This window comes from Pseudomonas azerbaijanoccidentalis (genome assembly GCF_019145495.1).
GTDB lineage: Bacteria > Pseudomonadota > Gammaproteobacteria > Pseudomonadales > Pseudomonadaceae > Aquipseudomonas > Aquipseudomonas azerbaijanoccidentalis.
In genome coordinates, this window is sequence record NZ_JAHSTU010000007.1 from 169,086 (window position 1) to 225,542 (window position 56,457).

Below are 56,457 nucleotides of genomic sequence, written 5' to 3' on the forward strand. Positions count from 1 at the left end.
TTTCGGGAAGGCGATCACTTCACGGATCGACTGGGCGCCGGTCATCAGCATCACCAGACGGTCCAGACCGAAGGCCAGGCCACCGTGCGGCGGTGCACCGTACTTCAGGGCGTCGAGCAGGAAGCCGAATTTCTCTTCCTGTTCCGCTTCGTTGATGCCCAGCAGACGGAACACCGATTGCTGCATCTCTTTGCGGTGGATACGGATCGAACCGCCACCCAATTCGGTACCGTTCAATACCATGTCGTAGGCACGGGACAGAGCGCCAGCCGGGTTGGCTTCCAGCTCTGCAGGGGTGCACTTCGGTGCGGTGAACGGGTGGTGCAAGGCGGTGAAGCTGCCGTCGTCGTTCTCTTCGAACATCGGGAAGTCGACGACCCACATCGGTGCCCACTTGCAGGTCAGCAGGTCCAGGTCGTGACCCAGTTTGATCCGCAGCGCGCCCAGGGCTTCGCTGACGATCTTGGCCTTGTCGGCGCCGAAGAACACGATGTCGCCGTCAACTGCACCCACGCGATCAAGGATAGCGTTGAGGTTTTCCAGCGGGATGTTTTTCACGATCGGCGACTGCAGACCGTCAACACCGGCAGCGCGCTCGTTGACCTTGATGTACGCCAGGCCTTTGGCACCGTAGATGCCGACAAACTTGGTGTAGTCGTCGATCTGCTTGCGCGGCATGCTCGCGCCGCCAGGTACGCGCAGGGCAGCGATACGGCATTTAGGGTCGTTGGCCGGGCCGCTGAACACCTTGAAGTCGACTTCCTTGAGCTGATCGGCCACGTCCACCAGTTCCAGCGGGTTACGCAGGTCTGGCTTGTCGGAACCGTAGCGGCGCATGGCTTCTTCGAAGGTCATGTGCGGGAAATCACCGAACTCCAGATCCAGCACTTCTTTGAACAGGTTGCGGATCATGGCTTCGGTCAGGCCCATGATGTCTTTTTCATCGAGGAAACTGGTTTCGATGTCGATCTGGGTGAATTCCGGCTGACGGTCGGCACGCAGGTCTTCGTCACGGAAGCATTTGGCGATTTGGTAGTAACGGTCGAAACCGGCCACCATCAACAGTTGCTTGAACAGCTGCGGCGACTGCGGCAGTGCGAAGAACGAACCGGCGTGAGTACGACTCGGCACCAGATAGTCGCGCGCACCTTCCGGCGTAGCACGGGTCAGGATCGGCGTCTCGACGTCGAGGAAGCCGTTTTCGTCCAGGAAGCGACGGATGCTGGTGGTCATGCGCGAACGCAGACGCAGCTTCTCGGCCATTTCCGGGCGACGCAGGTCGAGGAAACGATAACGCAGACGGGTTTCTTCGCCGACGTCGGAGAACTCGTTCAGCGGGAACGGCGGGGTTTCCGACTCGTTCAGCACTTCCAGTTCGTAGCCCAGGACTTCGATCATGCCCGACGCCATGTTGGCGTTGGTGGCACCGGCCGGACGCAGGCGGACCTTACCGGTGATCTTTACAACGAATTCGCTGCGCACGCGGTCGGCGGCGGCAAAGCTCTCGGCGCGATCCGGATCGAATACCACTTGGGCCAGACCGTCACGATCACGGATATCGAGGAAAATCACCCCACCGTGGTCACGGCGACGATGAACCCATCCGCAAAGGGTAATTTCCTGGCCTTCCAGGCTTTCGTTCAGTTGGCCGCAATAATGGCTGCGCATCATGGTAGTGGTTTCACTTCTCGTAATTCGAAATTCGGTTGCAGCCCTCGCGCACATCAGGTGCAAGGGCTCGCGCGTGTCGTTCAAGTCAGGCTCTAAACCTAGTCAGCTTTGTCGCCGCCGGCCAGATTCTTCTTGGAACCGGTCTTGAAATCGGTCTCGTACCAGCCAGTGCCGCTGAGGCGGAAACCCGGCATGGACAGCATCTTCTTCAGCTCTGGCGCCTGGCAGGCAGGGCAGTCGACCAGCGGTGCATCGCTGATCTTTTGAATGGCTTCCAACTGATGACCACAGGAAGCACATTGATAGTCGTACATCGGCATGGGGGTTGTCTCGGCGATCAGATTGCTACCGCACACGCTGGGTTTTGCGGCAAAGAGCGGGATTATATCCATTAAATGCAGCCTGTGCAGCCGTAAGACTGCACAGATCGACACACTGCCTTTTCCACGCCACAGCTAAGCCATGACCATGCAACTCCCCTCCTTGAGACTGTGCACGACGCAGACGACCCGCACCAACCCACTGAAGTTCTTCACCCCGCCATGGCGCAAATGCACCTCGCGATCCAGATAGGACAACAGCGCGCTGACCGAGCAGCAATTGACCCTGGCCATTTCGGCCAAAATATCCCAGTAAACCTGTTCAAGTCGCAGACAGGTGGCAAAGCCATTCAAACGCACCGAGCGGGATAACGGCTGAACCAACCCCATATCGAATTCGCTGACAAACGGGTCAATTCTGATGCCAGTTACCGCCCCTCCCTTCCCTTCGTTTCGCCTGTCTCCATAAACCATAACGTTGACACTCCTTTGTCATCCCTGGCTTCCATAAGCGCAATAAGCCTGCTTATAGAACCGCGAGGCCCACGCTATATCCAGACGACTTTTTGCCCATCTACGTAGGAGAAGCCAACAAACAAAGGGAGATCATGGAGCGCGTCCTACTCCGGAGCTTTTCCTACCTTTAGTAGCGAAAGCTCGCTCAACAAACAGGGACGTTTCGAGGAAAAAAAGACAAACGCGCGAACAACACTCAACAAAGTGTCATTCGCGCGCCAGGGTTTACTGGTCCAGCAGAGAGCGCAACATCCACGCAGTTTTCTCGTGGACCTGCATGCGCTGGGTCAACAAGTCAGCGGTCGGTTCGTCGCTGACCTTGTCCAGCAACGGAAAGATACCGCGGGCGGTGCGTGTTACCGCTTCCTGGCCTTCGACCAACTGCCTGATCATGTCTTCGGCAGCCGGCACACCTTCCTCCTCCTTGATGGAGGACAGGCGTGCGTAAACGGCGTAGGCGCCGGGCGCTGGAAAGCCGAGTGCGCGAATCCGCTCGGCAATCGAATCGACCGCCAGGGCCAACTCGTTGTATTGCTCTTCGAACATCAGGTGCAAAGTCCGGAACATCGGCCCGGTGACGTTCCAGTGAAAGTTATGGGTTTTCAAATAAAGCACGTACGTGTCCGACAACAGACGGGAGAGTCCGTCGACGATGGACTTGCGATCCTCTTCACTGATACCGATATCAATTGCCATGTTTTTCCCCTAAAGGTGATGAAATTCATCCAACAGGTGCAGGACCACTCTAGCAAGCCTGTTGCCGCATCGCAGCCCTGGATCGTCCATGGACCCGCGACAAATCGCCTCCGTTACACCGCTGGACGCCCTGATTTGAGTAGCCTGCGGCTTTGCTGTTAAATAGACAGCGTGTCGTGGGTGCCTATTTTTCCGGGTGCTGCGCATAGGCTGATATCGGGTACGTGTCCAACGCCTCCCATTGTTCTGAAGCGAACCGTGCCTCGTCAGCTCTTCCTTGTGAGCCGTCTTAACGTGAGTCAATCAAAATGTTGAAAATCGTCCACCTGCTAATAGGTGCAGCGGCCTTGCTGCTGTCCTTCATCCCTAGCCTGCGATCCGAAGCCGTACCTTACCTGCAACAACCCGACGCCCTGTACCTGGCCTTTTTCGGCCTGCTTAACCTCACCCTCGCACCTGTCATCCCTTACTGGAACAAAGGCCCGCGTCATCAATTGCAAAACCTGGTCAGCGCCCTGCTGGTTCTGGCTGTCGTTCTGCAAACCCTGACGCTGATCGCCCCGATGCCCGTCATCGCCGGTCAACCTGCCGTTCTGTTCAGCCTGGTCGCCGCCCTGGTTGCAGTTTTTCTGCACCTGGCCATCAGTTTCTACAAATCGTCACCAGCTGCCGCCTCGCCAAGCTACGACATGAGCAACCGCGATACCGGCACCGTCAAGTGGTTCAACACCTCCAAAGGCTTCGGCTTTATTTCCCGCGACTCCGGCGACGATATTTTCGTGCACTTCCGGGCCATTCGCGGTGAAGGTCATCGCGTCCTGGTCGAAGGCCAGCGCGTGGAGTTCTCCGTCATGAATCGTGACAAAGGCCTGCAAGCCGAAGATGTGATCGCCGCTCTGCCTCGACGCTGATTCCAAGCGTAAAAAAACCGCGAACAGCCTGGCTGCTCGCGGTTTTTTATTGCCTGCATTTCAGTAATGCGGCGGCGGTGCCTCTTCTTCGAAAGTCTCGAACTGGCCGGCCATTTCCTCCTGACGCTTGAGCAACGCCGCCATCTGCAGTTGCAGACGCTCGACGGCCCGCTGCTGCGCCGCCAACACATCATTCAACGCCTGGATGGTGTCATCCTGAAACGCCAGCTGACTCTCCAGATCGGTAACGCGATCTTCCAGGCTCATGATTCAACCCTCCACGAACGTGATGTCGGTCAGCACCAAGCGCAAGCGCTCACGAATTGCCGCGACCTGCTCGGCGCTGTAGGGCTTGGCCGGGTGCTTGCCCCAGACAGGCGCGGGCCAGGCGGCGTCGTCCCGTTTGCGCACAATCACATGCATGTGCAACTGGCTGACCACGTTACCCAGCGCCGCAACATTGAGTTTATCGGCGTCGAACAAGTCCTTCAGCAGCTCGGCCAGCGCGGTCGTTTCCTGCCACAGTTGCAACTGATCGGCGACATCCAACTGAAATAACTCGCTGATATCGTCGCGACGAGGCACCAGGATGAACCAGGGATAGTTCGAGTCGTTGGACAACAGCAGCCGGCATAGCGGGAAATCACCGATCGGTAGCGTGTCTTGTTGAAGTCGTGGATCTAAAGCGAACACTGCGCGCACTCCCGCCAGGTCATCAATTTTCAGCTTAGCGCCCCTCCCGAGGGATCGCGCACCAAGCGACTGGACGGCAGCATACCTGCGAACGTCACCGGCTTCACGACGAACCATGGCCGCAAGTCAGTTGAGGTTCTAATAATGGCCGCCACTGCGCCCCGAGATGAAACACTTCTCGACAAAACGCACCAATACCGGACCAGCCGCCCCGAAAAATGCGCCGGAATGACCGAAAGACGTCGACCTGTTCATGCCTGGAGATCCGCCAAGCTGTATGGATTCAGTACAGCGAATAAAATTTTTTGCACCAAAACCGCACAGCACGTCTACGCTGAGCACTTCGCATATCCGCCATTTACTCAACGGCGGGGTGAACCGGTAACGTTTTTGGTTGTCACGCGGCGGTAACAGGTTGGTCAACACCAAGGGACGGATGGCGTCAACCCCTCCACCCGACAGGATGAGACCCCCGGTTTTATGAGGTTTTTACGGCACCACGCAGCACGTCAGAAAAAAATATTCATGGATTTCTGATTTGTGCACGCTTGTTGCATTCACACCCACATCGTCTATAAGGCACCGCTGGAAGCGGGAACCTTGAGACTAAATAAAACAGTGGCAGGGTAGCCCGATGGAGATTCAAACGTTTCACCAGGGACTCTTTTTACCGATGCTCAACCCCAGCAAAACAGCGCTGAAGTTGTCTCTCCGGTTGCATCGGGGCTGTAAATTTGCGACATCTAGCAAGCTGTTAGCGACAGGGTCGTAAAGAAGCTGAAAGGTTAGATGCGCAAGTATCGCCAACATTGTCGGCGTGATATAAGTTTGCGCCGACACAAAAAGAAAGAGCCGCCCAGATAATAAAACAGGTGGGACGGCAGTACTCTTCTAAAAACCAAAGGAGCAAATCACGATGCGCGTGATGAAGTGGAGCATGATCGCACTGGCAGTTGCCGCAGGCACCTCGCAGTTCGCAATGGCATCTTCCCAGGAAGAATCCAAGGGTTTCTTCGGCGACCAGAGCCTGAAACTGAAAACCCGCTTTGAGTACATGAACCGCGATTACAAAAACGGTGCAAGTAACAACGCAGACTCCGGCTATCGTCAGGACTCCGGTCTGAGCCAGTTGCTGACTTACGAGTCGGGCTTCACTCAAGGTACTGTTGGTTTCGGTCTCGATGCCATGGCAATGGGTTCGGTCAAACTGGACGGCGGCTCGGGCCACCGCGGTAACGGCCTGTTCGCTGTAGACAGCGACAACAACCCAGAAAAATCCCAAGGCAAGGTCGGTGGTGCAGTTAAACTCCGCCTCTCCGATACCGTCCTGAAGTACGGTCAGCAATTCGTTGCCAGCCCAGTGTTCGCAACCGACGACAGCCGTATGCTGCCAGAAGTGGCTACCGGTACCCTGATCACTTCCAAAGAGATCAAAGGTCTGGAACTGAGCGCTGGTCGCTTCACCGCACTGAGCGCCCAAACCGGCATGGCTCGTGACAGCATCGGCGGTCTGCCAGATGAAGATGGCAACCACGGTAAAGGCCTGAGCAACGGCATCAACATCTTCGGTGCCAGCTACGCCTTCACTGACAACTTCACCGGTGCCTTCGCTGCGTCGGATGCTGAAGACTACTTCAAGAAGTATTACGTCAACCTGAACTACACCTTGCCGATCAATGATGATCAGTCCCTGAACTTCGACCTGAACGGTTACAAAACCAAAGGCGATGATCGTGGTGACCAGGTTATGGCCCTCGGTTCTGTTGAAGATGGCGGTGACGGCGTCGCTGGCGTAGACAACAACCTGTGGTCCCTGGCTGCTGCTTACAGCATCGGCGCCCACAAGTTCACTCTGGCTTACCAGCAGTCGAGCGGCGACAACGCTTACTACTACGGCGTTGACGGTAACAGCACCATCTTCGTATCCAACTCCATTCAGATCTCCGACTTCGTGGGCCGCGAGGAGAAATCCTACCAAGCTCGCTACGACATCAACATGGCTACCTACGGTGTACCTGGTCTGAGCTTCATGACCCGATACGTAATGGGTAACAACATCAAGGTTGACAACGCCGGCGAAGGTAAAGAAAACGAGTGGAACATCGAGTCCAAGTACGTGGTTCAGGAAGGTCCTGCTAAAGACCTGTCGTTCCGTGCGCGTTTCGCCAACTACCGTGCAAACGGTGCGTACCAGAACTACTCCCGCGACAACTACGACACCCGTCTGATCATCGAGTACCCACTGAACATCCTCTAATCCGGGTGTAAGACTGGCAGTACTGTAGATCTAAAAACCGCCCACCTCTTCATCAGGTGGGCGGTTTTTTTATGCCTGCCACATAATCAATACGCGAGGCAACCAACTTCATTTCATAACATTAGAACTTTTTCAGATGAACTGAATGACCAGTCATAAAAAAGCCCAAGAGACTATTCAGCTCTTGGGCTCTTTGCCACCAGGCATTTTCAGCAATAACTATTGAAGTGGCCTTACTGCGTTGCGGCTTCCTGAACCACACGAACTACTCGCTGTGGAAAGGGAATGTCAATACCGGCCTTTTTCAATCGATCACGGGATTGCTCGTTAAACATGAACATCACATCCCAGTAATCCGCAGTTTTAACCCATACACGCAGCGAAACAGTGATCGAACTGTCACCCAGGGTAGAAATCACTGCCTGAGGCTCCGGATCAGTCAGAACCCGTGGGTCCTTGGCCAGCTCCAGCAGCACTTCACGGGCCTTTTGCAGGTCCGCTTCGTAATCAACACCCACATCAAACACCACCTTACGGGTCGGCTGACGGTTAGTGTTGGTGATGATGCCGTTCGACAGGTTACCGTTTGGCACGATGATGGTTTTGTTGTCACCCGTACGCAGTACAGTATGGAAAATCTGGATGCTGTCGACCGTACCGGCCACACCCTGGGCTTCGATCCAGTCACCAATGCGGAACGGACGGAACAACAGAATCAGCACGCCGCCAGCGAAGTTCGCCAAGCTGCCCTGCAAGGCCAGGCCAATGGCCAGACCCGCCGCACCAATTGCCGCCACGAATGAGGTGGTTTCCACACCGATCATCGACGCCACGCTGACGATCAGCAGAACCTTCAGAATGATATTGGCCAGGCTGCTGATAAAGCCTTGCAGCGCCAGGTCGGCATTGCGCAATGCGATCAGGCCGCCGAGCTTCTGCGTCACTTTGTTGATCAGCCACCAACCGATGGCCAGGGTAATGACTGCCAACAACACGCGGCTGCCATATTCCATGATCATTGGAATCCAGGCTTGGGACGCCTTGACCAGGTTGTCTACTTCAGCATTCAAGTCCATGTACGTTCTCCTGATTTGCGGCTATCCGGCACGCGAAAAATAGCGGCAGAAAGACCGACCCTGTCCGGATCAATCATTCCTGCCGTTGCTTGGGCCTCGGACGCCGAAAACGCCGAGAGGTTCCCGCGTGCGAATCAGTCGCGGAAGTTGTTGAACTGCAGAGGCATGCCGAATTCCTTGCCCCGCAGCGCAGCGATGGCTTCCTGCAGGTCGTCACGCTTCTTGCCGGTGATGCGCACTTGCTCACCCTGAATGGCGGCCTGCACCTTCAACTTGGCGTCTTTGACGTGAGCGACGATTTTCTTCGCCAGCTCTTTGTCGATGCCTTCCTTGAGGACGGCTTCCTGCTTCATCAGCTTGCCCGACGCGAATGCATCCTTGACCTCAAGGCACTGTACGTCGATCTTGCGCTTGACCAAGGCCAGCTTGAGGATCTCAATCATCGCTTCGAGCTGGAAATCGGCTTCAGCGGTGAGGTTGACGGTCAGGTCTTTTTCCTTGAACTCGAAGCTGCCCTTGCCTTTCAGGTCATAGCGACGATCGAGTTCCTTGACGGCGTTCTCGACCGCGTTGGTGACTTCGTGTTTGTCCAGTTCGGATACCACGTCGAACGACGGCATGTAATCTCTCCAATAAATAGGGGGCGCTCAATCAAGAGGGAGCACACCTGGCTTGCGGTAAAAATCCGCGCTGATTATAACGGGTCTTTCCCATCATTCACTGCGAGCTGTCCATGCGCGCGTCAAACAGAGCAAAAAGCTGATGTCCACCACCTGGCATATCCTCGGCGCTGGCAGTCTCGGCACGTTGTGGGCCACTCGTCTGGCGCGGGCCGGCGTGCCGGTGCGGCTGATCCTGCGCGACAACACGCGTTTGCAAGCCTATGAAGCGGCTGGCGGATTGACACTGGTCGAGCATGGCCAAGCGCAGCACTACCCGGTGCCTGCCGAAACAGCCGACAGTAAAGAGCCGATCAATCGCCTGCTGGTGGCCTGCAAAGCCTACGACGCTGAACACGCTGTGGCGAAATTGGCGCCACGCCTGGCGCCTGGGGCCGAGCTGATCCTCTTACAGAACGGCCTGGGCAGCCAGGACGCCGTAGCGGCGCAGGTGCCACAGGCTCGCTGCATTTATGCCTCCAGCACCGAAGGCGCTTTTCGCGACGGCGACTGGCGCGTGGTGTTCGCCGGGCATGGGTTTACGTGGTTGGGTGATGCCAGTCATCCCGTCGCGCCGATCTGGCTGGAGGACTTGAACAGCGCCGGCATTCCCCACGAATGGAGTACCGAAATACTCACTCGGCTGTGGCGAAAACTGGCACTCAATTGCGCGATCAACCCGCTGACGGTGCTGCACGACTGCCGCAATGGCGGTTTGCAGGATCACCACTGCGAAGTTGCCACCCTCTGCGGTGAACTCACCGAGCTGCTTGAGCGCTGCGGTCAGCCGGCGGCGGCCGAAAACCTGCAACAGGAAGTCGAACGGGTCATTCACGCCACCGCTGCCAATTATTCGTCGATGTACCAGGACGTGAGCAACCAGCGCCGCACCGAAATCAGTTACCTGCTGGGCCATGCCTGCAAAGTCGCCGCGCGGCATCAACTCAACCTGCCGCACCTCAACCAGCTGCAACAGCGCCTGATCACCCGCCTGCACAGCCTTGGATTGCCCAGCGACTGAGCAGCGGCTACGCTGGCCACTTGTTCCTTTGCAGCGATAAACCTGATGCCATTGCGCCAGCGCCTCGAAAACCTGCCGGTCGGCCAGAAACTTCTGGCCGCCCTGTTGGTGCTGTTGACCACTGTTCTGCTGGTCGCCAACCTGACCTTCATCAGCGCCGCGTATTACATCTCCCAGGAAAGCATGGCGCCCCAGGCCTTGCAGACCATCGGCCGCCTGGTGTCGAACCCGAGCCTGATCTCCGAAGCGCTGACTTCACCACAAAGCGCCCAACGCCTGCTCGACGAACTGAACAGCTACTCGCCGCTGCGTGCCGCTGCACTGTACGACGGCCGGGGCGAACGCCTGGCGCAGTTGCAGCATGGTGATCACTTGAAATTGCCGGAACGTTACCGGCACATCGAATCGTGGCAAGCCACCGAGTTTCGCAGCAATCAAATCATCACCCTGCCCCGCCCTGGTGCCGCACCGGGCCATCTGCTGCTGGTGGCCAGCAGTGAATTGCCGATGGCGTTTTACACCGGGACTCTCACAGCCAGTCTCGGGATCCTGATCTTCAGTGTGCTGCTGTGGTTGATCATCGCCCGGCAGATCAAACGCCTGATTACCCGGCCGATCCATCAGCTCGAAGAGTTGTCGCGGCAAGTGACCCGTGAAGAGAACTACGCACTGCGTGCGTCCCGGGGCAACCACGATGAAATTGGCAGCCTCGCTGAGGCATTCAATACGATGCTGTCACGCATCGAGGCGCGGGAGCAGCAGCTCAAACGCGCCCGCGACGACTCCCAGGCGGCTTATGACCAGGCTCAAGGCCTGGCGGAGGAAACCCGTCACACCAACCGCAAACTGGAGCTTGAAGTCCAGGTGCGCAGCAAGATCGAGAAGAAGCTCACCGGGTTCCAGAACTACCTCAACAGCATCATCGACTCCATGCCGTCGGCGCTGATCGCCCTCGACGAACAGCTTTACGTGACCCAGTGGAATCAGGAAGCCAGCGCTCTGTCCGGTACGCGGCTGGATGAAGCCTTGAATCAGCCGATCTTCCTCGCCTTCGAGCCGCTTAAGCCGTTTTTGCCGCAACTCAAGCAAACGGTCGAGCAACACACCGTGGCCAAGATCGAGCGTGTGACCTGGTTCAAGGATGACGAGCCCCGGCACTATGCCCTGACGTTCTATCCATTGATGGGTGGCGCCGGGCGTGGCGTGGTGATCCGGATCGACGACATCACCCAACGCCTGTCTCTTGAAGAAATGATGGTGCAATCGGAAAAAATGCTTTCCGTCGGTGGCCTCGCCGCCGGTATGGCCCATGAGATCAATAATCCGCTCGGCGCGATCCTGCACAACGTACAGAACATTCGCCGACGCCTGTCCCCCGAACTGCCGAAGAACCTCGAGCAGGCCGAACACATCGGCGTCGAGCTATCGACCGTCAATCAATACCTGCAAGCCCGGGAAGTGCCGCAGCTACTCGACGGCATCCAGCAAGCCGGAGCCCGAGCGGCGAAGATTGTCACTCACATGCTCAGCTTCAGCCGCCGCAGTACCCGGCAAATGGCGCCGTGCGATCTGCCGGCCCTGATCGATCAGGCGGTGGAAATCGCCGGTAACGACTTCGACCTGGCTATCGGTTTCGATTTCAAGGGCCAGGCCATCATCCGCCAGTTCGATCCCGCGCTTGGCCCGGTGCCGGGTACCGCCAACGAACTGGAGCAAGTGCTGCTCAACCTGCTGAAGAACGCGGCCCAGGCGATTCACCTGCGTGAAGACGACAGCGAGCCGGGGCGGATCATTTTGCGTACGCGGCTCAATCCGCCGTGGGCGGAGATACAAGTCGAGGACAATGGCATCGGCATGAGCGAAAGCGTGCGCAAGCGGACCTTCGAACCGTTTTTCACCACCAAGGAAATCGGCCAGGGCACCGGTCTTGGGCTGTCGGTTTCGTACTTCATCATCACCAACAACCATAAAGGGCAGATGGAGGTGCAGTCGACCCTGGGCCAGGGCACCTGCTTCACCTTGCGCCTGCCATTGGCGGGCACCCCGCTCGTCTCTCAAGAATTCAATCAGCTTTCGAGGTAAACCATGGGCTTTCGCTTGTCGAAGATTTACACCCGCACCGGCGACAAAGGCGAAACCGGGCTGGGTGATGGGCGCCGAGTCCCCAAGGATCATCCGCGGATCGAGGCGATTGGCGAGGTCGATTCGCTGAACAGTCAGGTCGGTGTTTTGCTGGCCGGGCTCGCCGCGGAAAGTGCCGAGTATCCTGGGCTAAAGGAAGTGATCGAGGTGCTGGCGCCCTGTCAGCATCGGCTGTTCGACCTTGGTGGCGAACTGGCGATGCCGGAATATCAGGCGTTGAACGCGGCCGAAATCGAGCGCCTGGAAGCGGCAATCGATGTGTGGAATGAAGAGTTGGGGCCACTGGAGAATTTCATTCTGCCGGGCGGCTCGGCACTGATTGCCCAAGCCCATGTCTGCCGCAGCCTGGCGCGCAGTGCCGAGCGGCGTTGCCAGCAGTTGAATGCGATTGAGCCATTGGCCGGGGTTGGCCTGGCTTACATCAATCGGTTGTCGGATTTGTTGTTTGTGGCGGCGAGGTTGATTGCCAAGCGTCAGGGGGTTGCGGAGATTCTTTGGCAAGCAGCGGCGAAGCCTGAGGTTTAGTCGGCGCCTGTCAGGCCCTCATCGCTAGCAGGCTAGCTCCCACAGTGAATGTGTGGCGCACACAAAACCTGTGGGAGCCAGCCTGCTGGCGATGTGGCCAGCAGAATCAGGCCTCAGGCCAAAAAGCCCGAATCCCCGCCACACCTTGGGCACCTGCCGCCCAAGCCTTCTGAACTTCCGCCGGGCCAACACCGCCCAGCAAAAACACCGGTTTGCTAAAGCCATCGATCAACGTCGACGCCTGTTCCCAACCCAACGGCTCAGCCTCCGGATGCGTGAGCGTCGGCTGCACTGGCGAGAGGGTCACGAAGTCCACACCCATCTCTTCAGCCAACGCCAACTCTTCGGCGTTATGGCAGGACGCGGCCAGCCAGCGCGAGGCCGGCAATGGCCGACCGGCCGCCGCGTATTTGCGCAACTGCGCCGAAGTGATGTGCCAACCGGCGGACGGGAAGTCGCCCAGCCACTCGAACGGCCCCTTGATCATCAACTGCGCCTTGCCGGCGCACAGCCCCGCCGCATCCACGGCGAGGTCTCGATATTTCGGATCGTAACCATTCGGTGCCCGTAGCTGGATCAGCTTGATACCGCCGGCGATGGCTTTCTGGATACCGCGCAACAAGGCCGGGGTTTCCAGGTCTTCCGGGGTAATCAGGTACTGCTCGGGCAAGCGTGCCGCCGCGACAATCGGGCGGTTGGCCTCAGGGAATTCGTAGCTCGACAGTTCACGGGCGCTAACCCAGGCCAATGGCTGACCTTCGGCGCCGTGTGGCTCACCGGTAAACGCCGAGACTTCCCAGACATCCAGCAACACCTGCTTGTCCGGGTAATCGTGATGGACCTTGATCAACGGACGCGCCGTGTTGACCACAATGCCCAGCTCTTCCAGCAGCTCGCGGGCCAGGGCGGTCTCGACCGATTCATCGGCCTCGACCTTGCCACCGGGAAACTCCCACAAACCACCCTGGTGCTGGGTATCGGCACGTCGTGCGATCAGAATCTTGCCACTGTTATCACGGATAACGGCAGCGGCGACATGGACTCGTTTCACCGCTCGATTTCCTCCAATCCGGCCTTCTGCCAGGCCTTGAAGGCAGGCCATTGGTAGACGGTTTCAACGTAGGCTTCGTCAGCCGCAGACAGTTCCACCCGATAGGTGCGCAGGCGCACGGCGATCGGCGCAAAAAACGCATCGGCCAATGTAATGCGCCCAAACAGGTACGGGCCGGTTTCGGTCGCGGCGGCACGGCACTCGGCCCACAAAGCCGACATGCGTTCGACGTCTGCCTGAACATCGGCCGGAACCGGTGACAGCGCGGCGTCATGACTCAGGTCGAACGGCATGTTGCCGCGCATGGCGAAGAAACCACTGTGCATCTGCGCACAGGCCGAACGCGCCTGGGCACGGGCGGCAGTGTCTTTGGGCCACAGGTTCGCGTCGGGATACTGTTCAGCCAGGTATTCGGCAATCGCCAGGGAGTCGGCGATGGTGCCGTGTTCGGTCTTCAGCAGCGGGACTTTCGCGGTTGGCGAATGCTTGAGCAAACGCTCGCGTGTATCCGGCTGATTCAGCTTGATCAGTTCTTCGGTGTAAGCAGCGCCAGCCAGATCTAGGGCCAGGGCGCCGCGCAGGGACCAGGAAGAATGCAGTTTGTCGCCGATGATCAGGTGCAGGCTCATGTTCGGGACCTTTTGATGGGGAGACAGGCCAAAATCTTTAGCGTCTGGTCATCCGCCATCGCGGGCAAGCCCGCTCCCACAGTGATCGCGTTGAACACAGCATTTTGTATACGCCACTGAACTTGTGGGAGCGGGCTTGCCCGCGATGGGGTCGACACGGTCTTAAGTACGGTACTCGGCGTTGATTTTCACGTACTCGTGGGACAGGTCGGTGGTCCAGATGGTTTCGCTGCAATCACCGCGACCCAGCTCGATACGGATGGTGATTTCTTCTTGCTGCATCACCGCCGCGCCCTGCGCTTCGGTGTAAGTCGCCGCACGCGCACCACGGCTGGCAATGCACACGTCGCCGAGGAACACGTCGATCTTGCTCACGTCGAGGTTCGGCACACCGGCTCGGCCTACGGCGGCCAGGATGCGGCCCCAGTTCGGGTCGGAGGCGAACAGTGCAGTCTTGATCAACGGCGAGTGCGCCACGGTGTAACCGACGTCCAGGCATTCCTGATGATTACCGCCACCGTTGACTTCAACGGTCACGAACTTGGTGGCGCCTTCGCCGTCACGCACGATGGCCTGGGCCACGTCCATGCACACTTCGAACACCGCTTGCTTCAACTTGGCGAACAGCTCGCCTTCGGCGCGGGTGATTTCCGGCAATGCTGCCTGACCGGTAGCGATCAGCATGCAGCAGTCGTTGGTGGAGGTGTCACCGTCGATGGTGATGCGGTTGAACGACTTGTTGGCGCCGTCCAGCATCAGGTTTTGCAGCACGTCGCGGGCGACTTTGGCATCGGTGGCGATGTAGCCGAGCATGGTCGCCATGTTCGGACGAATCATGCCCGCACCTTTACTGATGCCGGTGACGGTGATGGTCACGCCGTCGTGCTGGAACTGGCGGCTGGCACCTTTTGGCAGGGTGTCAGTGGTCATGATGCCGGTGGCGGCCGCTTCCCAGTTGTTGACCGACAGATCGTCGAGGGCCGCTTGCAGCGCGCCTTCGATTTTCTCGACCGGCAATGGCTCGCCGATCACACCGGTGGAGTACGGCAGCACCTGGCTGGCGTCTACGCCGGTCAGTTCGGCCAGTTTGGCGCAGGTGCGTTCGGCAGCCGCCAGGCCTGGCTCGCCGGTACCGGCGTTGGCATTGCCGGTGTTGGTCAGCAGGTAACGCACCGGACCTTGCACGCGCTGCTTGGCGAGAATCACCGGCGCTGCGCAGAAAGCGTTCAGGGTGAATACGCCCGCCACTGTGGAGCCTTCGGCACAGCGCATGACCACGACATCCTTGCGCCCCGGGCGCTTGATACCGGCCGAGGCGATACCGAGTTCAAAACCGGCAACCGGGTGCAACGTTGGCAAAGGACCAAGACCAACAGCCATGAATGCGCTCCTAACTAGATGATTTCAGCACCGCTCGGCAGGAGCAGTGGTTTAAATGGCAAAACGCCGCGACGGCACAGGCCGGTCGCGGCGCGGGTATTTCAGCGTTTGTAACGGGTTTTACTGGATCTGCCCGTGGCAATGCTTGAACTTCTTGCCCGAACCGCAGTAGCACAGCTCGTTGCGGCCCAGCTTCTGCTCGTTGCGAACCGGTGCGGTGGCGAGGGCAACATCGACCTCTTCACCCAACACTTCCGGCTGCTCCAGGCCAGGAGCCTCTTCGTGCAGGAACTGCATGCGCGCCGCCAGTGCTTCGGCTTCCTGACGCAGGCGTGCTTCTTCTTCGGCCGGATCTTCGCGGCGAACCTGAACGTGCGACAGCACACGGATCGAATCGCGCTTGATCGAATCCAGCAGCTCGGAGAACAGCGTGAACGACTCGCGCTTGTATTCCTGCTTCGGGTTCTTCTGGGCATAGCCACGCAAGTGGATGCCGTGACGCAAGTGGTCCATGGTCGACAGGTGGTCTTTCCACAGATCGTCCAGTACGCGCAGAACGATTTGCTTCTCGAAGGTGCGCAGCGCTTCGGCGCCCGCCTGGTCTTCTTTCTCGTTGTAGGCGGCGATCAGTTCCTGCATCAGTTTTTCGCGCAGGGTTTCTTCGTACAGGTGATCGTCTTCGTCGAGCCATTGCTGGATCGGCAACGCTACACCGAAATCGCTCTGCAAGGTGGCTTCCAGACCGGCCACGTCCCACTGCTCAGGCAACGACTGCGGTGGAATGTGCGCACTGACGGTGGCGTCGAGCACGTCCTGACGGAAGTCAGCGATGGTCTCCCCGATGTTGTCGGCGGCCAGCAACGTGTTACGCATGTGATAGATCACTTTACGCTGTTCGTTGTTGACGTCGTCGAATTCAAGCAGTTGCTTACGAATGTCGAAGTTGCGGCCTTCAACCTTGCGCTGAGCCTTTTCGATGGCGTTGGTCACCATGCGGTGCTCGATCGCTTCGCCAGGCTGCATGCCCAGGGCTTTCATGAAGTTCTTCACCCGGTCAGAGGCAAAGATGCGCATCAGGCTGTCTTCCAGCGACAGGTAGAAACGGCTGGAACCGGCGTCGCCCTGACGACCGGCACGACCACGCAGCTGGTTGTCGATACGGCGCGATTCGTGACGCTCGGAGGCAATCACCTGCAAACCGCCCGACTCGAGCACTTGCTGGTGACGCTTCTGCCAGTCAGCCTTGATCTGGGCGATCTGCTCAGGCGTCGGGTTTTCCAGGGAAGCCACTTCCACTTCCCAGTTACCGCCCAACAGGATGTCGGTACCACGACCGGCCATGTTGGTGGCGATGGTCAGTGCGCCTGGGCGACCGGCCTGGGCGATGATCTCGGCTTCCTTTTCGTGGAACTTGGCGTTCAGAACCTTGTGTTCGATGCCTTCCTTCACGAGCAGGCTGGACATGTGCTCGGAGGTTTCGATGGTCGCGGTACCCACCAGAACCGGACGGCCGGCAGCCATGCTTTCCTTGATGTCGGCCACGATCGCGGCGTATTTCTCGTCGGCGGTCAGGAACACCAGGTCGTTGTAGTCCTTACGGGCCAACGGCTTGTTCGGTGGAATGACCATGACCTGCAGGCCATAGATCTGGTGGAACTCGAACGCTTCGGTGTCGGCCGTACCGGTCATGCCGGACAGTTTGTTGTACAGACGGAAGTAGTTCTGGAACGTGGTCGATGCCAGGGTCTGGCTCTCGGCCTGGATGTTCAGGTGTTCCTTGGCTTCGATGGCCTGGTGCAGGCCTTCGGACAAGCGACGGCCCGGCATGGTGCGACCGGTGTGTTCGTCGACCAGTACGACCTGACCGTCCTGCACGATGTATTCAACGTTGCGGTGGAACAGTTTGTGCGCACGCAGCCCGGCGTAAACGTGAGTCAGCAGGCTCAGGTTGTGTGCCGAGTACAGGCTCTCGCCTTCAGCCAGCAGGCCGATGCGGGTCAGCGTTTCTTCGACGAACTGGTGACCGGCTTCGTTGAGTTCGACCTGGCGGGTCTTCTCGTCAACGGTGTAGTGGCCGGCCTTGGTGACTTCGCCTTCTACTTCTTCGACGTGCAATTCCAGCTGCGGGATCAGTTTGTTGATCTCGATGTACAGCTTGGAGCTGTCCTCGGCCTGACCGGAAATGATCAGCGGGGTACGGGCTTCGTCGATGAGGATGGAGTCGACTTCGTCGATCACGGCAAAATTGAGTTCGCGCTGGAATTTTTCTTCCATGCTGAACGCCATGTTGTCGCGCAGGTAATCGAAACCGAATTCGTTGTTGGTGCCGTAGGTGATGTCGGCGGAATAGGCCGCGCGCTTCTCTTCCGGCGGCTGGAACGGCGTGACAACGCCGACCGTCAGGCCGAGGAATTCATACAGCGGACGCATCCAGTTGGCGTCACGACGGGCCAGGTAATCGTTCACCGTCACAACGTGCACGCCCTTGCCGGACAGTGCGTTGAGGTAAACGCCCAGTGTTGCCACCAGGGTCTTGCCTTCACCGGTCCGCATTTCGGCGATCTTGCCTTCATGCAAGGTCATGCCGCCGATCAGCTGAACATCGAAGTGGCGCATACCCATGACGCGCTTACCGGCTTCGCGGGCGACCGCAAAGGCTTCTGGCAGCAGCTTGTCGAGGGTTTCCCCTTTGGCGATGCGGGCCTTGAACTCGTCTGTCTTGGCACGCAATTGATCGTCCGAAAGGGCCACCATTTGCTCTTCGAAGGCATTGACGAGTTGCACCGTCTTGAGCATGCGTTTGACTTCACGCTCGTTCTTGCTTCCAAAAAGTTTCTTTAACAAAGGCGCAAACATATCGGCAGGATCTTCCACACTAAAGGGATGGAGGGCGGCCCCGTGAGTCGCCCGTGCAGCCCTTATGGCCGCATGCGAACGAGTATTCTACCCGGAAACGGTGTTGAGGAAAGTGGCGATATTCCACGATGCTGGCACTGCGCTTTGACGGGGCTCACTTAAAATAAGGGCGTTTTGCTCAACTTCAACCCGTTCAGGCAAGAAGTTAGTTGTTGATTTAATGGGTAAAGCATCCACAAAAGCAATGGGCGAGTGCATTCGGTGCTTTCTGCTACCATGGCGGCTCTGTTACTTCAGGTGTCTGATCATGGCATTTCGCCCTCTTACGGCCAGAGCACCCGCCGTTCTCCTTCGCGAAGCCAAGCCGCTCAAAGCCATTCTCGGCCACGCTCAACGCCTGGGTCATCTGCAACGCCTGCTGGAAAGCCAACTGCAACCCGCCGCTCGTGAGCATTGCCATGTGGCGTCCTGGCGCGAAGGCAGTTTGCTGCTGATTGTTACGGATGGCCATTGGGCCACTCGCCTGCGCTACCAGCAAAAACGCCTGCAACGGCAACTGCAGATGTTCGACGAATTCGCCAGCCTCACGCGCATTCTGTTCAAGGTTCAGCCGCCGACCGTTCAGCAAGGTGCGGCCGGGCATACCATGGATTTGTCGAATGACGCGGCAGCGACCATTCAGGCGACGGCCGACGGGATCAGTGATCCGAACCTGCGGGCGGCGCTGGAGCGATTGGCGGCGCACGCCAAGACCAAGAACTAGAAACAAGATCAAAAGATCAAAAGATCAAAAGATCGCAGCCTGCGGCAGCTCCTACGTGGAAATGCGATTCCCTGTAGGCGCTGCCGCAGGCTGCGATCTTTGCTTTTAACGACGCTTGTTGCCACCTAATAAAGAACCCATCAATCCGCGCACCAATTGTCGACCTATCTGATTCGCCGCCTGTTGCATCGCCGACTTCAGCGCCTTCCCTGCCGCTGTGCCGAGAAACTCTCCAGCCTGTTCGGTGAAACTCGGCTCTGCCGGTTTGCCAGGTGCGGCTTCGGGTTCTGGCGCCAAACCCTTGCGCCCCATCAGCACTTCATAAGCCGACTCGCGATCAATCGGTTTGTCGTAACGCCCCTTACACGGCGAACCGGCGATCAGCAGCGTTCGTTCGGCCTCGCTCAACGGTCCGATCCGCGACTGTGGCGGCGCCACCAGCACGCGCTGGACCATTTCCGGCGTGCCCTTTTCCTGCAACGTGCCGACCAGCGCCTCACCAATTCCCAACTCAGTCAGCACCGACAACGCGTCGAACGCCGGGTTGGGCCGGAAACCGTCGGCCACCGCCCGCAGGGATTTCTGCTCCTTGGCGGTGAACGCGCGCAAGCCGTGCTGGACGCGCAAGCCAAGCTGCGCCAGCACATCGTCCGGCAGGTCGCCCGGCGATTGGGTCACGAAGTACACGCCGACGCCTTTCGAGCGAATCAGCCGCACCACTTGTTCCAGGCGATCCTGCAACGCCTTGGGCGTGCCGGCGAACAACAAATGCGCTTCGTCAAAAAATAGCGCCAGCAGCGGTTTGTCCGAATCGCCGCGCTCCGGCAATTGTTCGAACAGCTCGGCCAGCAGCCACAACAGGAACGTCGCATAAACCTTCGGCGCTTCATGCACCAGCCGACTGGCGTCCAGTAAATGAATGCGCCCACGGCCATCGACCGTCGGCTGCAAAATGTCTTCAAGCTGCAACGCCGGCTCACCGAACAGTGCCTCGGCGCCCTGCTGTTCGAGCGTCGCCAGACGCCGCAATAGCGCCTGGCTGGAACCGGTGGTCATCAGCGCCGCATCATCACCGAGCAGTTCCGGGTGGTCCTTGAGGTGATTGAGCAGTGCCTTCAAGTCTTTGAGGTCCAGCAACAGCAAGCCTTCACGGTCCGCGACCTTGAACGCCGCGTAGAGCGCCGATTGCTGGCTGTCTGTCAGCTCCAACAGGCTGCCCAACAGCAACGGCCCCATTTCGCTCAAGGTTGTGCGTAATGGATGACCGGTCTGACCGTGAATGTCCCACAAGGTCACCGGATAAGCCTGAGGCTTGTGGTTAAGCCAGGACATCCCGGCGATTCGCTCGGCAATCTTGCCTTGAGGATTGCCGGCAGCCCCCAGACCACAAAGATCGCCCTTGATATCCGCGGCAAACACCGCGACACCGGCATCGCTGAAGGCTTCGGCCATGCGTTGCAAGGTGACGGTCTTGCCGGTACCGGTAGCGCCTGCGATCAAACCGTGACGGTTCGCCAGGCGCATGGCCTGAGCGATCGGCTGCCCGGCGAGATCAGCGCCGATAACGAGTTGCAATGAATCGTGCATTTTGCCACCTATGGTTAAGCTTTCATCAATCACGGCCGATAGGAAAAGCGAGTGTTGGTAATCCGCTAGGGCGAGGACGGAATTATCACCATGGGTTCAACCGCGCCCCGATGCATGCATTTATAAAAGCATGCCATGGGCATTAAGACCTTATCGGAACTCCAAGCCATGAATAAAAATTTGCGCTTTAGCCATAAGATCCTGCTCGCTGCCGCCCTTATCGTCACTCTCACCTTCGCCTCATTCACGTTGTACAACGACTATATGCAACGCGGTGCCATCCGCAAGGATCTGGATAACTACCTGCAAGAAATGGGTAGCGTGACTGCCAACAACATCCAGACTTGGCTGAACGGTCGTAGCCTGCTGATCGAAAACCTGACCCAAAACATCGCGCTGAACACGGATATGGGCAACATCACCCAACTGCTCGAGCAGAATGTGATGGCTACGGCCTTTGTGGCGGCATTTCTCGGTAGCAGCGAGGGCAATTTTATCATCCGCCCGGACGCCAACATGCCAGCGGACTTCGATCCCCGCATGCGCGATTGGTACAAGAGCGCCCAACGCACCAACGCCCCGGTACTGACCGAACCCTATGTCGATGTCGGCACCGGCAAACTGGTGGTTTCCATCGTCCAGAATGTGTTCGAAGAGGGTCTACACATCGGCGCAGTCGGTGGAGACCTGAGTCTGCAAATGATCACCGACACCCTCAACGAGCTGGACTTTGGGGGAATGGGTTATGCCTTCCTCGTCAGCGCCGATGGCAAGATTCTGGTGCACCCGGATACAACGCTGGCAATGAAATCGCTGGCCGAGGCTTACCCGAAGGAGACGCCGTTCATCAGCAGCGACTTCAGTGAAGTCAATGTCGATGGCAAAACCCACATCGTCACATTTACCCCGATCAAGGGGCTTTCTTCAGTCAATTGGTACATCGGGCTGTCGGTGGATAAAGACAAAGCCTTCTCGATGCTCAGTCAATTCCGTTATTCGGCGATCATTGCGACGGTCATCGCCGTGGCCATTATCATCGCCCTGCTGGGTGTGCTGATTCGCGTCCTCATCCAGCCGCTGCACATCATGACTCGTGCGATGGAAGGTATCGCCGACGGTGAGGGCGACCTGACCAAACGCCTGACCATCCAGAACCGTGACGAGTTCGGCATGCTCGGCACCGCGTTCAACCGTTTCGTAGAACGCATTCATGGGTCGATCCGTGAAGTGTCCTCGGCCACTGAACAGGTCAACGAAGTCGCCTTGCGTGTGGTAACGGCTTCCAACTCGTCGATACACAACTCAGACCAGCAAGCCTCGCGCACCAGCAGCGTGGCCGCCGCGATCAACCAGCTCGCCGCCGCCGCTCAGGAAATCGCCCGCAACGCCGCCCAAGCGTCGAACCAGGCCAGTGACGCCCGCAGCCTGGCCGAAGATGGCCAGCAAGTGGTGGATCGCAGCATTGTCGCGATGAATCAGCTGTCGAGCATGCTCAGCGCGTCGAGCCGCAACATCGAGTCGCTGAACAGCAAGACCGTGAACATCGGGCAGATTCTCGAAGTGATCACCAGCATTTCCCAGCAGACCAATTTGCTGGCGCTCAATGCCGCCATCGAAGCGGCGCGGGCCGGCGAAGCCGGACGCGGGTTTGCGGTGGTGGCCGATGAAGTGCGCAATCTCGCGCACCGCACCCAGGAGTCGGCGCAACAGGTGCAGACCATGATCGAGGAGCTGCAAGTCGGTGCCCGCGAATCGGTCAGCACCATGAGCGACAGCCAGCGCCACAGCCAGGACAGCGTCGACATCGCCAACCTGGCGGGCGAGCGCCTGTGCAGCGTGACCCAGCGCATCGGTGAAATCGACAGCATGAACCAGTCGGTGGCGACCGCTACCGAGGAACAGACGGCGGTGGTTAAGTCGATCAACGTCGACATCACCGAAATCAATACGCTGAACCAGGAAGGCGTGGAAAACCTGCAATCGACGTTGCGGGCGTGTTCGGATCTGGAGCAGCAGGCGTCGCGCCTTAAACAGTTGGTGGGTAGTTTCAGGATCTAAGGTGCTGCCACTGGCACAATCGCTAGCAGGCTAGCTCCCACAGGGGATTTGTGAACGCCACAGATCAAATGTGGGAGCCAGCCTGCTGGCGATGGCGATCTGACCAACACCACCAAACCTCCACTGATAGCGCACCCTCCAAACCCCAACCGAACATCTATTCTTCATTAAGGTCAACCAAGGAGAGCAACGGACCGGAGGAATGTTCATCGTGCATATCGCTGACATAACCATGTTCTACGCCCCTGCCAGCGGTGGCGTGCGCACTTATCTGGATGCCAAACATCATCGCCTGTGCACCAGGCCCGGTACTCGCCACAGTTTGCTGATCCCCGGGGCGGTTTTCAGTGAACAGAATGGCGTCTATACCGTTCCGGCTCCCGCCCTGCCCTTCGGCAAGGGCTATCGATTCCCGCTGCGTCTGGCCCCTTGGCGCAACGTCCTGCACGACCTGCAACCCGAACTGATCGAGGTCGGCGATCCTTACCTCACGGCGTGGGCAGCCCTGGACGCACGGCGGCAACTGGATGTGCCGGTGATCGGTTTTTATCACTCGGACCTGCCGCTGCTGGCGAGCAACCGCATGGGCAACTGGGTGACCACCAACGTCGAAGCCTATGTCAGCAAGCTCTATGGCAACTTCGACCGGGTTCTGGCGCCCAGCCAGGTCATGGCAGACAAGCTGACCGGCCTTGGGGTGAAGAACGTGTTCGTCCAGCCTTTGGGCGTCGACTTGCACACCTTCCATCCCGACGCCGGTGACCCGGGCCTGCGGGCCGAACTGGGTCTGGACGAAAACACCCACCTGCTGATTTTTGCCGGGCGTGGTTCCAAGGAAAAAAACCTGCCGGTACTGCTGCAGTGCATGAAACGCCTGGGGCGGCGTTATCACTTGCTGTTGGTCGGTTCGTCGATGCCCACTTCGGTGCCAGGTAATGTCACTGTGATCGATGAGTTCTGCCCCGCCACGCAAGTCGCACGCCTGATGGCCAGCGCCGACGCGTTGCTGCATGCCGGTGACCAGGAGACCTTCGGCCTGGTGATCCTCGAAGCCATGGCCAGCGGCATTCCGGTGGTGGCGGTGGCGGCTGGCGCCTTTCAGGAAATCGTCACTGAACAATGCGGCCTGCTGTGTGCACCGAACGATCCGCAAGCGATGGCCAACGCCGTTCGCGACCTGTTCGCGCAAGGCAGCGCGGCTCTCGGCCGGCAGGCGCGACGGCATGCCGAGCAGCACTACGCCTGGGATACGGTGGTCAACAGCTTGCTCGGCCACTATCACGCCGTACTCGGCAGCCAATGGCCGCGAGTGGCCAATGGCTGAGCCCATGAGCACGCCCAGCCTGTTACTGGTGCTGCACGATGTCGCACCGCAAACCTGGGCCGATTACCAGCCTTTTGTCGAAGCCGTGGATGCGCTTGGCAACGTCCCCATCACTTGGCTAGTGGTGCCGGACTTCCACAAACGCAACCACTTGGAAGCCCATCCGGATTTTCGCCAACAGCTTTGCCAGCGACTCGAGCGTGGCGATGAACTGGCATTGCACGGCTTTTTTCATTGCGATGACGGATCGCCGGCGAATAATCCGCGGGACTGGTTCATGCGCCGGATCTACACCCACGAAGGGGAGTTTTACAGCCTGTCCCGGGAGGCTGCCCTCGCCCGTCTGCACGAAGGTATTGCCATGTTTGAGCGTTACCACTGGCCGCTGCATGGCTTTGTCGCACCAGCCTGGTTGATGAGTGAAGGCACACGACAGGCGTTACGCCAATTGCCCTTGAGCTACACCAGCGACCCACAACACCTTTACCGGCTACCGGACTTCAGCGCAGTCGACGCGCCCGGGCTGGTCTGGAGTGCGCGCAGCGCTTGGCGTCGCGGTGTATCCAGATTCGTCAGCGATCAGCGCGAACAACGCTGGCGCCAGGCACCTGTGATTCGGTTGGGCCTGCACCCGGTGGACATGCGCCATGAGTTCTCGCGGACCTACTGGCTGCAAACACTCAAGCGCTTGCTTGAACACGGGCGAACGCCGATGACCAAGGCAGCATGGCTGGCCCTGCTACGTCAGGACGCGGAGCGCGCCGCATGAGTCGCGGGATCTTGTTGGCGATCGGCCTGCTCGCGGCGGTGCTGATTCCCTGGTTGTTGGGCGGCAGCGAAACCTGGTCGCGATTGAGCGGTTTTCCGCTGAGTGCATTGTTGGTCATGCTCGGCATGATCATGTTGTGCTGGCTGTTGAATACCCTGCGTTTGCGCCTGTTACTGGGGGATCAGCGCCACAAGGTCAGCCCCGTGAAAAGCCTCGGCGTGGTCATGGCCGCCGAATTTGCCTACTGCGCCACGCCCGGCGGCAGCGGCGGGCCGCTGACCATCATGGCCCTGCTCGGGCGCAACGGCGTGCGTCCGGCCAGAAGCAGCGCCGTGTTCGCCATGGACCAGTTGAGTGATTTGTTGTTTTTTCTCTGTGCGCTGATCGGGATTCTGATTTATGCGCTGTTTCAGCACCTGAGCCAGCGCATGGAGTGGTTGTTGATCGTCAGTGCTGTCTCGATGTTTGGCGGTTTGATCAGTTGCGTGCTGGTGGCTCGGTATCACCGCCTGCTGATACGTCTGAGCGGCCGAATGCTGGCCCGTCTCAATGTCCAGACCACTACCCGGATGCGCTGGGCGCGAAAACTCCTGCATTTTCTGGCGGCGTTTACCGACACGCTGAAGCTGCCCTTTCAGACGTTGATCACAGTGTTTGGTTTGACCTGCCTGCATTGGATCTTGCGCTACAGCGTGTTGTATTTAGCGCTGCGCGGACTGGGCGCTGACTTGCAATGGGCCTGGAGTTTCCTGATCCAGATGCTCTCGCTGAGTGCGGGGCAATTCAGTCTGTTACCGGGCGGGGCCGGAGCGGCAGAGCTGACGTCAGCGGCGCTGTTGGCGCCCATGGTGGGGAAATCCACGGCGGCGGCCGCGATTCTGATCTGGCGGGCAGTGACTTATTACTTTTACTTGCTGGTCGGCGGGCCGGTGTTTTTGCTGATGCTTGGACGACCGCTGCTCAAGAAGCTGATGAAATTGAAACAGGCATAAAAAGATCGCAGCCTTCGGCATCTCCCACAGTTTCAAATTCCATGCAGGAGCTGCCGAAGGCTGCGATCTTTTCAAGGCTCATTGGATTTTTCGGGTTCTTGCTGTAACTGTTCCCATAACTCGGCTGCTCCGGGGAACTCCGTGCCATCCTCCGGGCTCATGTCATCCGGGTCGTAGCGGCTCAAACAGCCCTCCCCCAACGTGGCGGGTGCCTTGGAAGTGGCTTTGTCCAGTGGATCGGCCATGGTCATGTCCTCTGTGCAGAAACGGCGAAGGGCCTGAAGCGATTGAACGCCCAGGCCCTTCGAATTTCAACCGTGTCGTGCGCTGATCAGAACACGACAGTCTTGTTGCCGTGCACCAGCACCCGGTCTTCCAAGTGATAACGCAGACCGCGCGCCAGCACCATTTTCTCGACGTCACGGCCGAAACGCACCATGTCTTCAATGCTGTCGCTGTGGCTGACACGCACCACGTCCTGCTCGATGATCGGGCCGGCGTCCAGCTCTTCGGTCACGTAGTGGCAGGTCGCGCCGATCAGTTTCACACCGCGCATCGAAGCCTGGTGATACGGCTTGGCACCGACGAACGACGGCAGGAAGCTGTGGTGAATGTTGATGACTTTGTGTGCATATTCGTTGCACAACTGCGGCGGCAGGATCTGCATGTAGCGGGCAAGGACCACGACTTCGGCATCGTGCTGTTTGACCAGGCGCGACACTTCGGCGAAGGCCGGCTCCTTGTCCTGTGGATTAACCGGCACGTGGTAGTAAGGAATGCCGTGCCATTCAACCATGCTGCGCAAGTCATCGTGGTTGGAGATCACACACGCGATTTCACAGTCCAGCTCATCGCTGTGCCAGCGATGGAGCAAGTCGGCGAGGCAGTGTGATTCGCGGCTGGCCATCAAGACCACGCGCTTCTTCTGCTCGGTATCGGTGATGCGCCAGTCCATCGAGAACTCTTCGGCAATCGGCGCAAACGCTTCGCGCAAGGCTTCGATACCGAAAGGCAGCGAGTCGGCACGAATCTCGTGACGCATGAAGAACCAGCCACTGAGATTGTCAGAGTGGTGGCTCGCTTCAGTGATCCAGCCGTTATGTGACGCCAGAAAGTTACTGACTTTAGCAACGATGCCGACGCGGTCGGGGCAAGAAATCACCAGCCGAAAAGTGCGCATGGGGGGAAAACTCCAGAACTTCGCAAAGGCGGCCATTCTAGCGATTGCGCAGCAAAACTGCAGTATTGATGATGGGCTGCGCTGCCAGGAGGTTGGCGACGCGGTTGCGGCTCAGGCATCCGACCCGCGCTTCAGCAGTGTAGTTAGCCGTCTACAAGCACTCGTTTGTAAATATCTGTAGCGAATGCTTCAAACTATTTAACTGCATCAAAAATGTGTAGCGGATTCCCGGCAATTTAATTAAATAAACCCGCTTTAATGTTTACTTGATGAAACACCCTGACTATTATTGCCGCACTGTCCCCCTGCCATCCTGCGACACACATAAGGTAGTAATCATGTCCTTGATCAACGAATATCGCGCCACCGAAGAAGCTATCAAAGAGCTGCAAGCCCGTTTGAAGAACCTGTCCCAAGACGACAAACTGCAAACCGAGCTGGAATTCGAAGGCAAACTGCGCACCCTGATGGGCGAATACTCCAAGTCCCTGCGTGACATCATTGCTTTGCTGGACCCAGAATCCAAAACCAAGGCTCCACGCGGCGGCGCAGTAAAAACTACCGGCACCAAGCGTGCTCGCAAAGTTAAACAATACAAAAACCCGCACAACGGCGAAGTCATCGAAACCAAAGGTGGCAACCACAAGACTCTGAAAGAGTGGAAAGCCAAGTGGGGCGGTGACGTGGTTGAAGGCTGGGCTACCCTGCTGGGCTAAGCCGCCAGGTCTGTCACAGTTAATTCTGCGACAAAAAATAACGCCAGCTTATCGCTGGCGTTTTTTTTATGCCCGGAGTTCAGGGCCGGGTATTTTCGATTTCAAAGATTCAAACGTTTGCGCAACCCCTCAACATGTTGCTGCCATTCACTGAGTACCTGTTGCTGAAACGCTGTCGCAGTAACAGCCCATTGGGCTGCGGCCTCTAGGAAACTATCCAGGGTATTGGGTGCGCCCCACTCAGGGTCTGACAAGCGCTTCTGACAGAATATTCGCCAGCGCTCTTGCTCTTCAAAACTCAGCGTTTCGGGAAAGTTGCGGGCGCGATATCGAAACAATAATTCGGGCAAACGTTCATCATCGAAAGGCCATTGCTCTTGTGCTAATTGAACGGGGTCGACGCTGCGTACTTGTTCACATAGACGCCGATCACGGTCACCGATAAAACCATCGTATAACTGTTGTTCAGGGTCGTGGCTGACAGCAAAATCCTCGCGGGCATAAATGGCCGCAACTTTATCCAGCCAGACTTGCTGCGCGTCACTTAGCCGCAGTGCACGCTGCTGATACAGCGACATATCCAGCCCGAGACGTTGCTGATCTTCAGGACGAAGTACCGACAGCGGTGCCACAACGGGGCATTTATTGATATGAATGAGCTTGAGCGGCACCGGCAACTCACCCTCGGCCAAATCCTCGCGACGGGTATACAAGCGCTGGCGCAGGGCATCGGCATCCAGATCGAGCAAGCCCTGCGGGTCGAGATGCAGGTCGCAGACAATCAGCGCATTCTTGTTGCGCGGATGCCAGGCCAACGGCATCACCACCCCCACAAAGTTGCGCGCCGCTGAAAAACGCCCGGAAATGTGCACCATCGGCTGCAACAGTCGAATCTGGTCCAGCACCTTTTGTTTGCTGCGCAACTTGAACAGCCACTCATAAAGTTTCGGCTGTTTTTCTCGGATCAACCGCGCCAGGGCAATGGTCGCGCGCACGTCCGACAGTGCTTCGTGGGCATTGCCGTGGTCGATGCCATTGGCGGCGGTCAGGCGTTCAAGCTTGAGTGTCACCCGCCCCTCGTCATCCGTCGGCCACACGATGCCGTCGGGGCGCAAGGCATACGCGGCACGCACCACGTCAATCAGGTCCCAACGGCTGTTGCCGCCCTGCCACTCCCGCGCATACGGGTCGAAAAAGTTGCGGTACAGGCTATAGCGGGTCATCTCGTCGTCGAAACGCAAGGTGTTGTACCCCGCGCCACACGTCCCCGGCGCCGCCAACTGGGCATGCACACGGGTCATGAAGTCGGCTTCGCTCAACCCTTGCGCAGCCAGATTGCCAGGGGTGATACCGGTGATCGCACAGGCGGCCGGGTGAGGCAAGATGTCGTCGCTGGGCTGGCAATAGAGGTTGACCGGCTCGTCTATTTCATTGAGATCGAAGTCAGTACGCAGCCCCGCCATTTGCAGGGGGCGGTCGCAACGGGGGTTGATGCCCGTCGTTTCATAGTCGTACCAGAAGATGGAGGTCACAGGCGTTTCCTGAACTGAAGATCGACGAAGTCTAGGCGCTCACGTCGTGTTGCGGCCAGCAATCTTGTGATTCAAACACCTCTGGTTACGCAAACCACCCTACATAGTTATGTCGTATTCCCCGGTGAGGCTGCTAGCATCGGGGAACGAGACAATCCCGATCAGGCCACATCATCAGGTTGCCCATGCTCGAGACCACAGCACTGCCAAGGAAAGCGACGCTGTCCCCGCCACTGGATACGCGGTATCAAGTTGAAACGCCTGAAGGCATCGACTTGCCGCTGCGGCCCGCCGGGCTGATGGTGCGTGCGCTGGCGTTCTCCGTCGACCTGGCCCTGCGCGGCCTGATCCTCGGCCTGCTGTTTATGGTGCTGGCGATGCTCGGGAAACTCGGCGCCGGCCTGGGCTCGCTGCTGATCTTCGGCGTGAGCTGGTGGTACATGGTTTTGTTCGAAGTGCTCAACCAGGGCCGCTCGCCGGGCAAGCAATGGATGGGCCTGCGAGTGGTGCAGGACGACGGCACACCGATCGGCTGGTCGGCCTCGCTGTTGCGCAACCTGCTGCGTTTTGTCGATCTGTTGCCGTTCGGCTATTTCCTCGGGGCCATCAGTTGCTTGCAGCACCCCGGCTTCAAACGCCTCGGCGATATCGCAGCCGGCACGCTGGTGATCTACCGCGAACAACCGCTCACCCGTCCACAATTGCCGCCCGCCCAGCCACGTCGTCCGGCTTTTACCCTGAGCCTGAGCGAACAACGCGCCATCCTCGGGTTCGCCGAACGCCAGGCCGAACTCTCCCCGGCCAGGGTCAATGAACTTGCCTCGATCCTCGCGCAACCGTTGCAGGTTCCAGCGCCACACGCCGTGGCCGAACTCAACGGCATCGCTCGCGGCTTGTTGGGCCCGGCATGAAGCAAAGCCTTTTCGAACATCGGCACATGGCCGAATGGGAACAGTTTTCCCTCACGCTGCAACGACTGGAGCGGGACAGGAGGGCCGATGGGGTCGGCAATTTCCCCGCCGATTACCGTCGCCTTTGCCAACATTTGGCGCTGGCTCGAGAGCGCGGCTACAGCAGCTTTCTGGTCGACTCGTTACAGCAACTGGTGCTGCGTGGTCATCAACAACTGTACCGCCACCGCAGTCGGCTTGGCGCCAACGTACTGGCCTTCATCCTTGCCGGGTTCCCTCGGCTGGTTCGCGAACAATGGCGGTTTGTGCTTGCTGCCAGCCTGATGTTTTTCGGCAGCCTGATCGGCATAGCGCTGCTGGTGTACCTGTTCCCGGACCTGATTTACAACCTGATCCCCGCCGAGCAAGTCAGCGAAATGCAAAGCATGTATGACCCCAACGCCGGCCACCTGGGCCGCTCGGCGGAACGCGCGGCTAGTGAAGACTGGGTGATGTTCGGCTACTACATCATGCACAACATCGGCATCGCCTTTCAGACCTTTGCCAGCGGCTTGCTGTTTGGCCTGGGCAGCGCGTTTTTCCTGTTGTTCAACGGTTTGATGATTGGCGCGGTGGCCGGTCACCTGACACACATCGGCTACGGCCAAACGTTCTGGTCGTTCGTGATTGGCCACGGGGCCTTCGAATTGACCGCCATCGCCCTGGCCGGAGCCGCCGGCCTGCAACTGGGCTGGGCATTGATTGCACCGGGTCGCCTGCCCCGCGCGGAAGCTTTGCGCCTGGCGGCGCGCAAGAGCGTGCTGCTGATTTGCGGGGTGATGTTGTTCCTGCTGATTGCGGCATTCATCGAGGCTTATTGGTCGTCGATGACCTCACCGACACCCATGACCAAATACCTGGTGGGCGTGGCGCTCTGGTTGTCGGTCGCGGTTTACCTGCTGTTTGCCGGACGGTTGCGTCATGCGCCTGAGTGACGCCAGTGTGGTGATCCGACCGCGCCCCACCTGGGAAGCCATGGACCTCGGCGTGCTGTTGAGCCAGCGCCATCGACGCTTGCTGATGACGAGTTGGGCGATCATCACCTTGCCGGTTTTTGCCTTGCTGAGCGGGCTGCTGTGGGAGTCGCCGTCCCTTGCGGTGTTCATCTTCTGGTGGCTGAAACCGGCCTTCGAGCGCCTGCCGCTGTATATCCTGTCCAAAGCCATGTTTGGCGAAACGCCCACGCTCAAACAAGCCCTTTGCCAATGGCCACGACTGCTCAGGCCGCAATTGTTGGCCAGCCTGACCTGGCGACGTTTTGGCATGAGCCGCAGCTTTTTGATGCCGGTGATGCAGCTTGAAGGCCTGAGCGGTGAGGCGCGCCAACAACGGATGCAGGTGCTGTTGCAGCGCGATGCCGGCGCGGCGCGATGGCTGACGGTGATTGGCGTGCACCTGGAAACCGCGCTGTGGATCGGTTTGATGGTGCTGTTCTACCTGCTGTTGCCGCAACAGGTCGCGCTCGACTGGAGCTGGCAATCGCTGATCACCGCGGCTACGCAGGACTGGCGCTGGCTGGAGCATCTGACCAATGCTTTCTATGCCCTGGTGCTGGTGCTGTGGGAACCGATTTATGTCGCCTGCGGCTTCAGCCTCTACCTGAACCGCCGCACCGTACTGGAAGCCTGGGATATCGAACTGGTGTTCCGCCGTTTGCGCCAGCGCTTGAATGGCACTGCCATTGCGCTCTTGATGGCAGCGATCCTGTTGACGCCGGTTGGCCACGACGCCTGGGCTGACGAAGCGGTCGCAAGCCCCGACAGTCCGCGATTACTGGAACAACCCCTGAACAGTCAGGCCTCCCGGGACAGCATCAAGGCGATCCTTGATCAACCACCGTTCAAGAACAAGGAAACGGTGATCCGCTATCGGTTTGGCGAAGACCAGGACAGTGCTGAAAACCCAAGCGACGACAAAACGCCAGCGTGGCTGAAGGCACTGTTCGGGCTGTTTGACAGTCAGCGTTTTGCTGCCCTGGCGACGCTGATCGAAACCTTGTTGTGGGGTGTGATGATCGCTGCCGTCGGTTTATTGATCTGGCATTACCGCAACGGGTTGCAGGCGTTGGTCAGCCGCCGCTCGGTTCGTGGCAAGAAAACCCTGCGACCTATGCCGCCACAGGCTTTCGGTCTGGACCTGAGCCGCGAGACCTTGCCCGCCGACATCGCCGCCAGCGCCGAAAATCTCTGGCTGAGCCATCCTCGGGAAGCGCTGGGTTTGCTCTATCGCGCCCTGCTCAGCCACTTGTTGCACGACTTTGGCATCGCACTCAAAGCCGCCGACACCGAAGGCCAGGTGCTGGAGCGGGTCGAGCGACTTCAACAACCGGCACTGCTGGCCTTCAGCAGAAAACTGACCGGGCATTGGCAGAACATGGCCTACGGGCATCGCCTGCCCGCCGCGCATTTACAGCGTGAGTTGTGTGACGGCTGGCGTGAACTGTTCGGCCCCGGAGCAGCGCATTGAACCGGCGCCAAGGGCTGTTGTTGATCGGCGTATTCATGGCCGTGTTGCTAGTGGCGCTGAGCGTGTATCTGTATTTCATGGCCACGCCCTATCCGGAAGACATCGATCACGGCCCTTCCCCCGAGGCGCAGGCCAACCCGTACCTGGCCGCCGAGCATTACCTGCGAGAACAGGGTCTGATTGTCAGCCACGCTAATAGCCTGGATGTTCTGCCGAGCCTGGAGCCGCATCAGCACAGCCTGTTGTTGCTCGGCGACCGCTACAACATGAGCCCACGGCAAATTGATCAATTGATGAACTGGACCCGCGCCGGAGGACGCCTGTTGTTCGTCGCCCAATCGCTCTGGGATGAAAAGGCCGGGCAAAGCAACGACCTGTTGCTCGACCGGGTTCAACTGCACCAGTCCCTGAGCAAAGACCTCAAGGATCCGCCGCCAGCCGATGGCGACAAAGATCCCTACCCGCAGCTGACCAAGCTGTACCTGGAAAACGAAGACGCCCCGGCCTACGCCACCTTCGACACGGCCTTCCATCTCGAAGACCCGAAGAATCTCGCCCAGGCCTGGGCCAACAGCGCCAAGGCCACGCACATGATGCAGCTCACCCACGGGCTCGGGTCGATCATTGTGGTGACCGATGCCGACCTGTGGAAAACCCCGGCCATCGATCAATACGACAACGCCTGGCTGCTGTGGTACCTGACGGCGGATACCGGCGTGACCTTGTTGTTCAACACCGACCACGACAGCCTGTGGACATTGTTGCTGCGCTACTTCCCCCAGGCGCTGGTTGCGTTGCTGGCGCTGATTGGCCTGGGGCTTTGGCACGCGGGTGTGCGCCATGGGCCAATGCAGGAGCCGGCACCGAAGGCGCGCCGACAATTGCTGGAGCACCTGCGCGCCAGCGCCGATTTCATGTTGCGCCGAAACGGACAACAGAGCCTGCTGCTAGCGCTGCAACAAGACATTCTGCGGCGCATCCGTCGTCGTCATCCGGGCTATGACCAACTCGCCGTTGCCGAACAATGGCTGGTGCTTTCGCGCCTGACCGGCCAGCCCACACGCGCTATCAGCCAAGCCATGAGCCCACGGCCGAAGCAGCGACTTTCCAGCGCTGAATTCAGCCGCCAGGTGGCCCACCTGCAAACCTTGAGGAATGCGTTATGAGTGAACCGATCGAGCCCGATGCCCCCAGCCATGCTGCTCAACAACGACAACGCGGCAGCCAATTGGCTCAGGCAATCCGCGTCGAATTGCAAAAAGCCGTGATCGGCCAGAACAGCGTTATTGATGATGTGCTGACGGCGTTGATTGCCGGAGGCCACGTGCTGCTCGAGGGCGTGCCGGGGCTGGGCAAGACTTTGCTGGTGCGGGCGCTGGCACGGTGCTTCGGTGGTGAATTTGCGCGTATCCAGTTCACACCGGACCTGATGCCCAGCGATGTCACCGGGCATGCGGTGTACGACCTTCAGACCGAGCAATTCAAACTGCGCAAAGGTCCGCTGTTCACCAACCTGTTGCTGGCCGACGAGATCAATCGCGCCCCGGCAAAAACCCAGGCGGCGTTGCTTGAAGCCATGCAGGAGCGACAGGTCACGCTTGAAGGCCGCGCCCTGCCGATCGCGCAGCCGTTCATGGTGCTTGCCACGCAAAACCCTATCGAACAGGAAGGCACTTATCCACTGCCGGAAGCCGAGCTTGATCGCTTCATGCTCAAGGTGCGCATGGACTACCCCGATGCCGAGCAGGAATTGAACATGGTGCGCCAGGTCAGTCGATCGACCCGCGCCGACATGCTCGACGTGCAACCGCTGCGCACTGTGCTGCAAGCGAAAGATGTGCTGGCTTTGCAACGCATCGCCAGCGACTTGCCGCTGGATGATCAGGTGCTCGACTACGCCGTCCGCCTGGCCCGCTCAACCCGCAGCTGGCCGGGCCTGACCCTCGGCGCCGGACCTCGGGCCTCCATTGCGCTGGTGCGTTGCGCCAGGGCGCGGGCGTTGTTGCGCGGCGGCGAATTCGTGATTCCGGATGACATTAAAGGCTGTGCCCTGGGGGTGCTGCGTCATCGCGTGCGCATAGCGCCGGAACTGGATATCGAAGGGCTTGAGGTCGATCAAGTGCTGCGACAATTGCTCGACCAAGTGCCGGCGCCGCGCCTGTGAAACCCACTCGCCTGCTGTTGCTCTGGCTGGGTGTGCTGCTGGCCATTGGCATCGTGCTGGGCGCGTTGCAGGCGCTGGATGTCGCGTTGCCGGCCTTTGTGCCGCGAGTCAACTGGGGTTTGCTGCTGGCGCTACTGGCACTGGCAGTGCTCGACGCCATCCGCCTCAAGCAATTGCCCTCGCCACGGGTCAACCGAGAGATGCCCGGCAGCCTGGCACTGGGTCGCTGGAGCGACGTGCGGTTAACGGTCGAACACGACTTCGCACACCCCCTGCACATACACCTGTTCGACCATGTGCCAACAGGCCTGAGCTTCGAAAACCTGCCACTGGCCGTGGAACTGCAACCCGGTCAGCACAGCGTTGTAACCTATCGCCTGCGCCCATTGAAACGCGGTCACTTCAGTTTCGAGCACTGCGAAATCAACTTGCCGGGGCCGTTGGGCCTGTGGACCGACAAGCGCGTGCTGAGCCTGACCGATCACAGCCGTGTCTATCCTGATTTCGCTCGCCTCTACGGCGGTCAACTATTGGCTGTGGATAACTGGCTCAGCCAACTTGGCGTGCGCCAGCGACAACGCCGAGGGCTGGGCCTTGAATTTCATCAATTGCGCGAATTTCGTGAGGGCGACAGCCTTCGGCAGATCGACTGGAAAGCCACTGCTCGGCAACGCACACCGATTGCCCGGGAATATCAGGACGAGCGCGACCAACAGATTATTTTCATGCTCGACTGCGGTCGCCGCATGCGCAGTCAGGATGATGAGCTGTCGCACTTCGATCACGCACTCAATGCCTGTCTGCTTTTGAGTTACGTCGCACTGCGCCAGGGCGATGCGGTGGGTTTCAGCACGTTTGCCAGCGACACGCCACGCTACCTCGCGCCCGTTAAAGGCACCGGCCAACTCAACACGTTACTCAACACCGTTTACGACCTGAACAGCAGCCAACGCAGCGCCGACTATCAAGCCGCCGCCACGCAACTGCTGGCACGGCAAAAACGCCGGGCATTGGTGGTGCTGGTGACCAACCTGCGCGATGAAGATGATGAGGAACTGTTCACAGCCGTCAAACGCCTGGGCCAACAGCATCGGGTGCTGGTGGCCAGCCTGCGCGAAAACATACTCGACAATCTGCGGGAAACACCCGTGCAGACTTTGCCTGAAGCTCTGGCCTACTGCGCAACGGTGGATTACTTGAATGCACGGGCCGAACGTCATGAGCGGTTAAGCGCTCATGGCGTGCCGGTGCTGGATACGCTACCAGGAGAACTGGGCACGCAAATGGTGACGCAGTATTTGAGCTGGAAGCGAAGCGGCAGCGTTTAAAGTCAAAACATCGCAGCCTTCGGCAGCTCCTACGGGTGCAAACACTTCAAATGCAGGAGCTGCCGAAGGCGGCGATCTTTTGATTGTCAGGCCGAAGCCGGCAGCGGCAGAAAACTGAAATACTGCTTCAACGCCTCCACCAGTTGCCCATACTCCGGCGGCGCCCGCTGCAGGCTGAAACCGGCGTCGTAGTGGTGAGGGGTGGCGTCTTCGTGGCACCACAGGCAACACGCCCGCAGGTCTATCACCTGTTGGCAGCCTTCGCCGACGGGAATTTTCAGGCGCAAATCGAAGTCCGCACCGATCATCATCGGCAGCTGACTGATGAGCATCAGCCCGTCTTCGGAGACGTTGCCCAGATAGCCGATGGGCTTGTCCGTGATGCTGTTGAACACTTTCAGAAAATACGGCAGTTGATGCCGCTCGATCCGGCGGTCAGTGAACATGCTGAATTCGCTACGCAAGGCCCTTAAGCAAGGCCGCACTAATGCTTCGGAACGGACCTGCCCGCTGTTGCTGAAAAGGCAAAGCGGCCCGCTCTCCCCGATCCCGGTGCGACAGTCTGTGAACCGCTGTCGCTTACTCCTGCCGATCACAGGTGTTACCACGGTTTAGAGACAACGCTCTAATACCGGTCTATTGGACTATAGCTCACTACCGCCGGTCGGCCAGCTATTGGATGACCACCAGCATCAGAACTGTGTTGGACGAACCACTGCCGCACTGCGGGTCGGGTAATGGCCCAGGCTCTGCAAGGTTTCCAGGCGGGCGCGGGCGCGGTAGGCGTATTCGCTTTGCGGATACGAGGCGATGATGAATTGGTAAGTCTGGGCCGCGTCGATGAACATTTTCTGCCGTTCCAGACACTGGCCGCGCATCATCGACACTTCCGGCCACACGTAAGGCCGGGCCCGGCTGGCGCGCTCGACCTTGGACAGTTCCAGCATGACCTGCTCGCAGTTGCCCCGATCATAGGCGCTGTAGGCAAGGTTCAAATGATGGTTCATTGAAAATCGGGTGCAGCCCGTGACACTGAGGGCACTGATGGCAAGGGCGGCAATGAGCACGAATCGCATGGGGGATCTCCTGTCTTGAACGCTGTATCGACCCGTGAGCGGAAATCTTCAGGCTGCTGGCGCAAAGTTGTAGTGTTCAATAAAGAAAGCATTAAGTAGTGCAAACGAACAATGACTACAACTTCGGACCATAGTAGCCTCACTCAGCGCTTGAACTCAGGAGTCTTTGCATGTCCGTCCGTCGTACCAAAATCGTCGCTACCCTAGGCCCGGCCAGTAACTCGCCGGAAGTTCTCGAACAGCTGATTCTGGCTGGCCTGGACGTCGCCCGCCTGAACTTCTCCCACGGCACCCCCGACGAGCACAAGGCTCGCGCGAAGCTGGTGCGTGACCTGGCTGCCAAGCACGGTCGCTTCGTCGCCCTGCTGGGTGACCTGCAAGGCCCGAAAATCCGTATCGCCAAATTCGCCAACAAGAAGATCGAGCTGAAGATCGGTGACCAGTTCACCTTCTCCACCAGCCATCCTCTGACCGAAGGCAACCAGCAAGTGGTCGGCATCGACTACCCGGATCTGGTCAAGGACTGCGGCGTGGGCGACGAGCTGCTGCTCGACGACGGTCGCGTGGTGATGCGCGTCGATACCGCCACCGCCACCGAACTGAACTGCACCGTGACCATCGGCGGCCCGCTGTCCGACCATAAAGGCATCAACCGTCGCGGTGGCGGCCTGACCGCTCCGGCCCTGACTGAAAAAGACAAGGCTGACATCAAGCTCGCTGCGGAAATGGAAGTCGACTACCTCGCCGTGTCCTTCCCGCGTGACGCCGCCGACATGGAATACGCCCGTCAACTGCGCGACGAAGCCGGCGGCACTGCCTGGCTGGTGGCGAAGATCGAACGCGCCGAAGCCGTGGCCGACGACGAAACCCTCGACGGCCTGATCAAGGCCTCCGACGCCGTCATGGTGGCCCGTGGTGACCTGGGCGTGGAAATCGGCGACGCCGAACTGGTGGGCATCCAGAAGAAAATCATTCTGCACGCACGTCGCCACAACAAGGCTGTGATCGTCGCGACCCAGATGATGGAGTCGATGATCCAGAACCCGATGCCGACCCGTGCCGAAGTGTCCGACGTGGCCAACGCCGTGCTCGACTACACTGACGCCGTGATGCTTTCGGCCGAAAGTGCTGCCGGTCTGTATCCACTGGAAGCCGTGCAGGCGATGGCGCGCATCTGCGTCGGCGCTGAAAAACACCCGACCAGCAAGACTTCCAGCCACCGTATTGGCAAGGAATTCACCCGCTGCGACGAAAGCATTGCGCTGGCGACCATGTACACCGCCAACCACTTCCCGGGCGTGAAGGCGATCATCGCATTGACCGAAAGCGGCTACACCCCGCTGATCATGTCGCGCATCCGTTCCTCGGTGCCGATCTATGCGTTCACCCCGCATCGTGAAGCCCAGGCTCGCGCGGCCATGTTCCGTGGCGTGTACACCATCCCGTTCGACCCGGCTTCGCTGGCGCCGAACGAAGTCAGCCAGAAGGCGATCGACGAACTGGTCAAGCGCGGCGTCGTTGAGAAAGGTGACTGGGTCATCTTGACCAAGGGCGACAGCTACCACACCACCGGCGGCACCAACGGCATGAAGATCCTGCACGTTGGCGACCCGATGGTCTGAGTGACCGAGCGCTGAAAAACAAAAGCCCCGTCATGTGAATGGCGGGGCTTTTTTGCATATGAAAACACGAAGAAACAGACAAATACCTGTCAAGTTTGACAGTAGACAGCTCACTCCACTCCTTACTTAATACAGCTGAACTTTGGCAAAACATCATGACGCTCAGACTTTGCTCTGCAAGCGCTTGAGCCACTCGCCGAAATCAGTGATTAAGGAATGGCAGAAATGAATACTCGCCCCAAGCAGACCCCTGGTGATTTTGATCCAAGTTTTGGACCGAGGCAAAATGGCCAGCTGCGTTTGGAATACAGCGACTACATGACGACCACCGGCCGATTGGTTTCCGAGGCTCCAAACGGAAAAATATACATCGGTGGAACCAGTTGGGCGTCTGAAGATCCTTTACCTGCGCATCTCAGTCTGACTCGAGTTTTGAGCGATGGCACACTCGATGCCGAGTTTGGTATTGCCGGTACTGCTCACATCAAACTCAAAGTGCCAGGCATCGAATCCTTCGGTACGACACCTATTCAGATGTTCTACATAACCCATGAAGGAGAGGACAAACTCCTCCTCTCCGTAGGGAGCTACACCATGGGAGTAGGCGCGCCCACGGTGGCGGAGGCATTGATCCGACTGAACGACAAGGGAGAGTTGGACAGGAACTTCGGCACCGATGGAATCCTCCCTATCCCCCGCCTTTTCAATGGCGAGACTACTCAGCACTCAGCATCGGACGCGCTGCACGTCGGCAGCACTGCTTCCAGTCGTGCAGTGCATGTGTCGGATGGCAAGATTTACGTTATTTCCACAGGTACTGATCCGGAGCTGGGATTTGCAGGTGTCGTGAGGTGTTTCGACTACGACGGAGTTGCTGATCAGTCATTTAACGGCACCGGTAACGCATCGCTATCTGAAGTGCTCCGTGTCCGTAGCTCCTTCAACGACATCGTTGTGCACAATGAAAAAATCACCGTATGTGGCTGGGCTGGCAATGCCGCGGTACTGGCCCGCCTCAATATCGATGGTAGTTTTGACAAAAGTTTTGCGGAAGTCGGCTACAAGCTGTTGGAAGGATCAAGTTTTCAGTTTACTTCCCTGGCATTACTAGCTGACGGACGAACAATAGCCACAGGTTTTGGTTCCACTCCACGTAAAGGTTTAGTGGCCGCGTATACACCCAGCGGTCTAATTGACCGGAGCTTTCACCAAGGCGCGCCTATTTACGAAGACTTTGATAAGTCCGATAGCGTCATGTTTTTTGGCGCAGGTTCTGAAGGCGAAAAGATCATTGTGTCGGGAAGATACATCATTGGTCAGACCCCGCACTTTGTCACCGCGCGATACCTGGGTAATGGCCGTCGAGATACGACCTTTGGGGATGGCAAGGGCTGGGTGGTTCACGACTTGGGGAATCCAGCCCTTGCTCATGGGATGAGCCTGCAATCCGATGGAAAAATATTGGTCGTAGGCAACGATTATGACGGGTTCTATAGCAAAACTGTCATCGTCACTCGGCTGCTGAACGGTGCCCGAAAATAAGTGTTTGTAAGGCAACCTTGCCCGTTGCCTTTAATTCACCTGCCCAGAAATCCGGTCAACGCCGCCAACGCTTCCGGCGAACGCAGCCGCTGGGTGAACAACGCGCCCTCTTCTTCAATTACCTTACGCAGCAGCTCTCGGTCGGGCGCTTTCATCAATTGCTTGCTGATGCGCACCGCTTCAGGTGGTAGCGACTCAAAGCGCAGGGCCATCTCACGCGCCTTGGCCAACGCCTCTTCGCCACTGCCCAACGCCTCGGACGCGATGCCCCACGCTGCCGCTTGTTCACCGCTGAAGCCTTCACCGAGCAGCAACAACTCCGCCGCTTTGGCCTGCCCGAGCAGACGCGGCAGGATCAGGCTGGAGCCGAACTCCGGACATAAGCCCAGGTTGACGAACGGCATGCGCAAGCGGGCGTCGCGGCTGACGTAGACCAGATCGCAATGCAGCAACAGCGTCGTGCCAATGCCCACCGCCGCTCCGGCCACGGCAGCGATCACCGGTTTGCGGCATTCGAGCAGGTTGAGCATGAACTGGAACACGGGGCTGTCGAGGTTGCCCGGTGGTTGCTGGATGAAGTCGGCGATGTCGTTGCCGGCAGTGAAGCACTCGGTCGAGCCGGTGATCAGTACCGCATTGATTTCAGGGTCGTTGTCGGCCTGTTTCAACGCTTCGGCCAGCTGGCAGTACATGGCGCGGGTCAGGGCGTTTTTCTTGTCGGGGCGATTGAGGCGCAGGGTCAGCAGGCCGCGTTCGCGTTCAATCTGGATGGCATCGGTCATGGTCGGTCTCGCGTCTGAGAATCAGCGCTCAACCACGGGGCAGAAACACATCGGCCAGCAGTTGATTGCGCGGCAATCCCGCCAGGAACAGGCGTCGGGCGAAGGCGTCGACGCTGTCGGGGGCTCCGCAGAGTAAGGCCAGGGTTTGCCGGGAAACAAGCCGCAGTTGCGCCAAAGCCGCGGGTAACTCGGCCGGGGTCCACAGCTCGATATTGAGGTTGGCGCGGCTGGCGGCCATGGCTTGCAGGGGCTTCGCCAGATAATGTTCATCGGCATCATGGGCCAGGTGAATGACGCGGATTTCGCCTTGGTGATCCTGACGCAAAGCCTCGCGCAACACACCAAACAACGGCGCCAAACCGGTGCCGGCGGCCATCAGCCACAGCGGTCGTGTGTGCCAGTCCGGGTCGTAGTGCAAGGCCCCGCCGCGTAGTTCGCCGAGGCGGATCGAATCGCCGCTTTTCAACTGACGGGCAGCGTCACTGAATTCCCCCGGCAAGCGACAATCGAGGTGAAACTCCAGGAAGCGGTCATCTTCGGGCAGGCTGGCGAGGGAGTAGGGTCGCGCGACGTTACCGGCCCACAACACCAGATGCTGACCGGCGCTATAGCGCAATGGCCGCTGCGGCGTCAGGCGCAAGCGCAACACGCTTGTACTCAACCAGTCGACCGCCGCAACCTCGGCCGGGCGACCATCCTGCTGCGGGTCGAAGGTATGCACCTGCAGGTCCTCGACCACCTGGCACTGGCACGCCAGACGCCAGCCTTGCTGCCGTTGTTCCGCGCCCAAGGCATCGGGGCGACTGTCGCTCGGCAGCCCTTGCACACACTGCACCAGGCAGGCATGACAACTGCCGGCGCGACAACTGTAGGGCACCGCCACGCCGTTCTGATTCAGGGCATCGAGCAGATTGCTGCCTGGCGCCACTGACCATTGGCGATCATCGACGCGTAACTCAGGCATCGACGTTTTCCCACGCCGCCGCGCAGCGGTTGCGGCCGTCACGCTTGGCGCGATAGAGCGCCTGATCGGCTCGCTGCAGAGCGTCGTCGAGGTCGTCGCCAAGCTCAAGCAACGTCATGCCGGCCGACAGGCTCAAGCTGCCCACATTCAAACCAAGCAACTCGACATCGGTAAACGCAATGCGCAGCCGTTCACAACACGAGGTCAGGCTGTCGGCATCGCAATCGGGCAACAACACCACGAACTCTTCGCCGCCGTAGCGGGCCAACACGTCGCCGTCGCGCAGGCAGGCCGTGGCCACACCGGCAAAGGCTTGAAGCACCTGATCACCCGCGGCATGGCCATGCAGATCGTTGATCCGCTTGAAGTGATCGAGGTCGATCAGCGCCAGACCGTGCACCACGCCAGCGTCCATGGCATTGAGCTCACGGGAGGCCAGGCGCAGGAAATGCCGGCGATTGAACAGGCCGGTCAGTTCATCGGTAGCGACCAGGTCTTCGAGCTGGCGCATCATTCCGCGCAGCGTGTCCTGGTGCGCCTGCAACGCGAAACGCCGTTGCCGCATACGGTGTCGCGACGCCTGGACATATCCGGCATACAGCACCAGCCAAACCAATACGATCAACAGTACGCACACCTGCAATGCCGCCAGTGCAGGGTCGGGCAACTGGAAGTGGTAGCCCTCCCACAGCGTGATGGCGCTGAAACTGAAGAACACCAGCATGGCACAGCGTAAGAACGAGCGACGGGACAGATGAAACAGCCCGAACAGCAGGATCAGTAGATAAAACACCAGGAACGCGCCGCGCGCGTCGTTCAGATGGGCGATCAGCCAGGTTTGCCACCCCAGCCCCATCAGCACTTGGGCTTCGGTCAGGCTGGGGTCGGCGAAACGCAGATTGCAGCCGGAATAAAACAGCGCGAACAGTGTCGCCTGACTGATGACCACCAGCGCACTGCCGATGGCGACACCCGCCAGCGAGTCCTGATAATGCCCGGTAAAAAACGCCAGCCACAGCAGCAGCAAAGCCAAGGCATAGGTGCCGGCTGCAAGGGCAAAACGTTTGAGCAACAGTCGCTGAATGGCGTTATGGGTCAATCGTTGACTCACCGAATGAAGGAGACTGACAGAGCGTCCTACTCTACAGACCGAATGTCACTTTAGTGGCGCGGCCGATAAATGACCATTCAATTTTCGGGCCGGATAACTGGCGTCAAATCCATGACTGACATTTCATCGTTGGAGCTGCCGAAGGCTGCGATCTATTGACTTTGCTTTTGTCGCGCAAGAGCAGGATCAAAAGATCGCAGCCTTCGGCAGCGCCTACAAGGAAACGTTCGATATGCGACCAACGATTGACTGCCGACGCGTGTGCCCTTGAACGAGGCGCGGTATACTGCCGCGCCTTTTTAGCGTCGCGCCAGCTGCCCCGGCGTGCCTTGAAAGGTGCTTGCAACCGACCGATGCACCCAAGCTGCAAGCACCTTATTGAATGTTCCCGTCTTTTAGAGGAGCGCGACTCATGACCGTGATCAAGCAAGACGACCTGATTCAGAGCGTTGCCGACGCCCTGCAGTTCATTTCCTATTACCACCCCGTGGATTTCATCCAGGCGATGCACGAGGCTTACCTGCGCGAAGAATCGCCAGCGGCCCGCGACTCGATGGCTCAGATCCTGATCAACTCGCGCATGTGCGCCACCGGCCACCGCCCGATCTGCCAGGACACCGGCATCGTGACCGTGTTTGTGCGTGTGGGCATGGACGTGCGCTGGGATGGCGCCACCATGAGCCTGGACGACATGATCAACGAAGGCGTTCGTCGCGCCTACAACCTGCCGGAAAACGTCCTGCGTGCTTCGATCCTCGCCGACCCGGCGGGCGCTCGCAAGAACACCAAGGACAACACCCCGGCCGTTATCCACTACTCCATCGTTCCGGGTAACACCGTGGAAGTGGACGTGGCGGCCAAGGGCGGCGGTTCCGAGAACAAGTCGAAAATGGCCATGCTCAACCCGTCCGACTCGATCGTCGACTGGGTACTGAAGACCGTTCCGACCATGGGCGCCGGCTGGTGCCCACCGGGCATGCTCGGCATCGGCATCGGCGGCACCGCCGAGAAAGCCGCTGTGATGGCCAAGGAAGTGTTGATGGAGTCCATCGACATTCACGAACTCAAGGCCCGTGGCCCACAGAACCGCATCGAAGAAATGCGCCTGGAGCTGTTCGAGAAGGTCAACCAGCTGGGCATCGGTGCCCAGGGCCTCGGTGGCCTGACCACCGTGCTCGACGTGAAGATCATGGATTACCCGACCCATGCCGCCTCGCTGCCGGTGTGCATGATCCCGAACTGCGCCGCCACCCGTCACACGCACTTCGTGCTCGACGGTTCCGGCCCGGTTGCCCAGGAAGCGCCACCGCTCGACGCCTACCCGGAAATCGTCTGGGAAGCCGGCCCGTCGGCCCGCCGCGTCAACCTCGACACCCTGACCCCGGAAGAAGTGCAGAGCTGGAAGCCGGGCGAAACCGTCCTGCTCAACGGCAAGATGCTCACCGGTCGCGACGCTGCACACAAGCGCATGGTCGAGATGCTGAACAAGGGTGAAACCCTGCCGGTGGACCTGAAAGGTCGCTTCATCTATTACGTCGGCCCGGTTGATCCGGTACGCGAAGAAGTGGTTGGCCCGGCTGGCCCGACCACCGCGACGCGGATGGACAAGTTCACCCGTCAAATCCTCGAGCAGACTGGCTTGCTGGGTATGATCGGCAAATCCGAGCGCGGCCCTACCGCGATCGAAGCGATCAAGGACCACAAAGCCGTTTACCTGATGGCAGTCGGCGGTGCGGCTTACCTGGTGGCGCAAGCGATCAAGAAATCCCGCGTGGTGGCTTTCGCCGAACTGGGCATGGAAGCGATCTACGAGTTCGACGTCAAAGACATGCCAGTGACCGTTGCGGTCGACAGCAAGGGCGAGTCGGTACACATCACCGGTCCTGCCATCTGGCAGCAAAAGATCAGTGAAAGCCTGGCGGTGGAAGTGCAGTAGGCACTGACATCACCTGGCAAAGAACCGGCCTGTTGGTAACGACAGGCCGGTTTTTTTTGCGCCGCGCACTATCCCTTCAACAAACGACCAATCCAATAAAACCCGCGCCGTCGCATGGCTCGCGGCGCGTGATGCCGGTCATTCACATGTTATGGTGCTCGCCCTGTTTTTTTGCCTGTTGCTGAACGCATGCTGCCAACTTCCCGATCCCTGCGCCTGGCGCTTTACACCGTATTGATCATTGCCGGCGCCGCCATCGCCGCCACCCTGGCCATGCGCCACACCGTACGCCAATCCATGGTCGAAGACGCGGCACGCGCCAATCAGCAATTGGCGCTCTACGCCACGTCCCTGCATACCCTGATCGAACGTTACCGCGCCCTGCCCTCGGTGCTGGCGCTGGACCCGCAGCTGCGCGACGCCCTCCAAGGCCCGGTAAGCCCAGAGCAACAGGATCTGTTGAACCGCAAACTGGAAAAGATCAACGGCGCGGCCGATTCCTCGACCCTGGAACTGCTCGACCGCACCGGCCTGGCCGTGGCAGCGAGCAACTGGCGCTTGCCCAGCAGTTACGTCGGCCATAACTATGGTTTCCGTCCGTATTTCAGCCAGACCCGCACCCAAGGCACCGGTCGTTTTTATGCCGTGGGCGTGACCAGCGGGATTCCCGGTTACTTCCTGTCCAGCGCGGTGACCAACGACGACGGCCAGTTTCTCGGTGCCATGGTGGTGAAACTGGAGTTTCCGGAGCTGGAGCGCGAATGGCGCCAAGGCAACGACACGCTGCTGGTCAGCGACGCTCGCGGGATCATCTTCATCGCCAATCAACCGGGCTGGCGCTATCGCTATTTGCAGCCACTGAGCGACAGCGATCACGCCGAACTCAAGGCGACTCGTCAATACGACAAGCAGCCGCTTACACCGCTTGAACACCAGGCGTTGCGCCATTTCGACGACAACAGCGCCCTGACCCGGGTCAAAGGCCCGGACGGCAATGCCGATTACCTGTGGGAATCGTTGCCGCTCGCCGCCGAAGGCTGGACGCTGCACTTGCTGCGCCGCCCGCAGGTCGCTTTCGAGGACAGCCGCAACGCCGCGCTCGCCGCCGCCGGACTGTGGCTGACGCTGGTGTTTCTGCTGCTGTTTCTCAACCAGCGCTGGCGCCTGGCGAAGATTCGTCAACGCAGTCGTGAAGAACTGGAGCAACTGGTGGAAGAGCGCACCCGAGATTTGCGCACCGCCCAGGAAGGCCTGGTGCAATCGGCCAAGCTCGCCGCCCTTGGACAGATGTCGGCCGCGTTGGCCCATGAAATCAACCAGCCGTTGACGGCCCAGCGCATGCAGTTGGCCACCCTGCGTCTGCTGCTCGATCATGGTCGCGTCGATGAAGCGTATCAGGCACTCAAACCGGTGGACGACATGCTGACGCGCATGGCCGCCCTCACCGGCCACCTGAAAACCTTCGCACGCAAAAGCCCCAGCGGCTTGCGTGAACGACTGGACTTGGCCGCGGTGGTTGACCAGTCGCTGCAATTGCTCGACACCCGTTTACGCGATGAGCAAGTCAGCACCGTGCTGCACATGACACGCCCGGCCTGGGTGCGCGGCGATGCGATTCGTCTGGAGCAGGTGTTGATCAACCTGCTGCGCAACGCCCTGGATGCGATGCAGGACAAACCCTGCAAACGCCTGGAAATCCGTCTAGAAGCCGATGAACAATTGTGGCGCCTGAGCGTCATCGATAACGGCAGCGGCATCGCCGAAGAAAACCTGCCTAAAGTGTTCGACCCGTTCTTCACCACCAAACCGGTGGGCGATGGGCTGGGCATCGGCCTGGCCGTTTCCTTCGCCATCGTTCACGAATCGGGCGGTCGATTGGCGGCGGATAATCATGGCAATGGCGCGGTGTTCACCCTGACCTTGCCGATCGACCTGGAGACCCAAGACTCATGTTGAATTCCGTGATGGTGGTCGACGACGAAAGCAGCATTCGCAGTGCCGTCGAACAATGGCTGAGCCTGTCGGGTTTCGAGGTACAGTTGTTCAGCCGCGCCGATGAATGCCTGGCGCAGCTGCCGAAGCATTTTGCCGGGGTGATTCTCAGCGACGTGCGCATGCCCGGCATGACCGGCCTGGAACTGTTGGCCGAAGTGCAGCGCCGTGATGCCGACTTGCCGGTGATCCTGCTGACCGGCCACGGCGATGTGCCGATGGCCGTCGATGCCATGCGCGATGGCGCGTACGACTTTCTCGAAAAACCCTTCAGCCCGGAAACCTTGCTCGGCAGCTTGCGTCGGGCGCTGGACAAGCGCCGGCTGGTTCTGGAAAACCGCGCCCTGCATGAACAGGCGGATAACCGCGCCAAACTCGATACCACGCTGCTCGGAGTGTCCCGTGGTTTGCAGACCCTGCGTCGACAGGTACTGGACCTGGCGGCGCTGCCGGTCAACGTGCTGATCCGCGGCGAAACCGGAAGTGGCAAGGAATTGGTTGCCCGCTGCCTGCACGACTTCGGCCCGCGCGCCGACAAACCCTTTGTTGCGCTCAACTGCGCCGCCATCCCCGAGCAACTGTTCGAAGCCGAGCTGTTCGGCCACGAAAGCGGCGCATTCACCGGCGCCCAGGGCAAGCGCATCGGCAAGCTCGAATACGCCGACGGCGGCACGTTGTTTCTTGACGAAATCGAAAGCATGCCGCTGGCGCAACAGGTGAAATTGTTGCGCGTATTGCAGGAGCAAAAACTTGAGCGATTGGGCTCGAACCAGAGCATCCGTGTGGACCTGCGGATCATCGCCGCGACCAAACCGGACCTGCTCGACGAAGCGCGGGCCGGACGTTTTCGCGAGGACCTGGCTTACCGCTTGAACGTCGCTGAATTACGCCTGCCGCCCTTGCGCGAACGGCGTGAAGACATCCCGCTGTTGTTCGAATCGTTCGCGCAAAATGCCGCTGAACGGCTGGGGCGCAAGTTTCCACCACTCAGCGGTGCGCAGTTGAGCCACCTGCTGAGTCACGACTGGCCGGGCAACGTGCGCGAACTGGCGAACGTCGCTGAGCGTCAGGTGCTGGGGCTCGGTGAACCCGAGCCAGCAGGCATCGAACCGGGCCAGTCACTCGCAGCCCAGCAGGAAGCGTTCGAAGCGCAATGCCTGCGCGCGGCGTTGACCCGGCACAAAGGCGATGTGAAAGCGGTGCTCGAAGAACTGCAACTGCCGCGTCGCACGTTCAATGAAAAGATGCAGCGGCATGGGTTGAGTCGGGAGATGTTTTTGCAGGACAGCTGAGTTTTGCAGTGTCAGCTCTGGCCTCATCGCGAGCAGGCTCGCTCCCACAGTTGTCTGATGTACACCTGTCCATTGTGGGAGCGAGCCTGCTCGCGATGGGGCCGGTCCAAGCAATGAAAACCCCAGACACGAATAAGCAATTTTCCGCCCACACCCAACCAAACATAAGCGGATTTCCGCTCACCAAACCGCCCTACCCCCTCTAAACCGCCCCTCTCCCCGTTGGCACAGCTCCTGCTATAGCCCCCGCAGGCTGCGTTTAAACGCGCTCCACAAAAACAATTAAACGAAGGATCCTTCAATGGATAACTCCAACTCCCTGCCGCTTGGGTCGGCTGCCGTGCCGGCCAAAGAAAGAACCACTTCCAGCCGCATCAAATCGATTTTCAGCGGTTCCGTAGGCAACATGGTCGAGTGGTACGACTGGTACGTCTATGCCGCCTTCTCCCTCTACTTCGCCAAGGCCTTTTTCCCTAAAGGCGACACCACCGCACAACTGCTGAACACCGCCGCAATTTTCGCCGTGGGCTTCCTGATGCGCCCGATCGGTGGCTGGTTGATGGGTCTGTATGCCGACAAGGTCGGGCGCAAAAAAGCCCTGATGGCTTCGGTTTACCTGATGTGCTTCGGCTCGCTGCTGATCGCCCTGAGCCCGGGTTATGAAACCATCGGCATCGGCGCGCCGATCCTGCTGGTGTTCGCCCGTCTGCTGCAAGGCCTGTCGGTCGGTGGCGAATACGGCACCTCGGCCACTTACCTCAGTGAGATGGCGACCAAAGAACGTCGCGGTTTCTTCTCCAGCTTCCAGTACGTGACCCTGATCTCCGGTCAGCTCATAGCGCTGGGCGTACTGATCGTGCTGCAAAATATTCTGACCACCGAGGAGCTGTACGCCTGGGGCTGGCGCATTCCGTTTGCCATCGGCGCGCTGTGTGCCGTGGTCGCGCTCTACCTGCGTCGTGGCATGGAAGAAACCGAGTCCTTCACCAAGAAAGAGAAGGCCAAGGAAAGCGCCATGCGCACCTTGATGCGCCACCCGAAAGAACTCCTGACCGTGGTCGGCCTGACCATGGGCGGTACGCTGGCGTTCTACACCTACACCACCTACATGCAGAAGTACCTGGTGAACACCGTCGGCATGAGTATCTCCGACTCCACCACCATTTCCGCCGCCACGCTGTTCCTGTTCATGTGCCTGCAACCGATCATCGGCGGGCTGTCGGATAAAATCGGTCGTCGGCCGATCCTGATTGCTTTCGGCGTTCTGGGCACACTGTTCACCGTGCCGATCCTCACCACCCTGCACACCATCACCACCTGGTGGGGCGCGTTCTTCCTGATCATGGCGGCGCTGATCATCGTCAGCGGCTACACCTCGATCAACGCCGTGGTGAAAGCCGAACTGTTCCCGACCGAAATCCGCGCCTTGGGCGTGGGCCTGCCATACGCACTGACCGTATCGATTTTCGGCGGCACCGCCGAATACATCGCGCTGTGGTTCAAGAGCATCGGCATGGAAACCGGTTACTACTGGTATGTGACGGCGTGCATTGCGGTGTCGTTGCTGGTGTACATCACCATGAAAGACACCCGCAAACATTCGCGGATCGTCACGGACTGAGTCCAACGCGTTACACCAAAGGGGCAGATCGTCGGGATCTGCCCCTTTTTTATTGCTGAAAAAGCGGCTCCGCCGACCTCCACTCAACGCCGGTTAAACAATTTGTTACCCACGGCGTGTGGCGGATTAATCACGAGTTAATGCTCGTCTTCCATCCTGAAAGCGTCTGATCGATTAACTGCGATGCGCCCATTCAGTTCCTGAAAGCGGAAGAATTTGATGGCCTTAATATCTATTTAATCGATTGTTTTTAGCATTATTTTGCGCTTTTTAATCAGTTTAATTGGCGTAGCATGAAACCCATGCCCAAGAGACAAAACGCCAAAGAACCTGGAGAAATGAAGATGAAAACCAAACTGTTCCTCGCCATCGCCCTGTCCGTACTGGCCGCCAACACCTTCGCCGCCGATGGCTTCGACCGCACCGGTTCCGCTGTTGCAGCAGACGGCTATGACCGCACCGGTTCCGTCACTGTGGCTGCTGACGGCTACGACCGCACCGGTTCCGCCACCGTCGCAGAAGATGGCTATGACCGTACCGGCGGCGCCACCGTCGCCGAAGACGGCTACGACCGCACAGGCGGCGCCACTGTCGCTGAAGATGGTTACGATCGCACTGGCGGCGCTACCGTCAGCTAATCCAGTCATCACGGCACCAGAGCCCGGCTTCGGCCGGGCTTAGTCGTTTCTAGGGAATGCAAAATTCAGCGACTACGCAAAACCTGTAGGAGCGAGCCTGCTCGCGATGACTGAACCTCAGTCAACATTGATATTGAATGACCGTGAGCTATCGCGAGCAACCTCACTCCCACAAGGTTCTTCATCAGGCTGGAAATCAGCGGCGAGGCCTTGCACTATTGCTGCCTATTCGAAAGCAGCCCCAAGGAACACTGCGCATGCCCGACGACATTCATTATTACGAACCCGTCAACGGCCACGGCCTGCCCCACGATCCGTTCAACGCGATCGTCGGCCCGCGCCCGATTGGCTGGATCTCTTCGCAGGATGCCAACGGCCACTTGAACCTGGCGCCGTACAGCTTTTTCAACGCCTTCAACTACATTCCGCCGATCATCGGGTTCTGCAGCGTCGGACGCAAAGACAGCCTGAACAACATCGAACAGACCGGCGAGTTCGCCTGGAATCTGGCCACCCGACCTTTGGCCGAACAGATGAACCAGAGCTGCGCCATGGTCGAGCCGCTGGTTGATGAGTTCGAGTTGTCCGGGCTCACCCCCGTGGCGTCGAAAATCATTCAGGTGCCGCGAGTCGCCGAAAGCCCGGTGTCCTTTGAATGCAAGGTCACGCAGATCATTCAGTTGCAGCGGGCGGACGGCAATGTGGTGCCGAGCTGGCTGATTCTGGGCGAAGTGGTCGCCGTGCATATCGCCAAATGGCTGCTGAAGGATGGGGTGTACGACACCGCCGCGGCAGAACCGATCCTGCGCGGCGGTGGGCCAGCGGATTATTTCCAGCTGGGGCCTGAGGCATTGTTCAAGATGTACCGCCCGGGAGCGGTAAAAAAGTAATTACCAGACCAGCCCGCCTTCTTCGTCGACACCTTTGAGGTGGGTCAGTTGCAGGGCAGCGGCTTCGTCCGCTTCTCTGGCGGTCTTGAAGGTCTGTTCTTCCAGCAGTTTGTTGAAGCGAGGCGCACCCGCGCCACCGATGGCTTTGGTGGCGATTGCCGCGTAATACCCGCCTTCACGGGGGATTACGGCCGATACTGCTTCGAAGGTTTCAAAGGCTTTGCGTGCCATGTCGCGCATCCTGGCTAATAGAGAATGCAGCCATTAAACGCTCAACCGGCCAGTTTGTGTACCGCTGCTCCGGACTGACGCAAAGCCTGCGCCTCGGACACATCCTTGAAGGTGTGGAAATCCAGACTGTTGACCACCAACTCCTGCACCAGCTCGGCAAAAATCTCCATCGCCGGGGTGCTGAAGTACGCGGTCATCGCCTGTTGATTGCTCCAGAAACCGGACACCAGCCACAGTTCCGGATCGCATTGCGAATGCTGCAAGGCAAAGTTAAGGCAGCCTGGCGCGGCGCGGGACGGCTCGATCAACGCGCTCAGGCGCAAACCAAGCTCTTGGGAACGCCCGGCGCGCGCTCGCACGAAGGCCATATGACTGACGGGGATTTGCTTGGACATGGTTCAACCCTCCCGGGGAGTCGCGTGGCAGCCGGGGGACGGGCTGCGACAGGATCAAAGGTTAAGGGTCGCTGCGGAGTTGTCGTTAGTCGATTTCTGCCGCCGTGTTGCACAATCCTGCGAGCGTGCACACGCTACCTGTAACAAAATGTTGAGCTCTGTCACTGTTCTGCCATGTAGGAGCTGCCGCAGGCTGCGATCTTTTGATCTTAAAAACACAATCAAAAGATCGCAGCCTTCGGCAGCTCCTACGGGGGTTTGGCGGTGTGTCCGGGCGCTGAGTGGGCGGAGGGATGGAGCCAGCCCGTGCAGAATCAGGCAAGCATCAGGCAGGATGTGTCTACCGCTATGGCTTGCACAAACATATGCTTTGCCCATCATTCCTGCCCCTGCCGAGGATGCCTTGCATGTCGTCACTCGATCACTTTGAAGCCCCGCTGGACACCGACATGGAGAAACAGCGTGCGGAACTGGCGGCGATCATCCGTCGCAACACCGCCGAAGATGGCAGTTATGCCACCGCTGTCGATTCGCTATTCATGTCGCGCCACAGCGAGAACCACGAGTTCGCCCCGGTGCTCGCGCAACCGGCGCTGTGCATCATGGCCCAGGGGCGCAAGGAAGTGCGGCTGGCGGACGAGTACTTCAATTACGATCCGCTCAATTACCTGGTGGTCTCGGTGTCGATGCCGCTCAGTGGTCGAGTGGTGAATGTTTCGGCCGAAGAACCGATCCTCGCCGTGCGCCTGGACATTGATCCGGCGGAAATTACTGCGCTGATCGCCGACGCTGGCCCCCTTGGCGTACCCAGCCGTCCGACCGGACGCGGGCTGTATGTCGAGCGGCTCGACACCGCGATGCTCGACGCCGTGCTACGCCTGACGCGCTTGCTCGACACCCCGAAAGACATCGCCATGCTCGCGCCGCTGATCCGCCGGGAGATTCTCTACCGTCTACTGCGCAGCAAGCAGGGCCATCGGTTGTACGAGATTGCCATTGCCAATAGTCAGAGCCATCGCATCAGCCAGGCGATCAAATGGCTCAACAGCAACTATGAGCAACCGCTGCGCATCGATGATCTGGCCAAAGAAGTGAATTTGAGCGTGTCGACGCTGCACCATCGCTTCAAGGCAATGACGGCGATGAGCCCGTTGCAGTATCAAAAGCAGCTGCGTTTGCAGGAAGCGCGGCGCTTGATGCTGGCGGAAGGTTTGGAAGCCTCGGCGGCGGGGTATCGGGTTGGATATGAAAGCCCGTCGCAGTTCAGCCGCGAGTACAGCCGGTTGTTCGGCGCGCCGCCTTTGAGGGATTTGGCGCGTTTGCGGTTGTCACTCTGATCCAACATTTTTTATGTGGCTGATGGCCCCATCGCTGGCAAGCCAGCTCCCACAAGGATAATTGGTGGCCACAAAATTGTGTGAACACCGCCGAACCCTGTGGGAGCTGGCTTGCCAGCGATGAGGCAGCTGAGGCAATAGAAATCCTGAATCAGGCGCCGAGTACTCGGCAAGCCTCGGCCGGCAATGTCACCGACACCGGATGCCCAACGCTCAAACCGAACCCCTGACACGGCGTGCTCAGCGCGGTAAATGACACCCCGGAACACTCCACCGTCGTCTCGATGGTCGCGCCAATATCCCGCACAAACGTCACCTTGCCCAGCAAGCGATTGCCCGCCGTCGCCTGTGGCGCGGACAGTTGCAGGTCTTCGGGGCGAATCAGCATCTTCACCTTTTCCCCGACCACAATGCTGCTGCAAATCGGCACTTGCAGCGCATCGCCACCGGGCAAACTCACCTTGCCATTACCCAGCGCCGTGGCCGGGAAAATGTTGCCGGAACCGATGAAGTCCGCGACAAATTCATTGGCCGGATGGCGGTAGATCTCGATCGGCGTGCCCACCTGCTGCACCTTGTGTTCACCCAACACCACAACGATATCCGCCATGGTCATCGCTTCGCGTTGATCGTGGGTGACCATGATGGTGGTGATGTTCAGGCGCTGTTGCAATTGACTGATTTCCACCTGCATCGACTCGCGCAGCTTGGCGTCGAGCGCCGACAACGGTTCGTCGAGCAAGAGGATTTTCGGGTGCGAGGCAATCGCCCGGGCAATCGCCACGCGCTGGCGCTGACCACCGGACAGCTTGGCCACCGGACGATTGATCATCGGCTGCAACTGGATCAGCTCCAGCAACTCCACCACCCGCGCCTGCTGGTCGGCCTTGCTGACGCCGCGCAGTTTCAGTGGATAAGCAATGTTTTCACCCACGGTCATGTGCGGGAACAGCGCCAGCGACTGGAATACCATGCCGAAGTTGCGCAGGTGCGCGGGGGTGTGGCCGATGTCTTCACCGTCCAGGCGAATCTCGCCGCCAGTCAGGGTTTCCAGCCCGGCAATCATCCGCAGCAACGTGGTTTTGCCACAGCCCGACGGGCCGAGGAAACACACCAGTTTGCCCTCGGGCAAATGCAGGTTCACATCTTTTACCGCGCAGGCCGAGCCGTAGTGTTTCTCGACGTTTTCCAGAATCAGACCAGACATAAATCACCTCAAGAAATCAGAACGAAACGCCGCCTTCACCCACCAGCTTCTCCAGCGCCCAGATCAGGACGAAGTCGATCAGCACGATCAGCACGGCAAACGAAAATACGGTGGGGTCGAGCGAGGACACGGTGCGGCTGTACATCCAGATCGGCACGGTCATGACGTCGATGGTGTAGAGGAAATAGGTCACGGTGAATTCGTTGAACGAGACGATGAACGCCAGCAGCATGCCTGCCAGAATCCCCGACTTCATCAGCGGCACCACCACATCGAGGATCGCCCGCATCGGTGAAGCGCCGAGCATTTGCGCAGCCTCTTCGACTTCAGTGCCGATGGAGAGCATCGCCGCCGTGCAGTTTTTCACCACGAATGGCAGCGCCAGAATTACGTGGGCAATCACCAGCCGCGAGGTGGTCATGTGGAACGGCAGGCTGTCGAACACCAGCAGCAACGCCAGGCCCAACACCACCATCGGGAACACCAGCGGCAACGACATCAATTGCAGCGCCACAGCCTTGCCGCGGAATTCGCAGCGGGTCAGTGCGTAAGCGGCCGGCACCGCAATGATCGTGGCGAAGACCATGGTCAGGCACGACACCATCAGGCTGGTGGTCATGGCTTGGCCGAGGCTCAGCACGTCACTGGAATCGGGCGACACGAAGGTGTGCCAGGCGGCTTTGTACCATTGCAGGCTATAGCTGCTCGGTGGGAAGTCGAGGTTCGATGCGCCGCTGAACGACATGACGATCATGGTCAGGATCGGCAGCACTGCCAGCAGCAGGATGAAGCCCGAAAGGATGCCGGCAAACTTGCCGGTCTCGCCGGGCAACAGGCCATAACGCTTCTTGGTCAGGGTACTCATTGCGAAGCCTCCAGCATGCGTCGACGACGGCCGGTGATGTATTCGGACAAAGTCATGATCGCCAGGGTGGTGACGATCAGCACCACACCGGCAGCGGAAGCGGCGGGCCAGTTCATCAGCGGAGCGATCTGGTCATGCACCATCACCGCCAGCATTGGCACGCGACGGCCACCGAGCAGCAATGGCACCACAAAACTGCTGGCGTTGTAGGCGAACACCAACGTCGCACCGGTAATGATCCCCGGCAGACTCATCGGCAACACCACTTGGCGGAACACCTGGAATCGACTGGCACCGAGGGTCGCGGCGGCTTCTTCGTAGCTGCGGGCAACGCCGCGCATGGCACTGGCGATTGGCAGCACGGCCAATGGGAAAGCGGTTTGCACCAGGCCCATCAACACGCCGTTCTGGTTGTACAGCAGCATGATCGGACGCTTGATCAGGCCAAGGCCCATCAGTGCCTGGTTGAGCATGCCGGCCGGGCCGAGAATCACCAGCCAGCCGTAGCTTTGCAGCAGCAGGTTGACCAGCAGCGGAAGCAGCACCGCCGCGAGGAAAATCCGTCGCACGAAGGGCGAGGTCAGGCGCGACATGGTGTAGGCCACCGGGATCGCCAGGATCACGGCGATCACCGCGCTGATCAGCGCCAGGCGCAAGGTCAGCATCAGCGATTTGAGGTAGTAGGGTTCCAGCAATTGGGCATAGCTGGCCAGGCTGAACCCTG

52 protein-coding genes and 1 pseudogene (2 of these 53 running past the window's edge) are annotated in these 56,457 nt (G+C 59.2%); 27 read left to right on the forward strand and 26 right to left on the reverse strand.

Translation table 11 applies throughout. From position 1 onward, the window contains the following. The 4 genes from aspS to KVG88_RS22045 form a co-directional block, all read right to left on the reverse strand. On the reverse strand, nucleotides 1-1,671 hold the 5' portion of the coding sequence (gene aspS, locus KVG88_RS22030; protein ID WP_150703037.1) for an aspartate--tRNA ligase. 105 nt of this gene lie to the left of the window's left edge; only the first 1,671 of its 1,776 coding nucleotides appear in the window; its start codon is at nucleotides 1,669-1,671; its stop codon lies off the left edge, out of view. 98 nt (nucleotides 1,672-1,769) lie between these two features. Then, nucleotides 1,770-1,991, reverse strand: a complete 222-nt coding sequence (locus KVG88_RS22035; RefSeq protein WP_007977333.1) for an FmdB family zinc ribbon protein — start codon at nucleotides 1,989-1,991, stop codon at nucleotides 1,770-1,772. Between the two features lie 135 nt (nucleotides 1,992-2,126). Then, nucleotides 2,127-2,465, reverse strand: a complete 339-nt coding sequence (locus KVG88_RS22040; protein WP_150703036.1) for a ribbon-helix-helix domain-containing protein — start codon at nucleotides 2,463-2,465, stop codon at nucleotides 2,127-2,129. Between the two features lie 267 nt (nucleotides 2,466-2,732). Next, entirely contained in the window at nucleotides 2,733-3,203 is a 471-nt protein-coding gene (locus tag KVG88_RS22045) for a Dps family protein (RefSeq protein ID WP_150703035.1), read from the reverse strand. A gap of 308 nt (nucleotides 3,204-3,511) precedes the next feature. On the opposite strand from KVG88_RS22045, the gene KVG88_RS31240 reads away from it, so the two are divergent. Next, a complete protein-coding gene (locus tag KVG88_RS31240; protein WP_056852666.1) occupies nucleotides 3,512-4,114 on the forward strand; it encodes a cold-shock protein in 603 nt (200 codons plus the stop codon). Nucleotides 4,115-4,174: 60 nt separating this feature from the next. Here KVG88_RS31240 and KVG88_RS22055 read toward each other — a convergent pair whose 3' ends face one another. After that, nucleotides 4,175-4,381, reverse strand: coding sequence for a SlyX family protein (locus tag KVG88_RS22055; RefSeq protein WP_077045694.1), 207 nt, complete (start codon nucleotides 4,379-4,381; stop codon nucleotides 4,175-4,177). 3 nt (nucleotides 4,382-4,384) lie between these two features. Then, complete coding sequence (locus KVG88_RS22060) at nucleotides 4,385-4,807, reverse strand: HIT domain-containing protein (protein WP_150703130.1); 423 nt, start codon at nucleotides 4,805-4,807, stop codon at nucleotides 4,385-4,387. A gap of 916 nt (nucleotides 4,808-5,723) precedes the next feature. Between KVG88_RS22060 and KVG88_RS22065 the strand changes: the two genes are divergently transcribed. Next, nucleotides 5,724-7,064, forward strand: coding sequence for an OprD family porin (locus tag KVG88_RS22065; RefSeq protein ID WP_150703034.1), 1,341 nt, complete (start codon nucleotides 5,724-5,726; stop codon nucleotides 7,062-7,064). A 233-nt stretch (nucleotides 7,065-7,297) separates the two neighbouring features. On the opposite strand, the gene KVG88_RS22070 is transcribed toward KVG88_RS22065, so the two are convergent. Together KVG88_RS22070 and KVG88_RS22075 are read right to left on the reverse strand one after the other, a co-directional pair. After that, nucleotides 7,298-8,140 (reverse strand): mechanosensitive ion channel family protein, encoded by an 843-nt coding sequence (locus KVG88_RS22070; RefSeq protein ID WP_150703033.1) that lies wholly within the window; start codon nucleotides 8,138-8,140, stop codon nucleotides 7,298-7,300. Between the two features lie 134 nt (nucleotides 8,141-8,274). Further along, complete coding sequence (locus tag KVG88_RS22075; RefSeq protein ID WP_217872757.1) at nucleotides 8,275-8,760, reverse strand: YajQ family cyclic di-GMP-binding protein; 486 nt, start codon at nucleotides 8,758-8,760, stop codon at nucleotides 8,275-8,277. A 142-nt stretch (nucleotides 8,761-8,902) separates the two neighbouring features. Here KVG88_RS22075 and KVG88_RS22080 point away from each other — a divergent pair, with 142 nt between their 5' ends. The 3 genes from KVG88_RS22080 to KVG88_RS22090 are packed head-to-tail and all read left to right on the forward strand — an operon-like array spanning nucleotide 8,903 to nucleotide 12,487. Continuing rightward, nucleotides 8,903-9,820 carry a putative 2-dehydropantoate 2-reductase gene (locus tag KVG88_RS22080; protein ID WP_217872758.1) on the forward strand — a complete coding sequence of 306 codons (918 nt, stop codon included), beginning with the start codon at nucleotides 8,903-8,905 and terminating at the stop codon, nucleotides 9,818-9,820. Between the two features lie 45 nt (nucleotides 9,821-9,865). Further along, nucleotides 9,866-11,902 carry a sensor histidine kinase gene (locus tag KVG88_RS22085; protein ID WP_217872759.1) on the forward strand — a complete coding sequence of 679 codons (2,037 nt, stop codon included), beginning with the start codon at nucleotides 9,866-9,868 and terminating at the stop codon, nucleotides 11,900-11,902. Between the two features lie 3 nt (nucleotides 11,903-11,905). Then, the gene (locus tag KVG88_RS22090; RefSeq protein WP_217872760.1) at nucleotides 11,906-12,487 is read left to right on the forward strand and encodes a cob(I)yrinic acid a,c-diamide adenosyltransferase; all 582 of its coding nucleotides are present in this window, start codon (nucleotides 11,906-11,908) and stop codon (nucleotides 12,485-12,487) included. Between the two features lie 106 nt (nucleotides 12,488-12,593). Here the strand turns inward: KVG88_RS22090 and KVG88_RS22095 are convergent, their stop codons facing one another. From KVG88_RS22095 to secA, 4 genes are all read right to left on the reverse strand, one after another. Continuing rightward, complete coding sequence (locus tag KVG88_RS22095) at nucleotides 12,594-13,538, reverse strand: Nudix family hydrolase (protein ID WP_217872761.1); 945 nt, start codon at nucleotides 13,536-13,538, stop codon at nucleotides 12,594-12,596. Next, complete coding sequence (locus KVG88_RS22100; protein ID WP_217872762.1) at nucleotides 13,535-14,167, reverse strand: glutathione S-transferase; 633 nt, start codon at nucleotides 14,165-14,167, stop codon at nucleotides 13,535-13,537. Before KVG88_RS22100 ends, KVG88_RS22095 begins: the two co-directional genes overlap by 4 nt. A 162-nt stretch (nucleotides 14,168-14,329) precedes the next feature. Next, complete coding sequence (gene argJ / locus KVG88_RS22105; protein ID WP_217872763.1) at nucleotides 14,330-15,547, reverse strand: bifunctional glutamate N-acetyltransferase/amino-acid acetyltransferase ArgJ; 1,218 nt, start codon at nucleotides 15,545-15,547, stop codon at nucleotides 14,330-14,332. Between the two features lie 120 nt (nucleotides 15,548-15,667). After that, nucleotides 15,668-18,403 (reverse strand): preprotein translocase subunit SecA, encoded by a 2,736-nt coding sequence (secA, locus tag KVG88_RS22110; RefSeq protein ID WP_150703026.1) that lies wholly within the window; start codon nucleotides 18,401-18,403, stop codon nucleotides 15,668-15,670. Nucleotides 18,404-18,710: 307 nt separating this feature from the next. Between secA and KVG88_RS22115 the strand changes: the two genes are divergently transcribed. Beyond that, a complete protein-coding gene (locus tag KVG88_RS22115) occupies nucleotides 18,711-19,166 on the forward strand; it encodes a DUF721 domain-containing protein (RefSeq protein WP_150703025.1) in 456 nt (151 codons plus the stop codon). Between the two features lie 105 nt (nucleotides 19,167-19,271). Here the strand turns inward: KVG88_RS22115 and KVG88_RS22120 are convergent, their stop codons facing one another. Then, complete coding sequence (locus tag KVG88_RS22120; RefSeq protein ID WP_217872764.1) at nucleotides 19,272-20,753, reverse strand: helicase HerA-like domain-containing protein; 1,482 nt, start codon at nucleotides 20,751-20,753, stop codon at nucleotides 19,272-19,274. 312 nt (nucleotides 20,754-21,065) lie between these two features. Here KVG88_RS22120 and KVG88_RS31430 point away from each other — a divergent pair. From KVG88_RS31430 to gpgF, 5 genes and pseudogenes are all read left to right on the forward strand, one after another. Beyond that, a pseudogene (locus KVG88_RS31430) lies at nucleotides 21,066-21,953 on the forward strand (HAMP domain-containing protein); the annotation flags it as partial. 132 nt (nucleotides 21,954-22,085) lie between these two features. Continuing rightward, nucleotides 22,086-22,811, forward strand: coding sequence for a methyl-accepting chemotaxis protein (locus KVG88_RS31435; RefSeq protein WP_437179962.1), 726 nt, complete (start codon nucleotides 22,086-22,088; stop codon nucleotides 22,809-22,811). A 202-nt stretch (nucleotides 22,812-23,013) separates the two neighbouring features. Continuing rightward, nucleotides 23,014-24,135, forward strand: a complete 1,122-nt coding sequence (gene gpgS / locus KVG88_RS22130; RefSeq protein WP_150703022.1) for an N-acetylglucosaminyl phosphatidylglycerol synthase — start codon at nucleotides 23,014-23,016, stop codon at nucleotides 24,133-24,135. Next, a complete protein-coding gene (gpgD, locus tag KVG88_RS22135) occupies nucleotides 24,128-24,904 on the forward strand; it encodes an N-acetylglucosaminyl phosphatidylglycerol deacetylase (RefSeq protein WP_217872766.1) in 777 nt (258 codons plus the stop codon). Before gpgS ends, gpgD begins: the two co-directional genes overlap by 8 nt. Next, nucleotides 24,901-25,896 (forward strand): glucosaminyl phosphatidylglycerol flippase, encoded by a 996-nt coding sequence (gpgF, locus tag KVG88_RS22140; RefSeq protein ID WP_217872767.1) that lies wholly within the window; start codon nucleotides 24,901-24,903, stop codon nucleotides 25,894-25,896. Before gpgD ends, gpgF begins: the two co-directional genes overlap by 4 nt. Nucleotides 25,897-25,967: 71 nt before the next feature. Here gpgF and KVG88_RS22145 read toward each other — a convergent pair whose 3' ends face one another. Further along, complete coding sequence (locus tag KVG88_RS22145) at nucleotides 25,968-26,141, reverse strand: hypothetical protein (protein WP_217872768.1); 174 nt, start codon at nucleotides 26,139-26,141, stop codon at nucleotides 25,968-25,970. Between the two features lie 86 nt (nucleotides 26,142-26,227). Beyond that, nucleotides 26,228-27,076, reverse strand: coding sequence for a formyltetrahydrofolate deformylase (gene purU / locus KVG88_RS22150; protein WP_150703019.1), 849 nt, complete (start codon nucleotides 27,074-27,076; stop codon nucleotides 26,228-26,230). Between the two features lie 338 nt (nucleotides 27,077-27,414). On the opposite strand from purU, the gene mvaT reads away from it, so the two are divergent. Further along, nucleotides 27,415-27,792: a histone-like nucleoid-structuring protein MvaT gene (gene mvaT, locus KVG88_RS22155; RefSeq protein WP_007933316.1), complete on the forward strand. Its 378-nt coding sequence runs from the start codon at nucleotides 27,415-27,417 to the stop codon at nucleotides 27,790-27,792. 101 nt (nucleotides 27,793-27,893) lie between these two features. Here mvaT and sbcB read toward each other — a convergent pair whose 3' ends face one another. Then, nucleotides 27,894-29,324 (reverse strand): exodeoxyribonuclease I, encoded by a 1,431-nt coding sequence (sbcB, locus tag KVG88_RS22160; protein ID WP_150703017.1) that lies wholly within the window; start codon nucleotides 29,322-29,324, stop codon nucleotides 27,894-27,896. Between the two features lie 185 nt (nucleotides 29,325-29,509). Here sbcB and KVG88_RS22165 point away from each other — a divergent pair, with 185 nt between their 5' ends. From KVG88_RS22165 to KVG88_RS22190, 6 genes are read left to right on the forward strand one after another with little or no spacing between them, the layout of a single operon-like run. Then, nucleotides 29,510-30,235, forward strand: coding sequence for an RDD family protein (locus KVG88_RS22165; RefSeq protein ID WP_217872769.1), 726 nt, complete (start codon nucleotides 29,510-29,512; stop codon nucleotides 30,233-30,235). Further along, nucleotides 30,232-31,209: a stage II sporulation protein M gene (locus KVG88_RS22170; protein WP_217872770.1), complete on the forward strand. Its 978-nt coding sequence runs from the start codon at nucleotides 30,232-30,234 to the stop codon at nucleotides 31,207-31,209. The genes KVG88_RS22165 and KVG88_RS22170 overlap by 4 nt, the downstream gene beginning before the upstream one ends. After that, nucleotides 31,196-32,740: a DUF4129 domain-containing protein gene (locus KVG88_RS22175; RefSeq protein ID WP_217872771.1), complete on the forward strand. Its 1,545-nt coding sequence runs from the start codon at nucleotides 31,196-31,198 to the stop codon at nucleotides 32,738-32,740. The genes KVG88_RS22170 and KVG88_RS22175 overlap by 14 nt, the downstream gene beginning before the upstream one ends. A 35-nt stretch (nucleotides 32,741-32,775) precedes the next feature. After that, nucleotides 32,776-33,906, forward strand: coding sequence for a DUF4350 domain-containing protein (locus KVG88_RS22180; RefSeq protein WP_437179963.1), 1,131 nt, complete (start codon nucleotides 32,776-32,778; stop codon nucleotides 33,904-33,906). Beyond that, nucleotides 33,903-34,904, forward strand: a complete 1,002-nt coding sequence (locus KVG88_RS22185) for an AAA family ATPase (RefSeq protein WP_217872773.1) — start codon at nucleotides 33,903-33,905, stop codon at nucleotides 34,902-34,904. The genes KVG88_RS22180 and KVG88_RS22185 overlap by 4 nt, the downstream gene beginning before the upstream one ends. Next, entirely contained in the window at nucleotides 34,901-36,232 is a 1,332-nt protein-coding gene (locus KVG88_RS22190) for a DUF58 domain-containing protein (RefSeq protein ID WP_217872774.1), read from the forward strand. Before KVG88_RS22185 ends, KVG88_RS22190 begins: the two co-directional genes overlap by 4 nt. A gap of 86 nt (nucleotides 36,233-36,318) precedes the next feature. On the opposite strand, the gene KVG88_RS22195 is transcribed toward KVG88_RS22190, so the two are convergent. Together KVG88_RS22195 and KVG88_RS22200 are read right to left on the reverse strand one after the other, a co-directional pair. Next, a complete protein-coding gene (locus KVG88_RS22195) occupies nucleotides 36,319-36,678 on the reverse strand; it encodes a PilZ domain-containing protein (protein ID WP_150703010.1) in 360 nt (119 codons plus the stop codon). Nucleotides 36,679-36,924: 246 nt separating this feature from the next. Further along, entirely contained in the window at nucleotides 36,925-37,308 is a 384-nt protein-coding gene (locus KVG88_RS22200; RefSeq protein WP_150703009.1) for a tetratricopeptide repeat protein, read from the reverse strand. A gap of 170 nt (nucleotides 37,309-37,478) precedes the next feature. Between KVG88_RS22200 and pyk the strand changes: the two genes are divergently transcribed. Both pyk and KVG88_RS22210 read left to right on the forward strand, forming a co-directional pair. Continuing rightward, nucleotides 37,479-38,930, forward strand: coding sequence for a pyruvate kinase (gene pyk, locus KVG88_RS22205; RefSeq protein ID WP_150703008.1), 1,452 nt, complete (start codon nucleotides 37,479-37,481; stop codon nucleotides 38,928-38,930). Nucleotides 38,931-39,155: 225 nt separating this feature from the next. Further along, nucleotides 39,156-40,472 carry a hypothetical protein gene (locus tag KVG88_RS22210; protein ID WP_217872775.1) on the forward strand — a complete coding sequence of 439 codons (1,317 nt, stop codon included), beginning with the start codon at nucleotides 39,156-39,158 and terminating at the stop codon, nucleotides 40,470-40,472. A gap of 35 nt (nucleotides 40,473-40,507) precedes the next feature. Here the strand turns inward: KVG88_RS22210 and KVG88_RS22215 are convergent, their stop codons facing one another. The 3 genes from KVG88_RS22215 to KVG88_RS22225 are packed head-to-tail and all read right to left on the reverse strand — an operon-like array spanning nucleotide 40,508 to nucleotide 43,317. Then, nucleotides 40,508-41,254: an enoyl-CoA hydratase-related protein gene (locus KVG88_RS22215; protein ID WP_217872776.1), complete on the reverse strand. Its 747-nt coding sequence runs from the start codon at nucleotides 41,252-41,254 to the stop codon at nucleotides 40,508-40,510. A gap of 28 nt (nucleotides 41,255-41,282) precedes the next feature. Further along, the gene (locus KVG88_RS22220; RefSeq protein ID WP_217872777.1) at nucleotides 41,283-42,218 is read right to left on the reverse strand and encodes an iron-sulfur-binding ferredoxin reductase; all 936 of its coding nucleotides are present in this window, start codon (nucleotides 42,216-42,218) and stop codon (nucleotides 41,283-41,285) included. Beyond that, a complete protein-coding gene (locus KVG88_RS22225) occupies nucleotides 42,211-43,317 on the reverse strand; it encodes a GGDEF domain-containing protein (RefSeq protein WP_150703004.1) in 1,107 nt (368 codons plus the stop codon). Before KVG88_RS22225 ends, KVG88_RS22220 begins: the two co-directional genes overlap by 8 nt. A gap of 424 nt (nucleotides 43,318-43,741) precedes the next feature. Here KVG88_RS22225 and KVG88_RS22230 point away from each other — a divergent pair, with 424 nt between their 5' ends. The 6 genes from KVG88_RS22230 (at nucleotide 43,742) to KVG88_RS22255 (ending at nucleotide 51,698) form a co-directional block, all read left to right on the forward strand. Further along, nucleotides 43,742-45,265, forward strand: coding sequence for a fumarate hydratase (locus tag KVG88_RS22230; protein ID WP_150703003.1), 1,524 nt, complete (start codon nucleotides 43,742-43,744; stop codon nucleotides 45,263-45,265). Between the two features lie 189 nt (nucleotides 45,266-45,454). Further along, complete coding sequence (locus tag KVG88_RS22235) at nucleotides 45,455-47,221, forward strand: sensor histidine kinase (RefSeq protein ID WP_217872778.1); 1,767 nt, start codon at nucleotides 45,455-45,457, stop codon at nucleotides 47,219-47,221. Continuing rightward, on the forward strand, nucleotides 47,215-48,549 hold the full coding sequence (locus tag KVG88_RS22240) for a sigma-54-dependent transcriptional regulator (RefSeq protein WP_150703001.1): 1,335 nt from the start codon (nucleotides 47,215-47,217) through the stop codon (nucleotides 48,547-48,549). Before KVG88_RS22235 ends, KVG88_RS22240 begins: the two co-directional genes overlap by 7 nt. 301 nt (nucleotides 48,550-48,850) lie before the next feature. Further along, nucleotides 48,851-50,170: an MFS transporter gene (locus KVG88_RS22245; protein ID WP_150703000.1), complete on the forward strand. Its 1,320-nt coding sequence runs from the start codon at nucleotides 48,851-48,853 to the stop codon at nucleotides 50,168-50,170. A gap of 344 nt (nucleotides 50,171-50,514) precedes the next feature. Further along, nucleotides 50,515-50,808 carry a hypothetical protein gene (locus KVG88_RS22250; RefSeq protein ID WP_217872779.1) on the forward strand — a complete coding sequence of 98 codons (294 nt, stop codon included), beginning with the start codon at nucleotides 50,515-50,517 and terminating at the stop codon, nucleotides 50,806-50,808. Nucleotides 50,809-51,065: 257 nt separating this feature from the next. Further along, complete coding sequence (locus KVG88_RS22255) at nucleotides 51,066-51,698, forward strand: flavin reductase family protein (protein ID WP_150702998.1); 633 nt, start codon at nucleotides 51,066-51,068, stop codon at nucleotides 51,696-51,698. Here the strand turns inward: KVG88_RS22255 and KVG88_RS22260 are convergent, their stop codons facing one another. Beyond that, nucleotides 51,699-51,929 (reverse strand): hypothetical protein, encoded by a 231-nt coding sequence (locus tag KVG88_RS22260; protein ID WP_150702997.1) that lies wholly within the window; start codon nucleotides 51,927-51,929, stop codon nucleotides 51,699-51,701. Nucleotides 51,930-51,970: 41 nt separating this feature from the next. Continuing rightward, nucleotides 51,971-52,324 carry a putative quinol monooxygenase gene (locus KVG88_RS22265; protein ID WP_150703964.1) on the reverse strand — a complete coding sequence of 118 codons (354 nt, stop codon included), beginning with the start codon at nucleotides 52,322-52,324 and terminating at the stop codon, nucleotides 51,971-51,973. Nucleotides 52,325-52,731: 407 nt separating this feature from the next. Here KVG88_RS22265 and KVG88_RS22270 point away from each other — a divergent pair, with 407 nt between their 5' ends. Continuing rightward, nucleotides 52,732-53,661, forward strand: a complete 930-nt coding sequence (locus tag KVG88_RS22270) for an AraC family transcriptional regulator (RefSeq protein WP_217872780.1) — start codon at nucleotides 52,732-52,734, stop codon at nucleotides 53,659-53,661. Nucleotides 53,662-53,812: 151 nt separating this feature from the next. Here KVG88_RS22270 and KVG88_RS22275 read toward each other — a convergent pair whose 3' ends face one another. The 3 genes in view from KVG88_RS22275 to KVG88_RS22285 are tightly spaced (at most 16 nt apart) and all read right to left on the reverse strand, a layout consistent with a single transcriptional unit that may run on beyond the window. Beyond that, entirely contained in the window at nucleotides 53,813-54,868 is a 1,056-nt protein-coding gene (locus KVG88_RS22275) for an ABC transporter ATP-binding protein (RefSeq protein ID WP_217872781.1), read from the reverse strand. A gap of 16 nt (nucleotides 54,869-54,884) precedes the next feature. Continuing rightward, nucleotides 54,885-55,733: an ABC transporter permease gene (locus KVG88_RS22280; protein WP_217872782.1), complete on the reverse strand. Its 849-nt coding sequence runs from the start codon at nucleotides 55,731-55,733 to the stop codon at nucleotides 54,885-54,887. Next, nucleotides 55,730-56,457, reverse strand: partial view of an ABC transporter permease gene (locus tag KVG88_RS22285; RefSeq protein WP_150703968.1) — the 3' portion only. The gene runs 181 nt beyond the window's last position; only the last 728 of its 909 coding nucleotides appear in the window; its start codon lies off the right edge, out of view; it ends in the stop codon at nucleotides 55,730-55,732. Before KVG88_RS22285 ends, KVG88_RS22280 begins: the two co-directional genes overlap by 4 nt.

What these genes read in the sequence shown, in the direction of transcription:
- KVG88_RS22035 (WP_007977333.1), bottom strand. Translation starts at nt 1,991, where the DNA reads ATGCCGATGTACGACTATCAATGTGCTTCCTGTGGTCATCAGTTGGAA.
- KVG88_RS22040 (WP_150703036.1), bottom strand. Translation starts at nt 2,465, where the DNA reads ATGGTTTATGGAGACAGGCGAAACGAAGGGAAGGGAGGGGCGGTAACT.
- KVG88_RS22045 (WP_150703035.1), bottom strand. Translation starts at nt 3,203, where the DNA reads ATGGCAATTGATATCGGTATCAGTGAAGAGGATCGCAAGTCCATCGTC.
- KVG88_RS31240 (WP_056852666.1), top strand. Translation starts at nt 3,512, where the DNA reads ATGTTGAAAATCGTCCACCTGCTAATAGGTGCAGCGGCCTTGCTGCTG.
- KVG88_RS22055 (WP_077045694.1), bottom strand. Translation starts at nt 4,381, where the DNA reads ATGAGCCTGGAAGATCGCGTTACCGATCTGGAGAGTCAGCTGGCGTTT.
- KVG88_RS22065 (WP_150703034.1), top strand. Translation starts at nt 5,724, where the DNA reads ATGCGCGTGATGAAGTGGAGCATGATCGCACTGGCAGTTGCCGCAGGC.
- KVG88_RS22070 (WP_150703033.1), bottom strand. Translation starts at nt 8,140, where the DNA reads ATGGACTTGAATGCTGAAGTAGACAACCTGGTCAAGGCGTCCCAAGCC.
- KVG88_RS22075 (WP_217872757.1), bottom strand. Translation starts at nt 8,760, where the DNA reads ATGCCGTCGTTCGACGTGGTATCCGAACTGGACAAACACGAAGTCACC.
- KVG88_RS22080 (WP_217872758.1), top strand. Translation starts at nt 8,903, where the DNA reads ATGTCCACCACCTGGCATATCCTCGGCGCTGGCAGTCTCGGCACGTTG.
- KVG88_RS22085 (WP_217872759.1), top strand. Translation starts at nt 9,866, where the DNA reads ATGCCATTGCGCCAGCGCCTCGAAAACCTGCCGGTCGGCCAGAAACTT.
- KVG88_RS22090 (WP_217872760.1), top strand. Translation starts at nt 11,906, where the DNA reads ATGGGCTTTCGCTTGTCGAAGATTTACACCCGCACCGGCGACAAAGGC.
- KVG88_RS22100 (WP_217872762.1), bottom strand. Translation starts at nt 14,167, where the DNA reads ATGAGCCTGCACCTGATCATCGGCGACAAACTGCATTCTTCCTGGTCC.
- argJ (WP_217872763.1), bottom strand. Translation starts at nt 15,547, where the DNA reads ATGGCTGTTGGTCTTGGTCCTTTGCCAACGTTGCACCCGGTTGCCGGT.
- secA (WP_150703026.1), bottom strand. Translation starts at nt 18,403, where the DNA reads ATGTTTGCGCCTTTGTTAAAGAAACTTTTTGGAAGCAAGAACGAGCGT.
- KVG88_RS22115 (WP_150703025.1), top strand. Translation starts at nt 18,711, where the DNA reads ATGGCATTTCGCCCTCTTACGGCCAGAGCACCCGCCGTTCTCCTTCGC.
- KVG88_RS22120 (WP_217872764.1), bottom strand. Translation starts at nt 20,753, where the DNA reads ATGCACGATTCATTGCAACTCGTTATCGGCGCTGATCTCGCCGGGCAG.
- gpgS (WP_150703022.1), top strand. Translation starts at nt 23,014, where the DNA reads ATGTTCATCGTGCATATCGCTGACATAACCATGTTCTACGCCCCTGCC.
- gpgD (WP_217872766.1), top strand. Translation starts at nt 24,128, where the DNA reads ATGGCTGAGCCCATGAGCACGCCCAGCCTGTTACTGGTGCTGCACGAT.
- gpgF (WP_217872767.1), top strand. Translation starts at nt 24,901, where the DNA reads ATGAGTCGCGGGATCTTGTTGGCGATCGGCCTGCTCGCGGCGGTGCTG.
- KVG88_RS22145 (WP_217872768.1), bottom strand. Translation starts at nt 26,141, where the DNA reads ATGGCCGATCCACTGGACAAAGCCACTTCCAAGGCACCCGCCACGTTG.
- purU (WP_150703019.1), bottom strand. Translation starts at nt 27,076, where the DNA reads ATGCGCACTTTTCGGCTGGTGATTTCTTGCCCCGACCGCGTCGGCATC.
- mvaT (WP_007933316.1), top strand. Translation starts at nt 27,415, where the DNA reads ATGTCCTTGATCAACGAATATCGCGCCACCGAAGAAGCTATCAAAGAG.
- KVG88_RS22165 (WP_217872769.1), top strand. Translation starts at nt 29,510, where the DNA reads ATGCTCGAGACCACAGCACTGCCAAGGAAAGCGACGCTGTCCCCGCCA.
- KVG88_RS22170 (WP_217872770.1), top strand. Translation starts at nt 30,232, where the DNA reads ATGAAGCAAAGCCTTTTCGAACATCGGCACATGGCCGAATGGGAACAG.
- KVG88_RS22175 (WP_217872771.1), top strand. Translation starts at nt 31,196, where the DNA reads ATGCGCCTGAGTGACGCCAGTGTGGTGATCCGACCGCGCCCCACCTGG.
- KVG88_RS22180 (WP_437179963.1), top strand. Translation starts at nt 32,776, where the DNA reads ATGGCCGTGTTGCTAGTGGCGCTGAGCGTGTATCTGTATTTCATGGCC.
- KVG88_RS22185 (WP_217872773.1), top strand. Translation starts at nt 33,903, where the DNA reads ATGAGTGAACCGATCGAGCCCGATGCCCCCAGCCATGCTGCTCAACAA.
- KVG88_RS22195 (WP_150703010.1), bottom strand. Translation starts at nt 36,678, where the DNA reads ATGTTCACTGACCGCCGGATCGAGCGGCATCAACTGCCGTATTTTCTG.
- KVG88_RS22200 (WP_150703009.1), bottom strand. Translation starts at nt 37,308, where the DNA reads ATGCGATTCGTGCTCATTGCCGCCCTTGCCATCAGTGCCCTCAGTGTC.
- pyk (WP_150703008.1), top strand. Translation starts at nt 37,479, where the DNA reads ATGTCCGTCCGTCGTACCAAAATCGTCGCTACCCTAGGCCCGGCCAGT.
- KVG88_RS22210 (WP_217872775.1), top strand. Translation starts at nt 39,156, where the DNA reads ATGAATACTCGCCCCAAGCAGACCCCTGGTGATTTTGATCCAAGTTTT.
- KVG88_RS22215 (WP_217872776.1), bottom strand. Translation starts at nt 41,254, where the DNA reads ATGACCGATGCCATCCAGATTGAACGCGAACGCGGCCTGCTGACCCTG.
- KVG88_RS22220 (WP_217872777.1), bottom strand. Translation starts at nt 42,218, where the DNA reads ATGCCTGAGTTACGCGTCGATGATCGCCAATGGTCAGTGGCGCCAGGC.
- KVG88_RS22230 (WP_150703003.1), top strand. Translation starts at nt 43,742, where the DNA reads ATGACCGTGATCAAGCAAGACGACCTGATTCAGAGCGTTGCCGACGCC.
- KVG88_RS22235 (WP_217872778.1), top strand. Translation starts at nt 45,455, where the DNA reads ATGCTGCCAACTTCCCGATCCCTGCGCCTGGCGCTTTACACCGTATTG.
- KVG88_RS22240 (WP_150703001.1), top strand. Translation starts at nt 47,215, where the DNA reads ATGTTGAATTCCGTGATGGTGGTCGACGACGAAAGCAGCATTCGCAGT.
- KVG88_RS22245 (WP_150703000.1), top strand. Translation starts at nt 48,851, where the DNA reads ATGGATAACTCCAACTCCCTGCCGCTTGGGTCGGCTGCCGTGCCGGCC.
- KVG88_RS22250 (WP_217872779.1), top strand. Translation starts at nt 50,515, where the DNA reads ATGAAAACCAAACTGTTCCTCGCCATCGCCCTGTCCGTACTGGCCGCC.
- KVG88_RS22255 (WP_150702998.1), top strand. Translation starts at nt 51,066, where the DNA reads ATGCCCGACGACATTCATTATTACGAACCCGTCAACGGCCACGGCCTG.
- KVG88_RS22260 (WP_150702997.1), bottom strand. Translation starts at nt 51,929, where the DNA reads ATGGCACGCAAAGCCTTTGAAACCTTCGAAGCAGTATCGGCCGTAATC.
- KVG88_RS22265 (WP_150703964.1), bottom strand. Translation starts at nt 52,324, where the DNA reads ATGTCCAAGCAAATCCCCGTCAGTCATATGGCCTTCGTGCGAGCGCGC.
- KVG88_RS22270 (WP_217872780.1), top strand. Translation starts at nt 52,732, where the DNA reads ATGTCGTCACTCGATCACTTTGAAGCCCCGCTGGACACCGACATGGAG.
- KVG88_RS22275 (WP_217872781.1), bottom strand. Translation starts at nt 54,868, where the DNA reads ATGTCTGGTCTGATTCTGGAAAACGTCGAGAAACACTACGGCTCGGCC.
- KVG88_RS22280 (WP_217872782.1), bottom strand. Translation starts at nt 55,733, where the DNA reads ATGAGTACCCTGACCAAGAAGCGTTATGGCCTGTTGCCCGGCGAGACC.